Here is a 57,671-nt window from a genome sequence, read left to right as displayed (position 1 = left end):
GTCGCCTCGAGGTCGACCCGATGACCTGCTTGCGGGAGCTCGACTGGGTGGCCAAGCTGTCGATCATCGAGGGCTACCGCTCCCGTGACGCCCTGGCGTGGGACTCGCCGCGGCTGCAGCTCGTCGACCTCCAGTACCACGACGTGCGGCCGGAGAAGGGCCTCTACAACCGCCTGGTGGCCCGGGGCCGCTTCGACCTCCTCCTGAGCGAGGAAGAGGTCACCAGGGCGATGACGGAGCCTCCGGAGGACACCAGGGCGTACTTCCGGGGGCGTTGCCTGGAGCTCTACCCGCAGCAGGTGGCGGCCGCGTCCTGGGACTCGGTCATCTTCGACATCGGGCGGGACTCGCTGCAGCGGGTGCCGACCCTTGAGCCGCTGCGTGGCACCAAGGCGCACGTGGGCGAGCTGCTCGCCCGCTGCCCCACCGCCGCCGACCTGGTGGACGCCCTGTCGGGTAACTGACAGCCGGTGGGGTCTCGCGGTGGTCTTCCCGAGACTTCGCGCCGTACCGACGCGAAGTCTCGGCGCGCCGGTGGCACCACCATCGACCAGCACATTTTGCGCCCTCGGCGGACGAGGCGACGTCGCCGGGTGTTCGTGATGGAGTGGACCTCGTACCGATCCACCGGAAGCAGTCGGCGGAGCGGGATAGTGTCGCCCCAGGCGATCGAAGGAGGCTCCCATGGCCCAGAGGGACACCGGTGGCGGGCAGCAGCGCACCGGCCGCCGTGATGACGAGACCGCCGAGGCCGAGGTTGAGGAATCGGGCGCCTCGGATCTCAAGGAAAGGCACGAGAAGCTCTCTGAGGACGTCGACTCCCTGCTCGACGAAATCGACGACGTTCTCGAGGAGAACGCCGAGGAGTTCGTGAAGGGATACGTCCAGAAGGGCGGTCAGTAGGGTCTGACTCCCCGCGGCCGGTTCGGCCGGACGAGCCACATGCGCCCGTTCGGCCGGTCGCCGGGGGAGTCAACGCGGCGACCGGTGCCGCGGGAGGCCCCGCTGCCCGACGCGTCCCGGGGCCGTGCCCTGGATCGCGATGCCCGCGCCCGGGGTGTGCCCGATGCCTAGGGTGTGCCCGATGGCGGTGGACGTCGTGTGTGCGCGTCGGCACGTGGATCGCTCAGCTGTCCTGGTGTCTCCCGCTGCGAGCGAGGTCGGCGCCTGGGGGGGCAGGGCCTACCGAGGGGCGCGCAGGCCCGCTGAGGCCGCCGAGTGCCACCGCGGCGGCGCGCCCGGGACCGCGGCCTGGGACCACGCGATTTGGGACCGCGACTGGGACGGAGCGGGACCACGGCCACCCTGCCGGCCTGGCACGTGGCATGTTGTGCATCACCCGGAGCCTTGGGCTGGGCCGCCTCGGACCATCCTGGGCCGCCGGCTCACGATCGACTATCTGAAGGGGGATGCGTGCCCGATCCAACGGGTGTCGCCGGGCGTCTACCGGCTGTGTTCATGACACCGGGAACGTCGTCGTTCACCGATTTCCTGTCCGTCGCGGCTCCGGACCTGCTTCCGGGCGCCCGGGGCCCGCTGCCCGCTCCGGTGACCGATGCGGCTCACGGCACCACCATCGTGGCCGTGACGTTCCCCGGTGGCGTGATCATGGCCGGCGACCGCCGCGCGACGCAGGGGCACATGATCGCCCAGCGTGACGTCGAGAAGGTCCACCACGCGGACGAGTTCTCCTGCGTCGGCTACGCCGGCACGGCCGGTGTGGGCGCCGAGCTGATCCGTCTGTTCCAGGTCGAGCTCGAGCACTACGAGAAGATCGAGGGCTCCACGCTGAGCCTGGACGCGAAGGCCAACCGGCTCGCGTTCATGGTCAAGGGGAACCTGGGCATGGCGATGCAGGGCCTCGCGGTCATCCCGCTGTTCGCCGGCTTCGACACCGAGACCGGCGAGGGGCGGATCTTCTCCTACGACATCGCCGCGGCGAAGTCCGAGGAGCGCACCTACGAGTCGATCGGGTCGGGCTCGGTCTTCGCCCGCGGCTCGCTGAAGAAGCGCTATCGGGCCAACCACAGCCAGGACGACGCGATCCGGATCAGCGTCGAGGCTCTCTACGACGCCGCCGACGACGACTCGGCGACCGGTGGGCCGGACCTCATCCGCAAGCTGTATCCGATCGTCGCCTCGGTGACCGCCGACGGATACCGTCGCCTCACCGATGACGAGGTCGGCCCGGTGGTCGACTTGATCATCGCCGACCGCGCGCAGAACTCAGGAGGCTGACGTGACCATGCCGTTCGGCTACGCAAGTCCCGAACAGCAGGTCCGGGACAAGTCCGAGTACGCGCGCAAGGGCATCGCGCGCGGCCGGAGCGTGGTCGTCCTCACCTACGTCGACGGCATCCTGTTCGTCGCCGAGAACCCGTCGACGACCCTGCACAAGATCAGCGAGATGTACGACCGCATCGGCTTCGCCGCGGTGGGGAAGTACAACGAGTTCGAGAACCTCCGCACGGCCGGCATCCGGATCATGGACACCCGCGGCTACATGTACGACCGGCGGGATGTCACGAGCCGGGCGCTCGCGAACGCCTACGCGCAGACCCTCGGCGCGATCTTCACCGAGAGCATCAAGCCCTACGAGGTGGAGATCGTCGTCGCCGAGGTGGGGCACACCGCCGCGGATGACCAGATCTTCCGTCTCACCTACGACGGCTCGATCGCCGACGAGCGTGGCTTCATCGCGATCGGCGGTCAGTCCGAGCAGGTGCTGACCTCCCTGCGGGAGCACCACACGGAGGGCCAGCCGCTCGCCACCGCGCTGCGCGTGGCGGTGGACGCGCTCACCGCCGGCGCGCCGCCCGGGGCGCAGAACGGGGAGCGCACGCTGACGGCCGGGAACCTCGAGGTCGCGATGCTCGACCGGAAGCGCTCCCGGCGGTTGTTCAAGCGGATCGTCGGCAGCCAGCTCGACGGACTGCTCGAGGAGACCGCCCCGCCCGCGTCCTGACGCGCGGGTGTCGGGAGGTCCCCTCGTCCGTCGTCCTTTCCGGGTCTCCCGGGTTCGATCCGTGGCCTCCCAGGGGCACTGAGTCCCATCGAGAGGCCACGGATCGTCGGCCCCCGGCGGCCGGCGCGGGCGCAGGACGAAACCCATATAGCCGTAGTCGGCTCCGTGGGTCCGCCGAAGCGTGATCTCGGCCCGACACGAGTCCAGCGCGGCTCGGCCGGCCGCCGTCCCGAGACCGGTCCGCTCCGCCTGATCGAGGCGGGCGCTCAGCGGGTCGTAGTACTCCGCCCACCAGTCGCTGTCCGGCTGCTGGAATGTCGCCACCACCTCGTAGCCCGCGGCGCGGGCCACGTCCGCCGTCGCCGCGACCGTTCGCAGCGGGTAGACCGCGTCCCAGAACGCCCTCGCCGGCGGCGCAGGATCATCGACCGTCCAGACCGGCTCGGACACCACGAGCACCCCGGCCGGAGCCAGTAACCGCCGCCACGCCCGCAGTGCGGCGGCGAAGCCCATGATGTACGCCGAGCCCTCCGCCCAGACGAGGTCGAAGGCGCCGTCCGGGCATGGCAGATCGGTCATCGACGCGAGTACGGGACGGATCCACCCGCCCAGCCCCGACGCCGCGGCCGAGTGTCGCAGCTCCGCCAGGAAAGGGTGGTGCAGGTCGACCGCGGTGACGTCCGCGCGGGCGACCCGCGCGAGCACCAGTGACGCGCGCCCCGGACCGCATCCGATGTCGAGGGCGCGGGGCCGGTCGGGCAGCAGGCCGGCCAGTTCCAGCAGCCGGCGTGTCGTTGCGTCCGACCCGGCGGACTGGCGCGGCAGTCCTTCGTGCAGCACCCAGAACACCCGAGTGATCTCACGCGCGGTGTCCGTTCCGTCCGTTCCGTCTGACCGGCCCGCTTCGCCTCGCCCGGTCATCGCTGGCGCCCCTGCCGCTCGCGGCCGGTGTAGAGGCGCCGCTGTTCCCTGCGGATGGCCTTCCAGCGCGCCCGCTCTTCCGCGGCCAGGCGGGCGTCCCCGCGTGACTGGATCCAGGCGTTCTCGCGCCGCAGTTTGCGGTAGCTCCGCAGCCGCCGCTCGGGCAACGAGCCGTTCTCGACCGCGGCGAGCACCGCGCAGCCGGGTTCCGTGTCGTGCGCGCAGTCCGCGTACCGGCAGGCCACGGCGAGATCGGCGATCTCCGTGAAGGTCGCGTCGAGCCCCTGCTCGGCATCCCACAGGCCCACGCCGCGGATCCCGGGCGTGTCGATCAGAATTCCGCCGGAGGACAGCGCGATCAGCTCCCGTCTGACGGTTGTGTGCCGCCCCTTCCCGTCTGCGGCGCGGACTCGCCCCACCGCCAGCCGCTCCTCGCCGAGCAGAGCGTTGACCAGCGTTGATTTGCCGACGCCGGAGGGCCCGACCAGCACCGCCGATCGGCCGGGCGGCGACGTCCCGGCGAGTGCGGCGCGCAGTGCGTCCATGCCGGTGCCGTCCAGCGCGCAGACGGTGAGGATGTCGGTTCCGGGCGCGGCGGCGGCCACCGCGTCGAGCGTGGACGGGCCGAGTCTTTCCGTGTCCTCGCGTGGCACCAGGTCGGCCTTGGTCAGGACGATCAGCGGCTGGGCGCCACTCTCCCAGGCTAGTGCGAGCAGCCGTTCGAGCCGGGCGAGATCAGGCGCGGCCGAGAGCGCGGCGACGATCACCACGAGGTCGATGTTCGCCGCGAGCACCTGCCCGTCGGACCTGCGCGAGGCCGAGGAGCGGACGAGAGCGCTGCGTCGCGGCAGCAGCTCGGCGACCACCAGATGCGCTGCTCCGGTGCTCGGAATGGACGGCGTGGGCACGGAGGCTCCGACGGCCACCCAGTCGCCCGTGCACGGCGACAGATCCGACCCGGCGGGAAGTGCACGACCGATCTCGGCACTCACCGGGCCGTGCTCGGTGATCAGCTCGCAGCGTCCCCGGTCGCGCCGGAGGACCCGTGCGGGTGCCAACCCGGCGTCGCGGCGGGGCGCGAACCCCGCCTCGTCGCCGTCGGTCCAGCCATGACGGACCAGATCGGAACCGGTCGTGCCGGTCCTCCCCGGCGAGGGCGCCGTGGGAGTAGGGGGAGCCGCGGTGTCGGGCGGTGGCGGGTCGAAGGACGGGGATCGCCGGCCCGACTGGACCCGCGGAGAACGTGACAAGTGTTGAGAAGACAACGTCGAGACCCTTGGAACGGGGGCCCCACTGGACGCGCGCCACCCATGGCGTGCGAGGAGACCACGCGGCCGAAACCGGGTGGTGGGGTGGGCGACGTCAGTCGGTGGCCCGGTGGAGGCGGCGGAGCAGTGCGTCCTGGGCAAACACCGTCTGCGCGGCCATGGCCCACCTCCTGCGTGATCTCGGCGGCCCGGCGGCTCCGTTCCCAGGCCGACTCGGGCTGATCCGTTCGTGTCGGCGGGACGTTACACCGCCCGCGTGCGCGCCACCAACGAGTTTTCCGTCCGGCTCGCCGAACACGCCGTTCCCCTTGTCGCGCCGAGGGCGCCGTCCCGGCGGGCGGCCTCCCTGCGAGGTGTCCCGGCCCGTCCGGGTACGGCGCGGACGGCTCACATCGGCCCCGCGGCCACCAGGGTCAGGACGGGCGTACGCGCCTGTCGAGGAAGGCGAGGGTGCGCTGCCACGCGTCGGCCGCCGGCCCGGGGCGGTGTACGGCGGATCGGTCGTGGCTGTGGAAGGCGTGGCCGGCGCCCGGGTAGCTGACCAGTTCCGTCGGCTGCCCCGAACGGGCGGCGGCGGCCCGCAGGCCGGTGACGTCCGCCATGGGGATCATCGTGTCCTCCTCGCCGTAGAGACCCAGCCAGGGCCCGCGCAGCGACGGCGCGACCTCGAGCAGCGCCGGGACGCCCGGCCATGCCGGCGAGCTGACGGCTCCGCCGTAGAACGACACGGCCCCGGCCAGCGGCGTCCGCGTCGCGGTGAACAGCGCGACGGTGCCGCCCATGCAGAAGCCCACGATCGCGGTCTGCCCCGGCCCGAACCCGGCGTCGGCCAGGTGCCCCACGCAGTCGTCGACGTCGGCGGAGATCCCGGCGCCGGTCAGCGTCGCCATCTGCGGCAGCGCACCGGCCCACGAATCCGCCGGGTCGACCTCGGCGATGCCGTCCCGGTGGTAGAGGTGCGGCGCGATCGTCAGGTAGCCCGCCTCGGCGAGGTCGTCGCAGACGGACAGGAGGTAGGGGGTGATCCCGCGGGCGTCCTGGATCACGATGACGCCGCCCCGGGGCGGGTCGTCGGCGGCGGGTGCGATCACCGTCGCCGGGGTACGGCCGCGGGCGGACACGTCGGTCCGCAGGCGACGGGTTCGCTGCTCGTTCGTCTCGGCTGTCATGGCCGCCATCTTTCCCCCGGATTACCAGTCCCATCACCATCCGGGCCGGGTGCTCACGAGTCGGGCCACCTCCGGGTACCCGCGTGCTGCGTGCCGGGTGTCGGGTGCCGGGTGCGGTGGGTGGTCTGGGCCGGACACGCCGCCTGCGGCCCGCCACCGCGCCGTCGCACCGTGATCTGAGCGACGCTGCACGTCGCTCACCTTCAGTGTCTGAATGGCGACGGATCCCAGTGATCGTAGTGGAGGGCCGATGGATCTGACGGCGGAACACGGGCGCTGGCACCGCCTCCGAGCCGCGGCGGGCCGCGCCACCGGACCTGTGCGCCGCACGGCCGGACCTGTGCGCCGCACGGCGGTGACGGTCGTCGGGATGTCCGTCCTGCTCGGCCTCGTCGTCTGTCTCTACGGCTCCACGGTCACCTCGGTGCGTCCCCGTGGGCTTCCCGTGGTCGTCGCCGGCCAGCCGCAGGGCGCGAAGGCCATCACGGAGGCGGTCGAACGGATGTCGCCGGGCGCCCTGCGCATCGGTGTCGTCCCGGACGCCGCCGCCGCCGACCGGGTGCTGCGCGACCGGAAGGCTTACGCCGCGTTCGTCATCACCGACGACGGGCTCGCGCTGCGCCTCGCGTCCGCGGCGAGCCCCGCCGTGGCCGAGGCGCTGGTCCGCGGAATGTCGGTGACGTTTCCCGATCTGCGGATCCCCGTCGTCGACGTCGTCCCCAACGCCTCCGCCGATCATCAGGGTGGCGGGGTGTCCGCCGGCTACCTGCCGCTGGTGCTGATCGCGGCGGCGGCGGGCGTGCTGCTGGCGCGCGCCGCCCGGACGAGGCAGGCCCGTCTCGGTGGCCTCGTCGGCTTCATGGTGGCCGCCGGGGTGGCCGGCACCCTGGCCCTCGGTGGGGGTCTCGACGTGCTGCCCGACACGTTCGGGGGCAGCGTGGTCGTCCTGGCGATGGTCGCCGGGGCCGTGGTGGCACCCGTCCTCGGGCTGGGCGCGGTGGCCGGGGGGCGCGGGCTCGTCGCGGCTGTCGGCGTGACCGTGCTCGGTGCGGCCCTCTCCGGCGCGTCGTCGGCGCCGGAGATGCTGCCGACGCCGTGGGGCGGCCTGGGTCAGCTGCTGCCGCCCGGAGCGGGGGTGACCCTGCTGCGGTCCACCCTGTACTTCGATGGCGCCGGTGGCGGGCGTGCGGCGGCCGTCCTGGCGATCTGGGTGGTCGCCGGGATCGCCCTGATCCTGCTCGGCCGGGAGCGCGCGGGCGGCGCCGGGACGATCCCGGCCGGGACGTCGGTTCCGAGCGAAGCCACCGCCGCGCCGGCGGCGGCCGCGGTCGCCGCCGGGCTGGTCGTGCGCCCCCGGGAGGCCACAGCTGAGACCAGCCCGAGCGTCTCCCCACGCGAAGGCGGGTTCCGAGCATAGGGTCGGTCTCGTGGATCGCCGCATCTTCGGGCTGGAGAACGAGTACGGCGTCACCTGCGTGTTCCGCGGGCAGCGAAGGCTGTCGCCGGACGAGGTGGCCCGTTACCTGTTCCGACGCGTCGTGTCCTGGGGTCGTAGCAGCAACGTGTTCCTCAAGAACGGCGCCCGGCTCTACCTGGACGTCGGCAGCCACCCGGAGTACGCCACCCCCGAGTGCGACTCCGTGCCCGATCTGGTGACGCACGACAAGGCGGGCGAGCGGATCCTCGAGGGCCTGCTCGTCGAGGCGGAGCGCCGGCTGCGCGAAGAGGGCATCGCCGGGGACATCCACCTGTTCAAGAACAACACCGACTCGGCGGGGAACAGCTACGGCTGCCACGAGAACTACCTCGTGGGGCGGCACGGCGAGTTCAGCCGCCTGGCGGACGTGCTGGTCCCGTTCCTGGTCAGCCGGCAGATCCTGTGCGGCGCGGGCAAGGTCCTGCAGACCCCGCGCGGGGCGGTGTACTGCATCTCCCAGCGCGCCGAGCACATCTGGGAGTCGGTGTCGTCGGCGACGACCCGCTCGCGTCCGATCATCAACACCCGCGACGAGCCGCACGCGGACGCCGAGCGCTTCCGCCGGCTGCACGTCATCGTCGGTGACTCGAACATGAGCGAGACGACGATGCTGCTCAAGCTGGGCTCCACCGACCTGGTGCTCCGCATGATCGAGGCGGGGGTCGTCCTGCGCGACATGTCGCTGGAGAACCCGATCCGGGCGATCCGCGAGGTGTCCCACGACATGACCTGCCAGCGTCGGATCAAGCTGGCGAACGGCCGTGAGGTGAGCGCGCTGGACATCCAGCGCGAGTACTACTCGAAGGCGGTCGAGTTCGTCGAGCGGCGCGGCGGGGACGCCGTGGCGAAGCGGGTGCTCGACCTGTGGGGCCGCACCCTGCTCGCGATCGAGACCGAGGACCTGGAGCTGGTCGCCCGGGAGATCGACTGGGTCACCAAGTTCGTCCTCATCGACCGCTTCCGGCTCAAGCACGGGCTGTCGCTGGCGTCGCCGCGGGTGGCCGAGCTCGACCTGAAGTACCACGACATCCACCGTGACCGCGGGCTCTACTACCGGATGGAGCGGGCCGGCCTGGTCGAGCGGGTCACCCGCGACCTCGACATCTTCGAGGCGAAGTCGGTGCCGCCGCAGACCACCCGGGCCCGGCTGCGCGGGGAGTTCATCAAGCGGGCGCAGGAGAAGCGGCGCGACTTCACCGTCGACTGGGTGCACCTCAAGCTCAACGACCAGGCCCAGCGCACGGTGCTGTGCAAGGACCCGTTCCGGTCGGTGGACGACCGCGTCGACAAGCTGATCGCGAGCATGTAGGCCGCGCCGGCCCGGCCGGCCGGTGTCGTGCCGAAGCGCGGAGGCCTGTCCTCTACAGTCTGACTCCACAGGTTCAGGCAGCTCGAGCGCGTGGCGCCGGCCGGCGGCCCCGCGTGCCGCGGCGGCGGTGCCGCGCAGTATCCAGAGGATCTTTGCTTCCGTGATCTCTTCGCTTCGTGGTGTCATCGCCCGCCGCCGTCACCGGCTGGCCGCCCTCGCCCTCCCCGCCGTCCTGCTGGTGCCGCTCGCCGCGTGCAGCTCGTCGGACACGCCCGACGGGACGGCCGCCGCGCCGGTCCCGTCCGCCGCGCAGGACGCCGGTGCGCGGGCGGGCGGCCCGCCGGCCGTCGAGAACGCCGTGGACCTCACCCAGAAGCCCGTAGCGGCGGCGGGCAAGGGCCTGGCCCCGACCGACCTGGTCACCCAGGATCTGGTGACCGGTGAGGGCGCGGCGGCCAGCGCGACGAGCACCGTCCAGATCCAGTACGTCGGCACCATCTGGAAGACCGGCAAGGAGTTCGACTCGAGCTGGGAGCGGGGCGCCCCGGACACCTTCTCCCTGCTCCGGACGGTCCCCGGCTTCGGTCAGGGCATCGACGGGATGAAGGCGGGCGGCCGCCGGCTGATCGTGATCCCGCCGGAGCTCGGCTACGGGCCGATGGGCGGCCAGCCGCCGACAATCATGGCTGATGACTCGCTGGTGTTCATCGTCGACCTGCTCGAGGTCGTGCCGGCCGGCGCCGAAGAGGGCACGTCGCAGGGCACGGCCGATCCGGGGGCCGGGTCTCTCTGACGCGTCGCGTCGCCGCCCCGGCAGGGTAGGCCCTGGCCGGGGCCACGACGGTCCTCGCCGCCCCGCGGCGGCGGCGGGGCGGTTACCACGTTGACGTCGAGTGCGGCTAGCCTCATCCGATGTGTCCCGCCGACGGCTGGAGCGTCTGCTCAACCTGACGATGTGCCTGATGGCGACATCGCGGTTCCTCACCGTGTCCCAGATCGGGGAGATGGTGGAGGGGTACGACCCGGGGGAGTCGGAGGAGGCGCAGGAGGCCTACCGGCGCATGTTCGAGCGCGACAAGCAGTACCTGCGCGAGCTCGGCATCCCGGTCGAGACCGGCCAGGATTCGGCGTTCAGCGACGAGCTCGGCTACCGCATCCGCCGCGGCGACTACGCGCTCGGGGAGATCTCCCTCGACCCGGACGAGTTCGCGGCGCTCGCGCTGGCCGCCTCGCTGTGGTCGAGCGCGACCCTCGCCGCCCCGGCCGCGAGCGCGCTGCGCAAACTGGCAGCCGCCGGTGCCCCGGTGCGCCCCGCCGGGCTGGGCGGGGCCGATCTCCTGGCGGGACCCTCCTCGGCGCTCGGGCCCGGCGGGTTCGAGGGCTTCGAGCCGCGGGTCGACACGGCCGAGCCGGCCTTCGAGGCGGCGCTCGCCGCCGTCCAGGCCGGCCGGGTGGTGCGCTTCCCCTACCGCCGTCCCGGGCAGACCGAGGACACCGAGCGGCACGTGCAGCCGTGGGGGGTGCTGTCCTGGCGGGGCCGCTGGTACCTGGTCGGGCACGACCTGCGGCGGGCCGCGCCACGGGTGTTCCGGCTCTCCAGGGTGACCGGCGGAGTGCGTGCGGTCGGCCCGCCCGGCGCGTTCACCGTCCCCCCCGATGTGGACCTGCGGGCGATGATCTCCTCGACGGAGCCGCCCGAGCACACCCGCAGCGCGTTGCTGCGGGTCCGGCGCGGGTGCGGGCACGCGCTGCGCCGCCGGGCCCGCCCGGCGGAGGCGCCGGGTCCTGACCTGCCCATGAACCCGGTGCCGGACACCGACCTGCTGAGCGTCGACTTCTCCGACGTGGAGCGGTTCGCCCACTGGATCGTCGGCTACGGGCCTGACGTGACCGTCATCGGTCCCGCAGACCTGCGCGCCGAGGTCATCCGCCGGCTGCGGGCCACCCTGGAAGCCACGGCGCCCGAACGCGGCACCCGGCCCGCCGGATGGCTGGCGAGGACCGGGCCGCGGTGAGCGGCTCCACCGACCGGTTCAGCAGGCTGCTGGCCCTCGTACCCTGGCTGCGGGCTCATCCCGGCGTGTCACTCGAGGCCGCGGCCGCGGAGTTCGACGTCACGGTGCGCCAGCTGCGCGACGACCTCGACCTGCTGTTCGTCTGCGGGCTGCCCGGCGGCGCGCCCGGCGACCTCATCGACGTCAGCTACTCCGGCGACCAGGTCACCGTCGTTGACCCCCAGACGCTCGACCGCCCGCTGCGGCTGTCGGCGGACGAGGCCACCGCGCTGCTCGTCGCCGCCCGGGCGCTCACCGACGTCCCCGGCCTGGCCGGGCGCGAGGCGCTCGATCAGGCACTGCGCAAGGTCGAGGACGCCGTCGGCGACGAGCCGGCCGGGCATGTGCGCGTCGCGCTCGACACCCACGACGAGGTGCTCGCCATCCTGCAGGGGGCGATCAGGGACCGCCGGCGCGTCCGGTTGCGTTACCTGGTGTGGTCGCGGGACGAGATGACGGTGCGCGATGTCGACCCGATGCGGGTGCTCGTCCGGGACGGGCACTGGTACCTCGAGGGATGGTGCCACCGGGCGTCGGCGGTGCGGCTGTTCCGGCTCGACCGCATCGACGGCCGCGGTGGGGCCGTCGTCCTGGACGTCGTCGCGCAGCCGCCGCCGACCGCGACGCCGCGCGACACCGCGGACGGCGTGTACCGGCCGGGGCCGGACGACATCCCGGTGCGCCTCGACCTGGAGCCGCAGGCCCGCTGGGTCGTCGACTACTACCCCGTCTCCGACGTGTGTGAGCTGCCCGACGGGGGAGTGTCGGTGCTGCTGCGGGTCTCCGAGCCGTCGTGGCTGAACCGGCTGGTCCTGGGCCTGGGTGCACAGGTGCGGCGGGTCGAGCCGGCCTCGGTGGCCGCGCGGGTCCACGAGCTGGCCGATCGTGCCCTCGCCGCCTACGCCGAGGAGCCCATAGGGTGACCGGTGTGCTGCTGCTGTTCGCTCACCTTGTGCTCACCGTCGGTTCGCTCGGCGTGCTCGTGCTGTGCGCGCTGCGCCTGTGGGGCAAGGTCCGCGCGACGAAGAACGCCGCGATGGACCTCAAGGACCACGCGGCCGAGCTGGCCACGAAGGCCGCGGAGCTGGCGGGGCGGCTGGAGTCGACCGAGGTCTCCAGCCGGCTCGCGAGCCGGGCCGGCTGACCTGCTGACCGGCCGCGCGGTGGGAGCGCCTTCGGGCCGGACGTGAACCGGACGACAGTCGCCATCCGATGTGGTGAGATAGCCGATCATCTCCACGTTGCGTACACGTCACCTGTGGGATACCCGGTTACGGTCTATCCCCTCCTAGGCTGACCGACGTAGCATCGATCGCGCACCGGTCTCCCGACCGGACCGGCAATCGGAGGACGCCTGCCATGCCAAACCTGGGCACGACCGAGATCATCATCATCGCGCTGGTTGTTCTGGTGCTCTTCGGCTCGAAGAAACTGCCAGACGCGGCGCGTTCCTTCGGCCGGTCGCTGCGCATCTTCAAGGCGGAGACGAAGGGCCTGCGCGACGACGACGCGAGCGCCGCTCCGGCCGCCCCGGCTCCGGCCGCGCAGCCCGTCGCCCCGCTTCCGATCGAGAGCCGCCCGGCCGCTCCGGCCGCGACCAGCCCGTCGGTCAACGGCGTGGCGCCGGTCGACGCCGAGCGCCACTGACCGTCCCAACACGGCCCGGGCAGGTGCCCCGGGTCGGCTGACCTGCGGCGGATCGTTCTCCACCGCGGGTCGACAGGCCTTCCGCGGGCGGGTCACGTCCGTCGCTGACGGCGGTCAGGTGCTCGGGCGCGGCGCGCGCCCGACCGCTGTCGGGGTCGGCTGCGCTCCCGTCCCGAGTACCCGGCGGGGGGCACGGCCTGATTGTGGGCCGTTCGCCCACCACTTGTATTCGTCGTCCCGTCAAGTCGATCGTCCCGATCGAGTGCCGTCCACATCGAGCAGGAGCCTCAGCCCGTGCCACGGTTGCCCAACCCGCGCAGGCTCGCCACGTCTGTGCACCATCGGCGCACACGCACGGTCGAGGACAGCCGGATGCCCCTCACCGAGCACCTGCGCGAGCTGCGGAACCGACTGGCCAAGGCGCTGATCGCCTTCGCCGTCGCCACGATCGTCTGCTTCATCGTCGAGCCGAATATTTTCCAGTGGCTGATCGATCCGTATTGCGCCCTACCTGCGGACAAGCGCGGTGACTTCAGCAGCGGCGACGGTTCGTGCCGGCTCTACTTCTTCGGCATTCTCGACGCCTTCACGATCCGGCTGAAGATTTCGATGATCTCCGGGGCGGTGTTCTCGGCACCGGTCTGGCTCTACCAGCTCTGGTCCTTCATCACCCCCGGCCTGCACCGCCACGAGCGCCGGTGGTCGCTGACGTTCGTCTGCTCGTCGCTGGTGCTCTTCGCCGCCGGTGGCTTCTTCGCCTACATCACGCTCGAGACCGGCCTGAACTTCCTGCTCGGCTTCGGCGGCGACGGCCTCGTCAGCATCCTCGACGGCAGCAAGTACCTCAGCTACGTCATCGCGATGCTGCTCGTGTTCGGGCTGTCGTTCGAGGTGCCGCTGCTGGTCACGATGCTGAACCTCGCCGGTCTCGTCACCACGGCGAAGCTGCGGTCCTGGCGGCGGGCCGAGATCTTCCTCGTGTTCGTGTTCGCGGCGGTGGTGACGCCCAGCCAGGACCCGTTCACCATGCTCGCGCTGGGCCTGCCGATGGTCATCCTCTACGAGGTGGCGCTGATCATCGGTTGGCTCAACGACCGGCGCAAGGCCCGCCGGGGGGACACGTCCCCCTACGCCGGCCTGGGCGACGACGAGACCTCCTCCCTCGACTTCGACGAGTCCGCGGGCGAGCGGGTCCCCCCGGCCCCGGCGCCGAGTACCGCCGACCCGCGGGCTACCGCGCAGGGCGACGCGGTCGCGGCCGGGGCCTCCGGCACCGCGACGGCCGACGGCTCCCACGGCGACATCACCTGACCGGCGCAACCCGGGTTCTGCGTTGCTCCCGGGCAGCGTAGGGTGAGCTTCGTGTCCTCCGCGCCCGGAGCCGTCGAGGAGTTCGCGGCCCGGTACCCGTTCGGGCTCGACCCGTTCCAGTCCGAGGCGGTCGCGGCGCTCGCGCAGGGCGAGGGTGTCCTCGTCGCCGCCCCGACGGGCGCCGGTAAGACCGTCGTGGGCGAGTTCGCCGCCCACCTGGCGCTCGCGACCGGCACACGCTGCTTCTACACCACCCCGATCAAGGCCCTGTCCAACCAGAAGTACACCGACCTGGTCGCCCGGTACGGCGCGGCCTCGATCGGCCTGCTGACCGGCGACACCTCGCGCAACGGGGACGCTCCGGTGGTCGTGATGACCACCGAGGTCCTGCGCAACATGCTCTACACCGAGGCCGCGGGCAGCGCCCGGCTGGACTCCCTCGGCTACGTCGTGATGGACGAGGTCCACTACCTCGCCGATCGCCAGCGCGGAGCCGTCTGGGAAGAGGTGATCATTCACCTGCCCCAGCACGTGCGGCTCGTCTCGCTGTCGGCGACGGTCAGCAACGCGGAGGAGTTCGCCGAGTGGCTGGTCACCGTCCGCGGGCACACTCGGGTGATCGTCAGTGAGCACCGCCCGGTGCCGCTGTTCCAGCACGTCCTCGCGGACCGGACGCTGCACGACCTGTTCGTCGACCAGCCGTCCGGGCTGGATCCGGGCGTCCCGGCGTTCTCGCGTCGCGGCCCGGGGCCGAACGGGCGGGGCGCCGCCCCAGGGTCCGTCGGGGGCGCCACCCCGGGCAGCCGGCCCGGCGCCCGTGCCGCTGAAGCCCGTGCCGCTGAAGCCCGTGTCGGTGATATCGCCGGTGCTGGTGCGGCGGCCGGGGGGCGGGCGGTCAACCCGGATCTGCTCCGGCTCGCCCGGGAGGAGTCCCGCGCGGTGTACGAGCGCGGCCGCGGGCCTCGGTCGTCGCGGCCGGGCCGGCCCGGCGCCGGGAACGGGAACGGGGCCGGGGCCGGGCGGCGCCGTTCCGGGCCGCCGAACCGGCCCGACGTCATCGTCCGGCTGGACCGTGCCGGCCTGCTGCCCGCGATCCTGTTCGTCTTCAGCCGGGTCGGCTGCGACGCCGCGGTGACGTCCTGCATCCAGGCGGGTCTGCGGCTGACGTCCCCCGACGAGCAGCGCGAGATCCGGGAACACGTACGGGCCCGGACGGCGGGAGTGCCCCAGGCCGATCTGGCCGTCCTGGGCTACTGGCAGTGGCTCGAAGGGCTGGAGCGGGGTATCGCCGCCCACCACGCAGGCATGCTCCCCACCTTCAAGGAGGTGGTGGAGGAGCTGTTCGTGCGTGGGCTCGTCCGCGCGGTGTTCGCCACCGAGACCCTGGCGCTCGGGATCAACATGCCCGCGCGCACCGTCGTCCTGGAACGGCTCACCAAGTTCAACGGCCAGACCCGCGCGGACATCACGCCCGGCGAGTACACGCAGCTCACCGGGCGGGCCGGGCGGCGCGGGATCGACGTCGAGGGCCACGCCGTCGTGCTGTGGCAGCCCGGGCTGGACCCGCTCGCCCTCGCCGGCCTGGCCTCGACCCGGACCTATCCGCTGAAGTCGTCGTTCCGGCCGTCCTACAACATGGCGGTCAACCTCGTCGGCCGCCTCGGCGCCGAGCGCGCGCGCACCGTCCTGGAGTCGTCGTTCGCCCAGTTCCAGGCGGACAAGGCCGTCGTCGGCATCGCCCGCGCGGTGCGCCGCAACCAGACGGCGATCGAGGAGCTGACCGCCGCCCTCGAATGCGACCGCGGCTCGGTCACCGAGTACGACGGGCTGCGCCGCCAGATCCGGGAGCGCGAGGCCGACCTGTCCCGCGCGGGGACGGTGCGCCGCCAGTCCGAGGTCGCCGCGGCGCTGGCGAAGCTGCGCAGCGGCGACGTGGTGCGCGTGCCGGCCGGGCGGCGCGGCGGGCTTGTCGTGGTGCTCGACGCCGGTGTCGACGAGGGCTCGGCGGAAGGGCCGCGCCCCGTCGTCCTCACCGAGGACCGCCAGGTCCGGCGCCTGTCGATGATTGATTTTCCGGTGGCCGTCGAGCCGCTGGCCCGGGTCCGTATCCCGAAGTCGTTCAATTCCCGCTCGCCGCAGGCACGCCGCGACCTGGCGTCGTCGCTGCGCAACATCCGGCTGCCGGAGGAGCCCGGCCGCCGCGAGCGGGCGCGTTCGCTGGCCGCGGACGACGCCGAGCTGGCCCGGCTGCGCCGCGCGATGCGGGCCCATCCCGTCCACGACTGCCCGGAGCGGGAGGCACACCTGCGCTCGGCGGAACGCATCGACCGCCTGCGCCGCGAGACAACCGGGCTCGAGCGCAAGGTCGAGGGGCGGACGAACACGGTGGCCCGGACCTTCGACCGGGTCCGTGACACGCTCGCCGAGCTCGGTTACCTGGCCGTCGGCGGCGACTCCGTCACCGACGCGGGCGCGATGCTGGCGCGCATCTACACCGAGCAGGACCTGCAGGTCGCGGAATGCCTGCGCACGGGAGTGTGGGAGGGGCTGACCCCACCCGCGCTGGCCGCCGCGGTCTCGACGCTGGTCTTCGAGCCACGCGGTGACGACGTCGCCGCGCCGACGATCCCCGGTGGGGGCGCGCTGCGCGACGCGCTCGCGGACATGGCGGGTGTCTACACCCGGCTGGGCGCCACGGAGGACCATCACCGGCTCGGGTTCCTGCGCCCGCCCGACCTCGGCTTCGTCGCGGTCGCGCACGGCTGGGCCTGCGGGCGCGGGCTGGAGAAGGTCCTCGAGGACGCCGGCGCGGACCTGACGGCGGGGGACTTCGTCCGCTGGATGCGCCAGCTCATCGACCTGCTGGACCAGATCGCGCAGGTCGCCCCGGTCTACGCGGCGAAGACGTCCGCCGGGCCGGCCTCGGGTGGGCCCACGGCGCAGGAGCGCGCCGGCACCGACGGGATCCTCGGCGTCGGCCGGGCCGCCCGGGCTGCGATAGACGCGATCCGCCGCGGCGTGGTCGCCTACTCGATGTCAGTGTGAGACCGGCACGACCTGCCGGGCGGTGGGCGGGGATGTGACAGGCGGAACTCGCTGTTGACGATTCCTTAAGGAACCTCGTAGCCTGTCGAGGCTAGTCGTGATGTTGACAGGAAGCCGGTGAGATACCGGCACGGCCGCGCCACTGTGACCGCTGGAGCATTCCGTTTCCAGTCCGGAAGTCAGACCCGTTTCATCACGAATCCACCAGCCGGACGCGTGATCCCTGGGAGGTCTTCGCATGCCCGACTCCGCCGCTTCTTCGCCCGCCGCCACGCCGCTCGCCGGCGGTACCGCTCGTCCCCTGCCGTTGCCTCTTCCGCTGCGCGACATCGTCCCGTGGGCGGTGCTCGTCGGCGCGCTGATGCTGCTGGGCATCTACTTCGTCGGTTCCGAGGAGGGGGCGTTCTCCCTCATCGGCGGAACCTGGGTGCACGAGTTCGTGCACGACGGCCGGCACCTGCTGGGCTTCCCCTGCCACTGACCGCCTGCCCCGGAGGATTCTCTCCGGCCTACGGCGGAGGCCGTTCTACATGATGCGCAGGCTGCTTGTCTTTGGCATGCTCGCAGGTTTCTTCGCTGGTCTGCTGGCTTTCGGGTTCGCGTCGATCACCGGCGAGCCCCAGGTGGACGCGTCGATCGCCATCGAGGAGGCGTCGGCGCCCCCGCCGGCTCCCGGTGAGCACGCCGAGGAGGAGGTCGTCTCCCGGAGCACCCAGAAGGGTCTGGGTCTCGCGGTCGCGACCGCGGTGTACGGCATCGCGATCGGTGGGCTGTTCGCGATCGCGTGCGCGGTCGCCTACGGCCGCATCGGCACCGGCGGGATGCGGCCCACCGCCGCGGTGGTCGCGGTGGTCGGTTTCGTCGCGGTGGCCGTGGTGCCCTTCCTGAAGTACCCGGCGAACCCGCCGGCGGTCGGCAACCCGGACACGATCGACCGCCGGACCGGCCTCTACGTCGTCATGGTCCTGGTGGCGGTGCTCGCCGCGCTCATCGCGGCCCAGGTCGGCCGCCTGGTGTCGGCCCGTCTCGGCACCTGGAACGCCGCGCTCGCGGCGGCGGCGGTGTTCGCCGTCCTGGTGACCGTGGCCGCGGTCGTCATGCCGGTGATCAACGAGGTGCCGGCGTCCTTCCCGGCCGAGTTGCTGTGGCGGTTCCGGCTGGCCTCGCTGGGCACCCAGGCGGTGCTGTGGGCGACGCTCGGACTGGTGTTCGGGCCCCTCGCCCACCGGGTGCTGAGCCCGGCGCCGGCGCCGGCGCGCCAGGCCGGCACCGTCGCCCGCGCGGACGAGACCCGCGCCTCCAGCCAGGCCACGGCGCCGTCGGCCGGGTGAGCCGCGCCCGCACGGTGGGGCTCGTCCTCGGCGCGGCCCTCGACGCGGTGCTCGCCGACCCTGCCCGTGGCCATCCCGTGGCCGGTTTCGGGCGGATCGCCGCCGGCCTCGAGCGGGCCGTCCACCGTGACAGCCGGCTGGTCGGCGCGGCGTACGCCACGGTCCTCGTCGCCGGCACGGGCGCCGCGGCCGCCGGCGCGGAACGGGCGCTGGCCGGCCGGCGCCCGGGACGGCGGGCCGCGCTGGCCCGCGCGGGCCTGACCGCCGCCACGACCTGGACGGTGCTCGGCGGCACCTCGCTGCGGCGCCAGGGCCGGGCCCTCGGCGGCGAGCTGGAACGCCGCGACCTGCGCGCGGCCCGGACGCGGCTGCCGTCGCTGTGCGGGCGGGACCTGTCGGCCCTCGACGCCGGCGGGCTCGCGCGCGCCGGGGTGGAGTCGGTGGCGGAGAACACCTCGGACGCCGTCGTCGCCCCGCTGCTGTGGGGGGCCGTCGCCGGGCTGCCCGGGCTGGTGGCCTACCGCGCGGCGAACACCCTCGACGCGATGGTCGGCTACCGCGACGCCCGGCACGGCCGGTTCGGCTGGGCCGCGGCCCGGACCGACGACGCGGCGAACCTGCTGCCGGCCCGGATGTGCGCGCTGCTCACCTGCGCCTGCGCCCCGGTCGTCGGCGGTTCCCCGGCGGAGGCGTTCCGGGTGATGCGCCGCGACGGCCGATCGCACCCGAGCCCGAACGCGGGCGTGGTCGAGGCCGCGTTCGCCGGTGCGCTCGGCCTGCGTCTCGGTGGTGAGCTGCGGTACCCGCACGGGGTCGAGCACCGTCCCGAGCTGGGGTCCGGGCGTCCGGCCGAAGCCGGCGACCTGGCGGCGGCGGCCCGTCTTTCCGGCGCGGTCAGCGCGGCCTCGGTCGTGGTGTGCGCCGGCGCGGTCGCCGCCCTCGACACGTTGCGGACGCGCCGGGCGGGCTCCCGCGGCCCGGGGGAGGGGGGATGACGCGCCCGGCCGCGGGCGGGGCACTGCTGGTGGCGGGAACCGCCTCGGACGCGGGCAAGAGCGTCCTGACCGCCGGCCTGTGCCGCTGGCTGGCCCGCGAAGGGGTGCGCGTCGCGCCGTTCAAGGCCCAGAACATGGCGCTGAACTCGGTGGTCACCGCCGACGGCGCCGAGATCGGGCGGGCGCAGGCGATGCAGGCCGCCGCGGCCGGGGTGGAGCCCGAAGCCGCGATGAACCCGGTGCTGCTCAAACCGGGATCGGACCGGCACAGCCAGCTTGTCGTGCTCGGCCGTCCCGTCGCCGAGGTCGACGCGCTCGGGTACCGGCCGCACAAGGAGCGCCTGCTGGGCATCGTCCTGGACTGTCTCGCTGACCTGCGCGGCCGCTTTGACGCGGTGATCTGCGAGGGCGCCGGGTCACCGGCCGAGATCAACCTGCGTGCGACCGACATCGCCAACATGGGCCTGGCCCGGGCGGCGAACCTGCCCGTCCTCGTGGTCGGCGACATCGACCGGGGTGGCGTGTTCGCCGCGCTGTTCGGCACGCTCGCCCTGCTCGACCGGGCCGACCAGGCCCACATCGCCGGCTGGGTGATCAACCGGTTCCGGGGCGACGCGCGGCTGCTCGAACCCGGGCTGCGCCAGCTCGAGGGCCTCACCGGACGTCCCGTCCTCGGCGTGCTGCCGTGGCTGCCCGGCCTGTGGCTGGACGTCGAGGACTCCCTGGACCTGCGCTCCCACCCCGACCCCGACCCCGAGGCGGACGGGTCGGGTGCGGCCGACACCGGCCCGGACCGGCTGCGCGTCGCCGTCGTCCGCTTCCCCCGGCTGTCCAACATCACCGACCTGGACGCCCTGCGCGCCGAGCCGGGGGTCTCCGTGCGGCTCGTCACCACCCCCGACGAGATCGCCGACGTCGACCTGGTCGTACTGCCCGGGACCCGTGCCACCGTCTCCGACCTGGCGTGGCTGCGCCGCCGCGGCCTGGCGGGCGCCCTCGCCGCGCGCGCCGCCGCCGGCCTGCCGATCCTCGGCATCTGCGGCGGATACCAGATGCTCGGGGTGCGCATCGAGGACGAGATCGAGTCGGGTGCCGGCGAGGTGCCGGGGCTCGGCCTGCTGCCGCTGGTCACCCGCTTCGCCGCCGACAAGGTCCTCGGCCGCCGCCACGGCGTCAGCGCCGACGGGCATCCGGTCACCGGCTACGAGATCCGACACGGCCGGCCCACGGTCGACGACGCCCTGCCCGGCACGGGCGGCGCCGCGGAGCCGTTCGCGGTCGACGGGGTGCGCCGCGGCGGCGTGTCCGGCACGAGCTGGCACGGCCTGCTGGAGAACGACGAGTTCCGACGGGCGTTCCTCACCGGGGTGGCGGCGGCCGCCGGCCGCTCGTTCCACCCCGCCGTCACCTGCTTCGCCGACGTCCGGGCGCGCCGCCTGGACGCCCTCGGCGACCTGGTCGCCGACCATCTCGACACCGCGACGGTGCGCGCGCTGCTCGACCGCGGCGCGCCCGCCGGCCTGCCTTTCGTACCCCCGGGAGCACCCTGAAATGCCGAACACACCGCCGGGCGGCGTCCCGGCTGATCCGGTGCTGACCGCTGAGCCGGTGCTGGCGCTGGTGTCCACCGCCGACACCGAGCTGCTCGCCGCGCGGGCCAGCGGCGTGCCCTGGCGGGTCGCCAACCCGGCCCGCCTCGACGCGGCGGAGGTACCGGCGTTCCTCGCCGGGGCCGACGTGGTGGTGGTACGCCTGCTCGGCGGCGAACGGGCCTGGCCCGAGGGCCTCGCCGCGACCGTGGCCAGCGGGCTGCCGGTCGTCGCCCTCGGCGGCGAGTCGACGCCGGACGCGGCGCTGATGGCACGCGGCACCGTTCCGGCCGGCGTCGCGACGGAGGCGCTGGCCTACCTCTCCGAAGGCGGCGTCGGGAACCTCGCCGAGCTCTACCGCTTCCTCTCCGACACGCTGCTGCTCACCGGGCTGGGGTTCGCCCCGCCGGTGGAGCTGCCCGCGCACGGGCCGCACGGTGACCGGGTGGCCAAGGCGGACCGCCCGACCGTCGGTGTCGTGTTCTACCGGGCGCACGCCACCTCCGGGAACACGGGGTTCGTCGACGCGCTGTGCGACGCGATCGAGGGAGCCGGCGCCAACGCCCGTCCGGTGTTCTGCTCGACGCTGCGGGGCGCCGCGGCCGGCGGGGTGATCGACGCCCTGGCCGGCGTCGACACGCTCGTGGTGACCGTGCTCGCCGCGGGCGGCACCCGCGCGTCGGACGCGTCCGCCGGCGGCGACGAGGACGCCTGGGACGTCGGCGCGCTTGCCGCGCTCGACGTCCCGGTGGTGCAGGGGCTGTGCCTGACCTCGTCGCGCGCCGTCTGGGCGGACAGCGACGCCGGGCTGTCCCCGATGGACGCGGCGATGCAGGTCGCCATCCCGGAGTTCGACGGCCGGATCATCACCGTCCCGTTCTCGTTCAAGGAGCAGGGGGCGGACGGCGTCCCGGTGTACGTGGCGGATCCGGAGCGCACCGCCCGGGTCGCCGGGATCGCGTGCCGGCTGGCCGGGCTGCGGCACACCCCAACCGCCGAGAAGAAGATCGCGATCGTGCTCTCGTCGTACCCGACGAAGCACTCCAGGGTGGGCAACGCCGTCGGGCTCGACACCCCGGCGTCGGCCGTGCTGCTGCTCGACGCGCTGCGCGCCGCCGGCTACGACCTCGGCGACGGCTACCCGGGCGAGGACCTCCGCTCCGCCGACGGCGGGCCGGGGGACGTCAGACCGGACGCCGCGGCCGGGGACGCCCTGATCCACGCCCTGATCGCCGCCGGTGGGCACGACGTCGAGTGGCTGACCGAGGAGCAGCTCGCCGCGGCGCCGGCGCGGGTGCCGGCGTCCACCTACGAGGGATGGTTCGCCCGGCTGCCCGAGTCGCTGCGCGGCGCCATGGCCGAGCACTGGGGACCGCCGCCGGGCTCCCTCTACGTCGACGACGGCGGCGGGGCGGAGCCGGCGATCGTGCTGGCCGCGCTGCGGTTCGGCAACATCGTCGTGTTGATCCAGCCGCCGCGGGGGTTCGGGGAGAACCCGGTGGCGATCTACCACGACCCGGACCTGCCGCCGTCCCACCACTACCTGGCGGCCTACCGCTGGCTGGACGAGGTCTTCGGCGCGGACGCCGTCATCCACCTCGGCAAGCACGGGACGCTGGAGTGGCTGCCCGGCAAGGGCCTGGGGCTGTCCGCGGGGTGCGCGCCGGACGCCGTCCTCGGCGACCTGCCGTTCGTCTACCCGTTCCTGGTCAACGACCCGGGGGAGGGGACGCAGGCCAAGCGCCGCGCCCACGCCGTGATCGTCGATCATCTCGTACCGCCGATGGCCCGCGCGGACTCCTACGGCGACATGGCCAAGCTGGAGCAGCTCCTCGACGAGTACGCGACGCTCGCCGCGCTCGACCCGGCCAAGCTGCCCGCCGTGCGCGCCCAGATCTGGACGCTGATCCAGTCCGCCCAGCTGCACCACGACCTCGGGCAGGCCGACCGCCCCAGCGACGCCGAGTTCGACGACTTCCTGCTGCACGTCGACGGCTACCTCTGCGAGGTCAAGGACACCCAGATCCGCGACGGCCTGCACATCCTCGGGGTGGCCCCGGCGGGGGAGGCACGGACGAACCTGGTCACCGCCATCCTGCGCGCCAACCAGATGTGGGCGGGCAGGGCCGGGGCGGTACCCGGGCTGCGCGCGGCACTGGGCCACACCGAGGGCGACACCGAGGCCTCCCGGGCGCAGGTCGACGCGTTCGAGCAGACTGCCCGGTCGCTGGTCGCCGCACTCGAGGACGCCGGCTGGTCGCCGGCCGCCGTCAGCTCCGTGGTGGCCGGGCAGCCGGCCGGGGTGGTGCCGGCTGAGGCACGGGCCGAGGTCGAGCGGGTCCTCACGTTCGCGGCTACCGAGGTCGTCCCCCGCCTCGCCCGCACCCCGGACGAGATCGTCAACACCGTGCGGGCCCTCGACGGGCGGTTCGTCCCGCCCGGCCCGTCCGGCTCGCCGACCCGTGGGCTCGTCAACGTGCTGCCCACCGGGCGCAACTTCGCCTCCGTCGACCCGAAGGCCATCCCGTCCCGGCTCGCCTGGGAGACCGGCCGCGCGCTCGCCGACTCGCTGATCGAGCGCTACCTCGCCGACACCGGCGGCTACCCGGCCTCGGTCGGGCTGACCGTCTGGGGGACGTCGGCGATGCGCACCCAGGGCGACGACATCGCCGAGGTGCTGTGGCTGTTGGGCTGCCGTCCCACCTGGGACGACGCGTCCCGGCGGGTCACCGGCTTCGAGGTCGTCCCGGGCGCGGAGCTCGGGCGTCCGCGGGTGGACGTGGTGGTGCGGATCTCCGGATTCTTCCGGGACGCGTTCCCGCACGTCGTGGCCCTGCTCGACGACGCGGTGCGAGCGGTGGCGGTGCTCGACGAGCCCGACGACGTCAACGCGCTGGCCGCGCACGTCCGGGCCGACCTCGCGGCGCTCGGGGCCGTCCCGACGGTCGGCGGGCGCGGCGGCGCGGCAGGCACCGCGGGCGCGGCCGGCGCGGTGGGTGGCGCCGACGCGGCCGCACTGCGCCGCGCGACGACACGGATCTTCGGTTCGAAGCCGGGCGCGTACGGCGCCGGCCTGTTGCCGCTGATCGACTCCCGGCAGTGGCGCTCGGACGCCGACCTGGCCGAGGTGTACGCGGTCTGGGGCGGCTACGCCTACGGGCGCGGCCTGGACGGCGCCGAGGCCCGCGCCGACATGGAGACCGCGTTCCGCCGCATCCAGATCGCGGTGAAGAACCAGGACACCCGCGAGCACGACCTCGTCGACTCCGACGACTACTTCCAGTACCACGGCGGGATGGTGGCCGCCGTCCGCGCACTCACCGGTACGTCGCCGGCCGCCTACGTCGGTGACAGCGCGCTGCCGGACGCCGTCCGCACCCGCACCCTGCAGGAGGAGACCCACCGGGTGTTCCGCGCCCGGGTGGTCAACCCGCGCTGGATCGCGGCGATGCGCCGTCACGGCTACAAGGGCGCGTTCGAGCTGGCCGCGACGGTCGACTACCTCTTCGGCTACGACGCGACCGCCGGTGTCGTGCAGGACTGGATGTACGAGTCGCTGGCCGCCTCCTACGTCTTCGACGCCGAGACCCGCGAGTTCCTGCGGACGTCCAACCCGTGGGCACTGCGCGGCATGACCGAACGCCTGCTGGAGGCCGCGGAGCGTGGCCTGTGGGAGGCTCCTCAGGAAGCCACGCTGGCCGGCCTGCAGTCCACTTACCTTGAACTGGAAGGTGACCTGGAGGCCGCGGGCGACGGAGAGAGCACCGGATAAGGCCCACCGGTACGCGACCGCGAGCACGGCGAGCCCGACGACGGTGAGCGCGGCGGTGATGGTCAGTACCCACGTCCACTCGACGGCAGGACCGAATGCGGCGCCAGGACTGCAGATCAGTCCACTGGACGAACTCGCCAGTACCGGAGTCGCCTCGCCGCGTACCAGGTTCGACTCCGCTCACCAGGCGGTCAGTTGGTCGACGGCGATGACGCCCGCACCGCCAGTACCAGATCCCCGTTTGCTTGACGATGCGCACATCGACACGCGGATACCAGCTGTTTCGGTGCAACCGGATCTCGCCCTCGGTACAGTCCTCTCACATGGCCCACACCGGCGCGCCGGGCAACGCAACACCGTGGCGGTGAAAAGGTCAGTGGAGGGAGTTCGGCGGTGGCGTACGGCGAGGCAGAACCTGCGCCCTCAAAATACACGTTCGGGGACACGGAGGCCGCGACCGAACGGCTGGTGACTCTTGCCGATGTGTTCTCTCGGAGCAGCAGCCGCTTCATCAGTCGCAACATGCAGGACGTTTCCCGTCACGCCGTCGATCTGGGGTGCGGTCCGGGACATTCGACCCACCTGCTCGCGTCGGCCAGTGGAGCGGCGCACGTCGTGGGCTTCGAAAGGTCGGAGGCCTTTCTGGCACTGGCCGGACCGACTTCGACGCATCGTGTCCGATTTGAAGCGGCCGATGTCACCAGGCCCCTGCTGACGGATTACAGAGCGGACATAATTCATTCTCGATTCCTGCTGTCGCATCTTCCGGATACAGCCGGAATGGTGGATCTGTGGCTGTCTCAGCTCGCCAGGGGCGGTCGGTTGCTGGTATATGAGGTGGATCGGGTCATCACCGATGATCCGATCCTGCAGACCTACCAGCGCGCGGTCACCTCACTGCTTGCCCACAACGGACAGCAGCTGGAGGTGGGCCCGGTTCTCGCGGAGATCGTGCCGCCGGCCGGGGTCCGCGTCCTGACCAACCAGATCGCCCTGGTAGCTCCGACGCCAGAGCGGATAGGCAGGATGTTCTACCTGAACATGCTTGTCTGGGGCAGTGACGAGATTGTGAGGGCAACGGTGTCGGAGGACGCCCTGACCGTACTCCGGCGGGAGCTGGTCGCCATGATGCGGGGCCTGCGTGACAGGCGGGCTGTGTGGCAGATCAGGCAGCTAGCGCTGGAACGGGTGTCGTAGGTAGGCACGGAGACGGGGGTCCGCATGCCATACGAGTCATTACCGCGCTTCTTTGTCAGTTATCACGGAGCTGACCGTTCATGGGCAGAGTGGATCGCCTGGGTCCTGCGAGCCGATGGTTTCTCGGTGGAGCTTCAGGGCTGGGACTTCCGCCCGGACCAGGATTACGCGGACCTGGTGGATCGGGTCGATCGCAGCGGCCGCGACCTGCTGCTCGTTGTTTCGAAGACATACTTGTTGTCTCCTTACAGTCGGGACCTGTGGGCCTCGAGAGTTCTCGGGCACGGGCCGCTGGCACGGAGGACGGTTCTCGTCAGGGTCGATCACAGTCCCGTGCCGCAGTTCATGGAGCGCCACGATGTGATAGATCTAAGTGGCGAGGGTCGCGGAGGCGCCATCGCCGCATTGAATCATATGGCACGCCGCGGTGGCTCCTCACCGGACAGGCGGGCAGGCTCGGCGAGCATTGGTCGATATCCTGCCTCTGAGCCGCGGTTCCCCGCCAATCCCCCTGACGCATCCAACCTGCCCAGAAGAAACATAAGTTTTACGGGTAGGAGCGAGCTGATTGGTTCCGTGCGAGACTTTCTTCAGGCAAGTGCTCAACCCACAGTGGTTCAGGCGCTCCATGGCCTCGGTGGTGTGGGGAAGTCTCAGCTCGCGCTCGAGTATGCGCATCGCTATGCCGCGGATTACGACATCGTATGGTGGATCGAGGCCGATCATGCTCCCGCAATCATAACGGGGTTCGCCAATCTTGGCCGAAAGCTGGGTCTACCAAAGGTCGCCAGTCAGGAGGAAATCCTGGAGATGGTGACCCGACGGCTGGACGGAAAGCGCTGGCTCCTGGTGTTTGACAACGCTGAGAAGCCGTCCGACATCGAGCGCTATGTGCCAGAGGGTGGTCATGTTCTTATCACCTCGAGAAATCCGAGTTGGGTCGGCCATGCGACACCGGTCCTGGTCGATGTCCTGACCTGGACGGAATCCGTTGCATTTCTGGCGAAGAGGGTCGGCTCGGCGGGAGATGAGAATCTAGGAGAGCTGGCGGAGACGCTCGGAAGACTGCCATTGGCGCTGGAACAGGCCGCGGCGTATATCGAGTCAACCCGAATCTCGGTCGGAGACTACCTGGAGTTGTACCGGTCGCATGAGTTTTCCGCGCTCACCCTCGGCGAGCCTTCTGACTATCCGCAGACGCTCGCGAGCACGTGGTCGCTGGCACTTGACCGCCTGCGCGACGAGATGTCAGCCGCGACCGATGTTCTGGAACTGTGTGCGGTTCTAGGAGCGGACAATATTCCAAGGAGCATGCTGCAGATCTCCGCAGAGTTTTTCCCCGGACCGTTGCGGGCGATCCTGTCCGACACGATCCTTTACAATTCCGCAGTGAGCGGCCTGGTGCGTTACTCCCTCATCTCCGCCGGCCCGAGAACTCTCGGGATCCATCGGCTGGTGCAGGTGCTTGTCAGGTCACGTATGGGCGCAAGGCGAGAGGGAGATCTTGTACGATCCTGCTTGCGCTGGCTCAGCGCCACCTTTCCGCAGGAAGGAAGCGACCCGCAGGACTGGAGCCGCTGTGACGAACTCCTGCCCCACTTACTGGTTCTGGTCCAGCATGCTGAACGTTCCAGACTCGAACTTCCCGTGGCCGGCATGTTACTCGGCCGGGCGGGCCGCTGCATGCACGCACGAGTCCAGTTGGCGGACGCGGAGGCCGCGCTCAGGCACGCCGTGCGTCTGTCGAACGATTCGACTGGAGCCGGGTCGAGGCAGACGTCGTACGCACGCCGCGATCTTGGCAGGGTTCTACAGGACCTCGGACGCGTGACCGAGGCCAGAGCCGAGTACACGGCCGCCGTGGCGGCGGAGAGACGTAGACGTAGAACCGACAAGCGGCATCTGGTAGAGCTGCTCTGCGACATCGGTCGTGCCCTTCAGGAGGAGGGCAACCTCTTCCAGGCCCGTACCGAGCTCACGGTCGCGCTAAATCTTGCCGTCTCGGCCAACATGGAGGCGGGCGTAACCTCGCGGATAAGAAGCTCCCTGGGCCGCGTACTGCAGGACCTTGGCGAGATGCGAGAGGCTCGAATGCAGTACGAAACGGCTCTCGACGTGACCGAGAGCGCCTATGGAGCAAACGATGTCCGCGCGGCGATCCGTCGGGTGAACCTGGCCGGTGTCCTGCAGTATCTGGGAGACCTCGAGCTGGCCCAGTCGCATCTGGAACGCGCGCGGGATCTTGTTAATACCACATTCGGGCCGGCCGACCCCAGGCTCGTGCCGATTCGAAACAATATCGGGGGTGTTCTTCATGACCGTGGATTGTATGAGTTAGCTCTCGGTGAATTCGAGGCCGCGGCCGCGATATGCAAGGAGGCCCACGGTGCGGTGCATCCGAGGACAGTTACGGTTCGGGTGAACCTCGCGGCACTGCTACGGGACATGGGTGCCTGTTCGAGAGCCGAGGACGAATGTCGCAGGGCCATGGAAGTTGACATGGAGCTGTTCGGCGAGTCACATCCGCGAGTCGCTGTTGACCTGGACTGCCTGAGTACGATCCGTCTGCGGCTGGGTGACTCGACGGAAGCCATCCAGCTCGCTCGTCAATCACTCCTCATTAATGCGGAGACATACGGGCGAGGGCATCCGAGGACGGCCGTCGTTCGTGGACATTTGGGCGTCGCGCTCCACGCAGCGCACCAACCGGTTGCCGCACTTGTCGAGCTGGAGGGCGCCTTGTCGTCAACTTTGAAAGCCTACGGGAATGGGCATACTCGGTACCTGTTACTTCGGCACAACCACGCCATGGTCCGTGCGAGCCAGGCTGACTTCGCAATGGCGATCAACGCGCTCGAGTCCGTGCTTGAAACCGGCCGCTCCAAGCTTGAAGAGGGCCATCCGATACTCGATGTAATGCGCAACAACCTCGCCGTGGTCAGGGCACGGTCAGTCGCGAGCGGAGCGGGCACGGAGGTCGATCCTGTCCCACTGTTCATAACGTTGCGTACGTATCAGGCGCCGAGTCTGCTGGACGGGTAGGGGTCGAGGATCAGCCTTGGACTCGACGATAGCCGCGGCTCTCGTGGGCGGTGTGACGGGCGTCCTGACGGGGGGACTGTCAAGCCTCGCGGCGCCGTGGGCACAATGGGGTATTGAAAAACGGCGAGTACGTATGCAGGAGCGGAGGGATCTGGCGAAGTCCTGGCGTAATCTGATGACCCGTGTCGACGGGACCGTGCTCGGGGAGCCCCTTTCGCGTTACCTTGCCCGCGAGGAAGCATATTCGGCCCTGAGACGGAGATGTTCGGCAACCGAACTGCGTCTGCTCGAGGGCGTGGCCACTCACGCGGAGCTCGTCGCCTATCTGCGGGAACAACAGGTGGAATATCACGGAGTCGACCTGCGGGTCGAAGTGTTACGTTTTTTGATCAACAGGACCCTAAGGGGATGGCGTCTTGACTAGAGGGCCTGGGCGGGCGAAGCCGCGCAGATGAGTCAAGTTCTGGGCAGGCGAGTCCGGCTGCGAGTCCGGTGTGCTGGCCGAGTTGGTCGATGCCTTTCCTGACTGCCCGGCCGGGTCGTCCACCGGATGAGCGGGGTGTTCCGCGGAACCGCACGGACTCGCAGAACATCCGAACGGCGCGGACCTCGCGGACCTCGCGGACCTCGTAGAACCCCGCGGACCCCGCAGAGCCCCGTAGAACGCTGTGGCGCCCGTGCCGACCGGAATACGGCCGGAAGCCGCTATAGCGATCTTCTGCGGGTGTGGCCGAGAAGCTCGGCGACGGTGACGAGGTCGGTGCCGCCGCGGACGAGGCTGGTGGCGAAGGTGTGGCGTAGGACGTAGACGGTTGTCTTCTCGTCGAGGCCGGCTGCGGCGGCGATGGTGGTGATGATGGTGTGGGCGCCAGCGGTGGACAGCCGGCTGCCCTGCTGGTTGAGGAACAGCGCGGGCTCCTCGGCGCCAGGCCAGTCCGTGTGTTCGCTGAGCCAACCGGTGAAGGCGGCGCGCAGCGGCGGGTGGGTGGGGACCTGGCGGGTCTGGTCGCCTTTGCCGTGGATACGCAGGCTGCCTCTGCGGGCGGACAGGGCGACGTCGTCGATGTCGAGGCCGACGGTTTCGGCGATGCGGGTGCCGGCGTAGAACGGGGCGAGGGCGTTGTTCACGGTGCGCGGGGCGCGCTTGGCCACGTCCTGAAGTCCAGCCGACACCGACGTCTTGCTCCCCGTGCAGCGCCTGATTGTCCCGCCTCGACGAACTTGGCACGATCCGCAGATCTGGCTGTCTCACTGAATCTGGTCCGCACCGTCCGGCGGAGCGGCGATCCTGAGCCCGTGGAATCTGTGCTGGAACCAGACCCGGTGACGGTTCGTCTCGCGCATAGCGATGATCTTCTTGCTGCCCTGGACGTCTGGCGTGAGGCCAACAGTGCCCGTGGACGACCTCCCGACGCTCAGCGGATCGTCAGGGTGCAGACGAAGCTCGCCGCCCCCGATGCTCTCCTGTTTATCGCCTGCGCAGGAACGAGGATTCTCGGCATGCTGCTGGCCGAACCGGGCCGCGGTGAGAACGGGCAGGGAGCGAGGCTGGACGGGCTGTGTCACATCTCGATGGTCTTCGTCCACCCCGACCACTGGGGGCGACGAGTGGGAGAGCAACTGATCGGGTATCTCGCGGACCAGGTTGGCAGCCACGGGTACGTACGGCTGCAGCTGTGGACCGGAGCTGACAACGACCGCGCGCTGCGCCTCTACCGTCGGGTCGGCTTCGTTCCCAGCGGACGGATATCCCGGACGGAAGGTGGAACAGCAATCGTGCAGCTCGTTCGCTCGGCCGCGTCATAGCAACTTCGCCAGGGCAGCCAGACCAAGGTCCGGCTCACCTGGCCTGGGCGCCGACGACCCAGCAGGCCGCGGTGAAACGGACCTCGGCGCCGTGCACATAGGGATCGAACGCGGCGCGGGCCGTTTCGACGACCTGCCCGCGAGTCCGCTCGTCCACGTCCCGCAGGGCCTGACCGACCGGGCCGAACCGGGTGAAGTAGGGGACCAGCTCGTGTTCGGGAAACACACAGGACGCATCGACCGGCCGGATGTCGATCGAAGCCCAGCCGCTCTCCGCCAGAATGCGCTCGACCCGGTCCGGGTCGGCGAAGGCGAACTGCCCAGGCTCGTCCGGCTGGCGGGCGGGAAGGCCTGGCAGAAGCGGGGCCGCAGCGCGTTCGGCCGTCGTCATGAACGGGTTTTCCGCGGTCGCGCGCCAGGCGAGGAAGCGGAGTTCGCCGCCGTCCTTCGCGGCCCGTCGCAGGTTCGCGAAGGCGGCGACGGAGTCGCCGAAGAACATGACCCCGAAACGGGAGACGATCGCGTCGAAGGCGGCGGGCTGGAACGCGTGATCCTGCGCGTCGGCGCGGATGAAGACCGCCCGCGCCCCCTCCTTTTCCCGCTCGGCCCGCGCCCTGGCGGCGGCGAGCATCGGGTCGGAGATGTCCACGCCGACGCAGCGCCCCTGCGCCCCGAGCCGCCGGGCGAGGGCGACCGTCGTGGCGCCCGTGCCGCAGCCGACGTCGAGCACATACCCGGCACCGGCGGCCGAGACCGCGTCGACGAGCAGGTCCTCGAACGGCTTGAACATCCGGTCCGTCAGGGTCCGCGCCTCGGCCCAGGCCTGCCCGGCCGGGCCGTTCCACCGCGCTGCCTGGCCGCCATCCCCGGTGACATTCATGATCGGCTCCTGTGCCTGTCTCGGCTTCGCTCACATCCGGCTCACACGGCCGGCTGATGTCGTCCTTCCTGCCGGGCCGGCACGTCTGCCGGTTCGGCGGACGGCGACATCAACACCGGAGCGACAGGATGGACCGGACGAACATGGCAGACCGGGGGAACCGCACGGATCGGCGGGCCGGCGGCGGCCGCCGCCGCGGCGCGCGAGCGCGTCACGAGGGACGAACCAACGGGGGGCCGCGACCGCTGCCTGCCCGATCCCTGCCGCTACTCGCGCTGGCGGTCGTGACCGGGCTCGGGCTCACCGCCTGCCGGGCCGGTTCCGTCTCGACCGCGGGCCCCGCCCCCGCCACGGCATCCGCCTCCGCTGCCAGCGCTGGTACCGGCGTCGAGACGGCTGACGCGGCGACCGCGGCGGAGCCGTCGGCGCCGGCGGGCGGCGCGGGTGCCGGCGGTCCCGGTTCGCTGACCGTCGACATCACCTCGCCGGTCGACGTCGCGGGGCATGTGTCGACGGCCGTGAGCTGCCAGTCCACCGCGCGGCGCTACGTCGAGTCCTCGACGGCCACCATCGAGGGCAGGACGGTGTCGCAGGGGGTGCGGGTCGCCGGCTACGACGGGCCGGGCAGTTACCCGGCCGCCATCACGGTCTCGGTCGTCGCGCCCGACTCCGGCCGCTACACGATCGACGCGGTTCCCGCCACCGTCGAGATCACTTCGGCCGGCGGCTCCGTGTCGTTCAGCGCGAACACGTCCGGCGGGCGGACGCTCGCGGGCTCGATCGTCTGGGCCTGCTCCGCCTGACCTGGCGGGTGCCGCGGGGGACCTCACGTCGGCCCGCTGCACCGCCCGTCCACCCGCCGCGGAGGAAGTTCGAGACAGGCCGCGCGGCGGCGATGAGTTTCTGTCGGTGGGTAGGTCCAATCTGTCGACTGCACGCGAGCAGCGGCCGCGAACCCCGCGCCGCCCACCACGTGCCCGGCGGCGAAGGAGCCCACAATGCCCGCTCACGACACCACCCTGCCCGGCGCGCCCTGCTGGGTCGACCTCATGACCTCGGATGCGGCGAAGGCCCGCGAGTTCTACGCGGAGCTGTTCGGCTGGACCTCCGAGGAGCCGAACGAGGCGTTCGGCGGCTACTTCAACTTCTCCAAGGACGGCAAGGTGGTCGCCGGGGGGATGACGAAGCAGCAGCCGGAGCTGCCCGACGTCTGGTCGGTCTACCTGCTGACCCCCGACGCGGAGAAGACCGCCGCGGCCGTACCCGCGCACGGCGGAACGATGATGATCTCGCCGATGCCGGTCGCCGACCTGGGCGTCATGGCCGTCCTCACCGACCCGGGCGGCGCCGCGGTCGGCATGTGGCAGCAGGGCCTGCACCGCGGCTTCGGAGTGCTGGCCGAGCCGGGCGCGCCGGGCTGGTTCGAGCTGCTCACGCGGGACTACGCCGCCGCGGTCACCTTCTACCAGGAGGTGTTCGGCTGGAAGACGAACGTCGTCAGTGACACGGACGAGTTCCGCTACACCGTGCTCGTCGACGACGCCGGCGAGCAGCACGCCGGGATCATGGACGCGTCAGGCTTCCTCCCCGAGGGCGTTCCGGCGCACTGGGGCGTCTACTTCGCCGTCGAGGACACCGACGCGGCGCTCGCCCTAACCGTCAAGCTGGGAGGCGCGGTCGTCCAGCCGGCGATGGACACTCCGTATGGCCGTCTCGCGATCGCGACCGACCCGACGGGGGCGACCTTCAAGCTGGTGGGGAAGAACATCGAGGAGCCGGCGAAGGACTGAGGTTCGTCCCCGCACCGTGCGGATCCGCGGGCGTCGGCCTCGAGCAGGCGGGAAGCCGACGCACCGCGGCGGTGAGCCCGGCCTGCCCGTCGGCGACGACCTCCCGCTGGATCATGAACCGGCTGGGACCAGGCCGGTCACCGTCATGACGACAGGCGCTCGATGACGTGCGGGATACCGGAGTCGTGTACACCGCTGCGGCGGATGAAGGTCATCGCTCTGGTGCGCAGCCGCCACCCCTCGGCGGTGCGCAGGTAGGTGTCCTTGTAGTAGCCGATGCGCATGTCGTGATTGGCGTGCTCGATGAAGCACAGCGGCTGGGTTCCGGTGGCGTTGAGGCCGTCGTCGGCGAGCTCGACCAGCGAGGTGCCGGTGAGGAACAGGCCCTTGGGCGCGGCGGCGACCAGCGTCGGGAAGTCCTTGAGGGCGAAGGTGTCCCCGAAGGCGGTGTAGGTGCCGTCCGGGGTGAAGACCTTGAGTAGTCCCTCGACGTCGCCCTGCGTGATCGTCACCGCGTAGCGGGCGAGTAGCTGCTGGATCTCGACCAGGTCCTCGGTCCGGCTCGGCCCGGTCACTGCGGGTCCGGTGGCAGGCTCAGTAGACAAACTGCTTACCGCCCTTCATGACGAACGGGACCCGCTGCAGGACGCGGATGTCCTCGAGGGGGTTGCCGCGCACGCCGATGACGTCGGCGAGCAGGCCCTCGGCGAGCCGGCCCCGGTCGGTGACGTCGATGAGGTCGGCGCCCACGATGGTCGCGGCCTGGATCGCCTGCAGCGGGGTCATGCCCCGGTCGACCAGGGCGACCAGTTCGAGGGCGTTCTTGCCGTGCGGGATCGCCGGCGCGTCGCTCCCGACCGCGATCTTCACGCCGGCCTCGATGGCGTTGCGGATCGAGGCCTTCGCGCGGGGGAAGATGAGGGCGGCCTTCGCCTGGATCTCCGGCTCGGCGTCGTTCAGCACCGGCATGTTGTCGATGAGGGCCTGGGTGGCGACCACCCAGGTGCCGCGCTTGATCAGCAGGTTGATGGTGTCGTCGTCGATCATGAAGGCGTGTTCGATGCAGTCGACGCCGCACTCGACCATCTGCCGGACGGCTTCCGAGCCGTGGGTGTGCGCGGCCACGCGTAGGCCGCGCCGGTGTGCCTCGTCGGTGAGGGCCAGCACCTCCTGGTCGGAGTAGTGCCGCGCGCCCGAGGGCCCACTGTGGGACATGGCCCCGCCCGAGCCGCACATCTTGATGACCTGGGCACCGTGCTTGATGTTGTGCCGGACGGCCCGGCGGATCTCGTCGACGCCGTTGGCCAGGCCCTCCTCGACGGTGAGCTTCAGGACGTGCGGGGCGAACGCGCCGAACATCGTGGGGTCGAGGTGGCCGCCGGTCGGGGTGATGGCGTGGCCGGCGGGGACGATCCGCGGGCCGTCGACCCAGCCGGCGTCGATCGCCTTCATCAGCGCGACGTCGAGCAGGTAGCCGCCGGTCTTGCAGAACAGGCCGAGGTTGCGGACTGTGGTGAACCCGGCCCGCAGGGTGCGGCGGGCGTTCTGGGTGGCGCGCATCATCCGCAGCGGCGGGTCGTCGCGCATCTGCCCGGTGAGCGGGTGCTCGCCGGGGCCGCCCATCAGGAGGTTGAGCTCCATGTCCATCAGGCCGGGCAGCAGGATCAGGTCGCCGAGGTCCATGACCTCGCCCTCGGGCTGGCCGCCGAGACCGACGATCCGATCGTTCTCGATCTTCAGGATCCCGGGCCGGGTGATCTCCCCGGTATCGACATCGAGCAAGCCGGCGGCCTTGAGTGTCAGCACCCTGTGTCCTCCTTGTCCGCGGTGACGTGACTGATCGTGGTTTGGTGTCACGACCAGCAGAAATCCCGCTCTCACATTTAAGTATCAAATTCTCACGAGCTGGGTGCAGACGTCGCCGCCTGGCGGATCCGTCCCGGGGCCTCGTCGGTCGCCTCACTTGTGGCCTCACACAGCCGTGCTCGTGGCCGCCGGGTCATCCACAGGAGCGCGTCACCCGCGCTCTCGCCCGCAAGCGGCATTCGCGGCATCCGCGGGCGGACTTGTGCTGAACGACCGTACAGAAGTGGTGTTCGCCTAACAAGGGTCGACAAGGGCCCGGGCGGCGGCCGTGGCGATCGCGGCCTGGCCGAGGGCCAGCCCGCCGTCACCCGGCGGGACCACACGGTGGACGAGCACCTCGAATCCCGCGGCGGCAAGCTGGGCCCGGCAGGCCCGCACGAGGACGACATTGGCGAACACCCCCCCGGTCAGCCCGACCAGGCCGACACCGCGGCGGCGCCGGGCCGCCTGCGCGACCCGGGTCACCGCGTCGGCGACCGCCAGGTGGAACGCCGCGGCGAGCGCGTCCGGGGCGAGGCCCGCGTGCAACCCGTCGACGATCTCCGCGATCACCGGCGCCGGATCGAGCGCGCGGCCGTCGAATCCGAAGGCGACCGCGGGACCGGGCCGGCGGCTGGCGTCGGCGAGCGCCTCCAGCTCGAGGGCGGCCTGGGCCTCGAAGGTGCTCCGCTGGCGCACGCCGAGCAGGGAGGCGACCGCGTCGAACAGGCGGCCCATGCTGCTGCTGGGCACGCAGGACACGCCGCGGTCCACCATCGCCCGCAGCGCCCGCAGCTCGGTGGGGGAGCAGGCCCGCACCGGGGCCAGGTCGGCCGTCCACTCGACGCCGGCGGCGGCCAGGTGGGCCAGCGCGCAGCGGTAGGGGCCGCGCGCCGCCGCGTCGCCGCCGGGCAGCGCGACGGGACGCAGGTGCGCGACCCGGTCGGCGTGGGTGACGTCCGGGCCGACCAGCAGTGCCTCGCCGCCCCAGATCGTGCCGTCGAGCCCGTAGCCCGTGCCGTCGAAGGCCATCCCGAGGATGGTGTCGCCGAGGCGGCCGTGTTCGGCGAGCAGCGCGGCCACGTGGGCGTGGTGGTGCTGCACCAGGTGGGTCCGGACGCCCTGGCCGGCCGCCCGCCGGCCCGCCCAGGCCCGGGTGACGTAGCCGGGGTGCAGGTCCGCGGCGACGGCCGCCGGCTCGGCGGCGTACAGGTCGGTCAGCCGCGCGCTCGCACGCTCCAGCGCCAGCAGCGCGTCGAGTCCGCCCATGTCGCCCAGGTGCTGCGAGACGATCGCCCGGCGACCGGTGGTCAGGCAGAACGCGGACTTGCCGTCGCCGCCCACGGCGAGCACGGACTCCACCGGACGGCCGAGGTCCACCGGCAGCGGCACGTAGCCGCGGGAGCGGCGCAGCGGCAGCACCTGCTCGCCGTCCCACCGCACGACCGAGTCGTCGCACGGCTGCAGGATCGGCCGGTCGTGCAGCAGGTACGCGTCGGCCAGCCCGGCCAGCCGCCCGGCGTCGGCGTCGGCGTCGGCGTCGGCGAAGCAGATCGGGTCGCCCGAGTGGTTGCCGCTGGTCATCACCAGCGCCCGGGGCGGGGGCGGGCCGCCGCCGGGCACCGGCGCGAACAGCAGGTGGTGCACCGGCGTGTATGGCAGCAGCAGGCCCACCAGGGGGCTCCCGGGCGCGACCCGGTCCGACAGGGGGGCACCGGGCCGGCGCCTGGCGAGCACTATCGGAGCGGCCGTGGAGGTGAGCAGTTCGGCCTCGGCGGCTGAGAGATCGGCCATCTCGGCCGCCGTCGCCAGGTCGCGCACCATCACCGCGAAGGGCCTGTCGGGCCGTCCCTTGCGCGCGCGCAGGAGCTCGACGGCGCGGTCGTCGTCCGCGCCGCAGGCCAGGTGGAAGCCGCCGATCCCCTTGACCGCCACGATCCGTCCCGCGGCGAGGGCGCGCTGGGCCGCGGCCAGCGCGGCGTCCGTGCCGTGCGTCTCGGGTCCCTCCCGGCCGGCCTGGGCCGCGACCGCCACGCGGAACCACAGCCGCGGCCCGCAGGCCGGGCAGCAGACGGGCTCGGCGTGGAACCGCCGGTCGCGGGGGTCGGTGTACTCGGTGGCGCACCGTGCGCACATCGGGAACCGGGCCATCGTCGTGGTGGCGCGGTCGTAGGGCAGCGCCTCGATGATGGTGAAGCGTGGCCCGCAGTTCGTGCAGGTGACGAAGGGGTGGCGGTACCGCCGGTCCGCCGGGTCGAACAGTTCCCGCAGGCAGTCGGCGCACACGGCGACGTCGGGCGCCACCATGGTCCGGGCACCGGCCGCCGAGGTGCTGGCCACGATCCGGAATCCGTCGTCTCCACGGCTGTTCAGGTGGGTGACGGCGACGCGGTCGACACGGGCCAGCGGCGGGGCCGGCGCGGCCAGCCGGCGCAGGAACTCGGCGACCGCCGGCCCGTCGCCCTCCACCTCGGCGACGACGCAGCCGGCTTCGTTGCCGACGAGACCGGCCAGCCCCAGCGCGGTGGCGAGCCGGTGGACATGCGGCCGGAAGCCGACCCCCTGGACGACCCCCTCGACCGTCACCCGCCGCCGGATCCGGCCGGCCGACCGGTCACCCGCGGCCGGCGATGCCGCCGGCACCGACGCTGACGCCGTCGGTGCCGGCCCGGGGGCCGCCGCCGGGTTCCGCGGCGACGTCCCGGGCGGGCCTGTCACGTGGCCCGGCTCATCGCGACGTGGCGGGCGATCTCGTCGAGCACCTCCCGTACCGCGGCGGCGGCGCCGGTCTCGCCGTTCTGCTCGAAGATCGAGCGGGCCTCGTGCAGCACCGCCGTCGCCTGCGGGAAGGCTCCCAGGTGTGCCAGCGCGTTGCCCTGGTTGGCCAGCGCGCGGGCGTAACTGAGCGGGTCGGCCAGGCCCTCCCGGGTCGTGATGACCTCCTGGTAGCGGCCGACCGCCTCGACCAGATTGTCCCGCCGGTGCGCGGACGGCGCGTAGACGAGCGCGTTCGCCAGGCTCAGCTGGGTGCTCGCCCACTGCTCGGGATAGGACTGGCGGGTGTACACGGTCAACGCGGTGCGCAGGCCCTGCATGGCGACCCCGATCCGCAGCTGGTCGGACGCGGAGTTCATCGGCATGGCCAGGTAGGCGGCGGCCAGGTTGACCTGCGCGGACGCGAACAGCTCCGGGGCGGTGTCGACGGTGATCAGGCGCAGCGCGGCCAGGTAGTGCTCGGCGGCGGTGCGCAGGCCGGCCAGGTCGTCTCCGGCCAGCTCGTGGTGGACCGAGCCGAGCGTCAGGTGCAGCTCGGCCCGCCCGGTGGCCAGGTCGGTGTGCTCCAGTGCCGCCAGCGCGGCGGTCAGGTCGGTGGCGACCGCGGGGCTCGGTCCCTCGGCGTCGCGGCGCAGGCCCGCGGCCGTTGCCATGAGCTGGGCGGCCAGCCCGGGGGAGGGATCGGCGGCGGCGGCGATGCCCTCGCCCAGCATCCGCGCGGCGTCGCCGAGCCGGCCGGCGGCCATCGCGTGCGCGGCGTGCGCGGACCACCCCAGGGCCGCGATCTCGCCGGTCTCGTCGGTCAGCGGCGGCGGCTCGTCCAGCTCGCCGAGGGCGAAGCGGACGACGTCCACCAGGATGCCCAGCTCGGCGCCGAGCGCCTCGCGCAGCGCGGCCGGGTCCTCCGGCGGCCGGCCCGCGGGGCGGAGCACGAACCGGTTGTAGCGGGTGACCGGGTCGTCGCCGTGTAGCAGCTCGACCGCCGCGATCACGTTGCCGCGGTAGGCGAGCTCGAGCGCGGCCAGCTCCGGCGGCCACGCCGAGGGCAGCCGTCCATCCGCCAGCGTGCGGCGCAGGCCGGACGTCGTCTCGCCGCCGGGGACCAGCAGGAATCCCGCGGGCAGCGGGAACACCCCGACAGGCTGCGGGCGCGCGCAGCCGGCATACGTGTCGGTGCCCGTGGGGGCGTTGTCGTCTGCAGCCATCTGTGTCACCCGTCGTGGTTCGAGTCGTGTGCCTCGGCCGCGTCACCGGCGGGTCGCCGGACGCCCCCTCCTGGGATCGCGGCGCGGATGACACCGGCACCCCTTCGTCGGGTGGGCGCTCCCGGGCCGGTGGGCCCGCGGCGCCGTCCCGCTCGTCGGGTGCCCGCACCTCGCGGCCCGCTCGCGACGCGTCGGCGCGTGGACGCCTTCGGCAGGGAAACGCTATGTGCCAGGGGCCCGGACGCCGATCGACAGTGCGCGGACGCTGCCACCAACGCGCCCGGCCGTTTGGGACGCCGCGGCCCGGGCTCCGGAGCGGCCCGGGCTCCGGAGCGGCCCGGTGGGCGGTCGTCACGGCGGCTCGTCAGACACCGTCGTGGACTCGTCATGTAGAACGTAATTCTCGCTAACAAAAGTACGTAGTCGCACGCTTGAGTAGACGTTGACTTCGCTAAAACAGCGTGACACAGTTCACTCCCCAACGGCCCTTGTGACGCGCGCGGCCAATCGATTCGGCGGTGGCTGCCCTCACACCGCTCCGGCAGCGACCCCCGCTTCCGCGGGCCTGACATCTGGCACTGGAGAGAGGACGACGATGATCCGTACGAGGCGATTACTCGCCACCGCCGCCGTGTGCGCCGTAGCGATGTTCCTGGGGGCGTGCGGTGGTGGCAGCGATGGCGACGGCGCCACGGGCGTCGCCGCCACGGGTGCCACCGGGGACCCGGTGGCGGGCGGCAAGGGACGGATCCTCATGCTGGCCGACACCAGCTCCATGGACCCGGCCAAGCTCGGCAACGCCTACGCGGCGACGGCTGTCCTGGGCAACGCCCTGTACGGGACGCTGATGATCGACGACGACAAGGGTCAGGTCGTCTACAAGATGGCCGAGTCGTTCACGACCAGCGACAACGGCTCCACCTTCGAGCTCCGCCTGCGGTCGGGGCTGGTCTTCTCCGACGGCAGCCCGCTCGACGCCGCCGCCGTGAAGTTCAACTGGGACCGCCTCAAGGACCCCGCGAACGCGTCGAGCTACCGCGGGGACGCCATGATGATCGCCTCCACCGAGGTGGTGGACGACCGCACCCTGAAGGTCTCGACGGTCGACCCGATGCCGAACTTCGCCGACGTCGTCCTCACCACGGCGATGAACTGGATCGCCTCGCCCGCGGCCCTGCAACGCGGCGCGCAGGCGTTCGAGCAGAACCCCGTCGGCGCCGGTCCGTTCAAGCTTGAGCACTGGACCCGGCAGGCCGACATCGACCTGGTGAAGAACCCGCGCTACTGGGACGCGCCCCGGCCCTACCTCGACGCCCTCACGATCCGCGCGGCCGTCGAGTCCAGGCAGCGTTACAACACCCTGCTCACCGGAGGCGCGGACGTCGCCGTCGAGTCGGACTGGATCAACCTCCACAAAGCCGCGGAGAGCGGCCAGCCGAGCATCAGCAGGCCGGTCAACGGCGGCATCTTCATGGCGCTCAACATGCGCCGGGCGCCGTTCGACGACATCCGCGCCCGCCAGGCGGTGGCCGCGGCGCTCGACCTGGAGGCGCTGAACCTCGCGGTCTACGAGGGCGACGGGCAGCCCGCCGAGACGCTGTTCAACGACGCCTCACCCTTCTACTCCCAGACGCCCCTGAGGCGCGCGGACCGGGCGAGGGCGCAGCGGCTGTTCGACGAGCTCGCCGCCGAGGGCAAGCCGGTGTCCTTCACGTTCACCAGCTTCCCCAGCTCCGAGAGCCGGGCGATCGCCGAGAACGTCCAGGCCCAGCTCAGCAGCTTCAAGAACGTCAAGGTGCAGGTCAAGGTCGTCCAGCTCGCCGAGTACGGCAAGATGAACGCGACGCACGACTTCGACACGTTCATCACGTCCGCGTTCTTCCAGGACCCGGAACCGAAGTTGTACACGGCCTTCCGCGGCGGCAGGGCCACCAATGTGCCCGGGGTCGACGACCCCCAGCTCAACGAGGCCCTCGGCACCGGCCGGACCGCGCCGGCGGAGGCGGACCGCAAGGCCGCCTACGACACGGTCCAGCAGCGGTTGACCGCACTGACCCCCGGGATCTTCCTCCAGCGGGTCGCGCTCAGCGCCGTCTCCGGCAAGAACGTGGGCGGTCTCGCGCAGTACGGGCTCGGCTCGCTGCTGCCCGAGGAACTGTGGATCAAGAAGTAGGGCCTGAGCGGTAGCCCCCTGATCCAGGGCGGGGAGCCGGCAGCCGCCACGGCTGCCGGCTCGTGCCGCGGGTCAGGCGGGTTCAGGTGCGGTCAGCGCCGCGCAGGACCAGGTGAAGCCGGCGCCGGTGCTCATGACCAGGGCCGTCTCGCCGGGCGAGAGCATCTCGCGGTCGAGCAGGTCGGCGATGCCGGCGGTCAGGTCGCCCGCGCCCAGATGCCCGGTCGAGCGGCCGAAATCGACCGCCTCGGCGCCGGTCAGCCGTTCGACGATCGGGCCGAAGACAGACAGCAACGGGCTCCGGTGCACCCGCGGCAGCACCACGCACCGCAGCCTCGGGCTGCCCACGTCGGCGCCGGCCTCCTTCATGGCCAGCCCCAGCAGGGTCTCGAGACGCTCCCGCTCGGCCGTCCGGTAGCCGGAGCTGCCGTTGCGGCGCAGGTAGGCGCGCTTCGTGCGGCGGACGTCGACCGACTCCGCCGCCGAGCGCGCGGCGGCGCCGAACGCGTCGTCGCCGCGGTGCATGGCCTCGAGGCTCGGCGCCGACACCGAGGTCACCGACACCAGCCGCAGCCCCGCCGGTACGGGAGCCGCAGGCTCCGCGAGCTCCGCGGGGTTCGTCCGGCTTACCAGCACCGCGCTCGCGCCGTCACCGTAGGCGACGCCGAGGTCGCTGTTCCAGCGGTCGAATCCCGGCGGGCAGAAGCGGTCCGCGGTCGTGACCAGGACGCGGGTCATCGTGGGATCGCCCAGCAGGTGGGCAGCCGCGGACTGCAGTGCGGCGGCACCGCCGTTGCACATCTGCTGGATCCCCACGGGCATCGCGTCGTGGGCGCCGAGCTGGTCGGCGATGTAGTGCGCGGGTGACCAGAAGTCGTGCCCCTGGTAGTAGCTCCAGGCGTGCAGAAGCAGATCCAGCTCGGCGCCGCGCCAGCCGGCCCGGGCCAGCGCCGCGTTGGCGGCGAGCACCGCCATCTCCGGCGCGGACGGCCCGTCCGACACGGCCAGCATGGTGTAGCCCGTGTCCTCGGGTGTTCCGCCCACCTCGGAGGGCGGCTGCCGGCGCGGGGGAAGCCAGGTGGCGGCAGCGTTGACGTGGATGGTGTCAGTCCTCATGCGGTCGCGATCTCCCCAGCGGGTGGCGGGCAGGGCGGCAGGGCACAACGGGAACCACCATCGACCTGTCAAGAATAGGGGGCACCGTCAGCGGTGTCGCAAAGTCCTGGAAACGACGCCCGGTCGGCCCGGTGACGTCCCCGCGAACCGGCGGTGGCGAGCACACAGGGTTATCAGGCCGCACGCCGCGGGCCAGGGCGCGGGAAACTGCCAGGATGGCCCGACCGCACCCGACCGCCGGTGGACCACGGTCGCCCGCCGGTGAGTAGCCACGCGGATCTGCGCCTCGGCGCGGGGCTCCTGCTCCTGCTGGCGCTCGCGGTGGGGGCCCTCACCTGGGCCCGGGTCGCCCGGCGCCGGGACGTTCTCACCGCCTCGCTGCGTGCCGCCGTCCAGCTCACGGTCATCGGTCTGGCCCTGCGCGGGGTCTTCGCCGCCCCGCCGACCGCGGTGATCGTTGTCGTGCTCATGCTCACCGCGGCGGTGGGGACTGCGACCCGCCGGCTCACCGAGCTCGCGCCCGCCGGCCGGGCGGTGCTCGTCTCCTGCGTGATGGGGGCCGGTCTCCCGATGGGGGCGGTCTTCGCGGTCGGGGCGCTCGAGCCGTCCACCCGGAACCTGATCGCGCTCACCGGGAGCCTCGTCGGCGGCACGATGACGTCCTGCACGCTCACCGGGCGGCGGCTCGCCGAGGGGCTCCGGCTGCGGTGGGACGAGGTCGAGGCCTGGCTCGCTCTCGGCGCGACACCGCGGCGGGCGTGCCTGGACATCGCGCGCGCCAGCGTCTCCGAGGCGCTGGTGCCCGCGCTCGACCAGACCCGCACCGTCGGGCTGGTCACCCTCCCCGGCGCGTTCGTCGGGGCGCTGTTCGGCGGGGCCTCACCCGGGCAGGCGGCGCGTTTTCAGCTGATCGTGCTGGTCGGCCTGCTCGCGGCGGAGAGCATCGCCGGGGTCACGCTCGCTCACCTGCTGGGCGCGCCGAGCCGCCTGCCCGGGGTCGCGGCGGACGCCGAGGACCGACCGGACGCCGTGCCGTGAGCTCAGCATGATCGTCAACCCGCCCAGCAGGGCGAATCCCGCGGCGATCAGATACGCGGCGGCGAACGGCCCCGGATGGAGCGTGTCGGCGACGACCGCGGAGAGCAGGCTCGTGCCGACGACGCCGCCGATCTGGCCCGCCGTCTGCTGCAGGGAGGCGACCAGCCCGAAGCTGTCCTCCGGGACGGAGTCGCTCGCGATGACGATCAGTGGCGGCTGCGCGTGCCCGAAGGCCAGGCCGCTGCCGATCAGGCCGACGATGACCAGCCACAGCATGTCCGACCGGGTGCCGAACGCCATCACGGCCAGCGCGACCACGTAGGCCGCGCCCGCGCCCGAGGCGAGCGCGCGCGGCCCGATCCTCGTCCCCACCCAGCTCGCCGACGGCGCGGCCAGCGCGATCGACAGCGTGCGGCACATCGTCACCGCCGAGGTCAGGGCCACCGACAGGCCGAAGAGCCCCTCCAGCAGCAGCGGGGTCACCAGGAAGTTCCCGAGGTGCGCCGCGGAGATCATGAACGACGCCAGCCCGGCGGTGCGGACGTCCCGTTTCGCCAGCAGCTCCATCGGGACGACCGGGTCGGTGCTGCGCCGCTCGACCACGGTGAGCAGCCAGAACAGTGGGACCACCGCGACGAGCAGCGCGATCACGATCGGCCGTGGCCCCCACGCCGCCGCGCGGTTCACCCCGAAGGTGAGCGCGAAGACGGCGGCCGCGAGCACCACCGCGCCGGTGCGGTCCAGTGGACGGCGCAGCCCGTCCCGGTCCGGCGGCAGCACGCGGAGCGCCGCGACCAGCGGGACGACCGCGATGCCGGCCTGGATGAAGAACACCGCCCGCCACCCGACGGCGTCGATGATCAGCCCGCCGACGGCGAGACCGGTGACCGCCGCCCCGGACAGCACCCCCGACGCCCACGCCGACGGACGCACCCGCTCCTGCGGCGGGAAGACCGCGAACAGCATCGCGAACGACGCCGGGATCGTCGCCGATCCCGCGAGCTGGGCGACGATGCGGAACCCGATCAGCGACGCGGCGTCCCACGCGAGCCCGGTCGCCAACGAGAAGACGACGGCGAGGGCCGTGCCGATCAGGAACGTCCGGCGGTGGCCCCGGATGTCGCCGATCCGGCCGAGGATGGGCATGGCCACCGCGAGGGCGAACAGGGAACCGGTGACCGCCCAGGAGATCACCCCGGTGCTGGAGCCCAGGTCGTCGGCCACCGTCCGCAACGAGACTGTGAGCAGCGTCGCGGTGAAGGTGGTCGCGAACATCGCGGCCAGGCAGGTGAGCAGGACCTGACGTCGCGCGGCCACGTCGCCGCCGGCACGTCCCCCTCCGGGCTCGGTCGGCATCCGCTCTCCCCCCGCGCAGGCACGGGGGCGCCGGCCGTCCAATCGTCTGTCGCGGAAGTGCTCGGAAGCAACCAATCCGCCCCGATCGGCTCCTCGGAAGTAGCCGCAACAGGGCAGTCCCCGGTCCACGGCCGGGGACTGCCCGCCGGTCTCACAGCTGCGGTCTCACATGTGCACTGCCGTCCGCGCGGTGGCCTGGCTGGTGTCCGGGGCGTCGGGGCGCACCAGGAGCCCGGCAGATGATCGCACCGACCGCGAGGATGCCCGCGCCCCAGGCGAAGCTGACGCGATGACGAACTGACGCGCCGTCGCCCGCTGTGGCCGATCGGCCGCAGGCCACGGTTGATCATGGTGTTCCGCGGAACACCGGAACACCGGAGCGCCGGAGCCGACCGGCCGGCTCCGTCGCGGTATTAGGCCCGCGGCGTCTGTTCCGCTGCCGCCGGCGCTGGGTCGGCGACAAAGTGCAGGTAGCGCTCGGCGGAGCGGTGCATTGCGCCATGGCCGTCCGAGCGGACGATGGTCTGCCAGAACGCGCCGTAGATCGCGTCGAAGGCGAAGGGTTCCAGCAGCCGCACGGCCCGGCGCACGGTCTCCGGGCGTTCCGGGATGTAGTTCGGGTATGAGTACATGAAGCTCACGTACCTACGGTCGAGGACGACCTGAAGGATGTCCCCGGAGAACAGGGCGCCTCGCCCGTCCTCGCCAGCGGCGTGATGCAGGACGGTGCCGCCGGCGAAGTGCACACCGCCGTTCACCAGGGTCAGCCCGTCGCCGATGGTGAGGGTGTCACCCGTCCACAGGTTGACAGCGGCGCAGCGGCGGCCGAGCCACTGCTCGTCGGCGGCGTGGACGTAGATCGGGACGTCGCCGAAGGCACGGCTCCAGTCGACCATCGAGCCGTAGAAGTGCGGGTGGCTCACGGCGATGGCGGTGATCCCGCCGAGCTCGGTGACCTGGGCGATCAGGTGGTCGTCGAGGAAGGGCACGCAGTCCCAGAGGATGTTGCCGCTCGCCGTGGTGACGAGCAGGGCCCGCTGGCCGATGGAGATCTTCGGTGCCGAGCCGATGCCGTACACGCCCGGGCCCTCGGGTTCCAGTCGGCCGCGGAAGCCGTCCGAGCGGAGCTCGCCGAGGGTGGTCCAGCGCTGCCCGTCCCAGCCGACGTACTGCCGCTCGTCCTCGCAGACCGGGCAGTCCGGTCGCGGCGCCGCGTACTGCACCCCGCAGGTGACGCAGATCGGCAGGCCGGTGGCGAGATCCACGATGCTGTCCTCCGCGGAGCGGTCGGTCCGGGCGACGGGCTGGTTGTCAGATGCTGGCAAGCTGCCGGAACCGGCTGCCGTGGAAGACCAGCGGGGTGACGCTCGCGTCGGAATCCAGGGCGTGGATCCGCAACAGCGCGATCAGATGATCGCCTGCGGGCACCTCGCTGACAAGCTCGCACTCGAGGGTCGCGGCGGCCCCGGCGACGAACAGCGCGCCACCGGACGTCGAGGTCAGCTCCATGCCGGCGAACCGGTCACCGTCGCGGGCGGAGAGCTGACGCGCCGCCAGGTCGTGGGCCTCCCCGAGGACGCTGACGCCCAGCCGGCCGAGTGCCCGCAGCCGGGGCCAGGTGGTGGACGAGTTCGCCACGCACACCGAGACCAGCGGCGGGTCCAGGGAGACCGAGGCGAACGAGCTCACCGCCATCCCGACCGGCTCTCGACCGGCGAGCCCACAGACAGCGGTGACCCCGCTGGGGAAACAGCCGAACGTCGTACGAAGCAGGCGTTGGTCGACCGCAGTGGCGTCGATGGCGGTCAGCCGCGCGTTGACCATCCAAGGTCTCCTCTCGCCGGGAGTCTCCCGCGACCACTCGTGTCTCCGGCCGGAGGACACGCTTCTCGCGGGCTCGCCTCCGCACCGCGCGCCCGCATCACCTTGCTCACCTAGGACATGCTTCGACCGCTTTCTCTTCCCGTTCCGGGCATTGATCGAGAGATCCTTGTGACATCGACATCGCGCGGGCCTCCGGTCGACGGGCCTGCCACGCCGTCTCCCGCCGCGCACGCTGTGGAAAGCCACTCGCTGTGGACAGCCACTCGCTGTGGCGCCTAGACTTCTCCACGTGTGCGGTGATCTTTTCCTAACTCGCCGTATTTATCTTGACTGCGAGCGGATCAGCGGCGCGATCTGTCGCTAGCGCCGCCGCCTGCCGCGGCCGGTGGTGCCGGTCGATCGACACGCTTCTCCCGGGCGGCCGCGCGCACGGCGCGAGCGTTTGGTCCGAGACTTCGCCCTTCCCCGCAAGCCGGTCAGGAACGTTTCCCATAGCCACAGCCGGGCCGTCCGGTCCGCCTCGCGGGCCGTTCCGCGTGCAGAAGGCAGTACAGAGTGCGATTCCACGTGCTGGGGCCGCTGGAAGTGATCCGGGATGGCCAGCCCATCGTCGTGCCCGGCGTCCATCAGCGTGCCACGCTCGGTTTCCTGCTGCTGCATCCGAACACGGCGGTGGCCACCAGCAGGCTGCTCCGGGCCCTGTGGGACCAGGAACCGCCGGTGACCGCGCGCAAGATGGTGCAGAACGCGGTGGCGGGCCTTCGCCGGACGCTGGGCGGCGGGGCGGACGTGCTGACCCGCGCACCTGGATACCAGCTGAGCGTCCGCGCCGACCAGGTGGACCTGGCCGCCTTCCAGGAACTGAGCGCGCGTGGCCGGGCGGAGCTGGCCGCCGGTTCGTGGGCCGCCGCTGCCGCGACCCTGTCGGCCGCGCTCGGCCACTGGCGTGGGCCCGCGCTGGCCGACCTGGCGGAGGAGGGCCTGGCCTGGCCGGAGGCCGTCGCCCTGGACAGCGCACGCATGGTCACCTTCGAGGACTGGGCGGAGGCGCAGCTCGCCCTCGGCCACCACCAGGAGCTCGTGCCCGAACTGGAGTCGGCCGTCGAGACGACCCCGCTGCGGGAGCGGCTGACCGGGCTGCTGATGTTGGCGCTCTACCGCTGCGGCCGGCAGGCGGACGCGCTCGAGCGCTACCGGCGCACCCGGGGCGCTCTCGTCGACCAGCTCGGTCTCGATCCCGGGCACGAGCTGCAGAATCTGGAACGGGCGATCCTCGACCACGAGCCCTGGTTGGCCTCACGGCCGACGGGCGCGCTCACCTCCCGCCACGCCGGGGTCCTCGCTCCGGGCCGGATGATCGCCAGCAGCGGCCCGATCGCGGGGACTGGCGCTCTCGCGGGGACTGGCGCTCTCGCGAGGGCCGGTGCGGTCGCGGGAACCGGTGGCCTGGCGGCCGGCGGTGTGGTCGCGGCGGCCGGAGTGGCTGGCGTGGGCGGCGACGGCGGCGCGGCCGGTGCGCGGCTGCCGGAGGTCCTCCCGGCCCGGGCCCCCGGCGTGCACGCCGCCCGGAAATGGGTCAGTGTCCTCGCCGGTCGACTCGACATCGGGTCGGGGGCGGAGCTCTCCGATCCGGAGGACGCCGACCGGGTCCTGCGGGCCGTCACCGCCACGGTCCGGGCCGAGACCGCCCGTTTCGGCGGCGAGGTCCACACGGCGCTCGGCTCGGTGTGGATCGCGGTCTTCGGCCTGCCCCGAACCCGGGAGGACGACGCGGAGCGCGCCGTACGCGCGGGCCTGGCCATCCGGCGGGCGGTCGCCACATCGGCGAAGGCGTCCTCGTGCGGTGTCGGACAGTACGACCTGCGGATGGCCGTCACCACCGGGGAGGTCCTCGCAACCCTCACCCAGGCCACGCCGGCGGCCGCGGCTTCGGCGGCTGCCACCGCGATGTCCGGGGATGTCACCGGCCGGTGCATGCGCCTGCTGGCGTCTGCGCCCAGGGGTGAGCTGCGGGTCTGCGAGGCGACCAGGGCGGCGTCCGACGGGGCCTTCACCCATGCTTCGACGGACGAGCACGGCCGGGGCGTCGGCGGCGTGGTGGCGGTGCGCTCGGGCGGCTTGGCGAGTGCGTTCGGGGCCGGTCCGGCGGGCCGTGAAGGAGCCCTCCACGTGCCATTCCTCGAGCGGGAGCACGAGAAGGACCTGATGCACCGGCTGCTCGCCGAGACCGCCCGCCGCCACCGGCCACGGCTGGTGACGATCTTCGGCGAGCCCGGCATCGGCAAGAGCCGGCTGCTGTGGGAGTTCTGCCGGGAGGCCGGCGACGCGGCTGTCTCGCGCGACGTCCAGTTCCTGCACGGACGGATCGGGAGGTTCCAGAGCGGCCCGTTCGAGGTTCTTGCGGACATCACCCGCACGTGGGCGGGGATCACCGAGGACGACTCCCGTGAACTGGCGGTGACGAAGCTCGCCGCCGCGGTCGGGATGACGGGCGCCACCTTCGAAGTCTCACACCGCCTGGCGGCCGAGCTGGTTCCGCTGCTGGACCCAGCCTGGCCGGGCGGCGAGGACGGAGCACGCGTGCTCGCGGCCTGGCGCCGGGCGCTCGGGAGGATCGCGGCCGTGGCCCCGACGGTGCTCGTCGTCGAGGACCTGCACCGGGGAGACGACCGGCTGCTCGACTGTCTGGAGGTGCTCGACGAGCAGTTGGGCCGCGTTCCGCTGCTTGTCGTCGCCAGCACCCGGCCGGACCTGCTCGAACGGCGGCCGTGCTGGGCCGGCGGCAAGCGTGACGCGACGACGATGTCCCTCGACCAGCTCTCCGCCGCCGCCATCCAGCATCTGATGGTCGATCTGGCGGTGCTGTACGGGCTGCGCCCCGCGCCGTCGGCGCCGCCGCTCGCGGGCGCGGGCGGCGGCGGGCGCGGGCCCGCACCCGAGACCGCGGCCCACGAGTGCGGGACGGTCGCCAAGGTCGGCGGCAATCCGCTGTTCGCGGTCGCCCTCGTCGAGATGCTCCGCGCGGCACGGGCCGCCAAGGGCGACGGCGTCTCCCCGGCTCTGCTGATCGACAGTGCGGGCCCGATCGGCCCGGGCTCCGCGATGGTGTCGATCCCGCGCACGGTTCACGGCGTGATCGCGGCGTGGCTGGACACTCTGCCGTCACGCAGCCGTCTGGTGCTGCAGGGCGCGGCGGTGTTCGGCGCGACCGTCTGGGCCGCGCCGGTCGCGGCCGAGTGCGAGCTGACCCGCGAAGACGTCCTGCGGGAGTTGGGGTACCTCGAACGCCGGGGCGTGCTGCGGCAGATGCCGACCGTTGCCGACCCCGACCCGCACTACGAGTTCCGGCATGCCTTCGTCCGGGACGTCGCCTACTCGCAGATCCCGCGCGCCGTCCGGGGAAGATGGCACCTGTGCTTCGCCCGCTGGTTGGGTGACGAGCACGGGCGGGTCGCACAGGACGATCTCCGCCGGCACCACCACCGGCGCGCCGACAGCCTCACCGCCGCGGCCGGCTAGCGGCCGGCTGGTGCGGCCGTCGGGACTGCCCTGACATGCGTCCCTGAGCCTGATTCCGGCCTGCGCTGACCCGTCCTGTCGGACGGCCTCAAAGCGGTGATTGTGAACGAGTCGTGACCGTCGAATTCCCTTGTTCCCGGCCGTCTCGCGGTCATCTTCCGGGCGGCGTTTTGTGACGCCTATGTGATCTCTTCGGATCGGTTGGAGGGGGGTGGTAGGGGTTGCCTCTGGGGCTGACGCGAAACTTCTTCTCGGCTAGCCTGAAAAATAATCCGAATCGTGCGCCTCCCTGCCGTTCCTGTTGGAAAAGGTGTGGGTGACGGTGAATCTCGGAGAAATGCGGGTTGACTGCGGTTGGAAATTCCCCGTGTGAACGTGAAACGGCTCCGGACAGTGGTGAGAAATGAGGAGAGCGATGAGTGCTGCCCCGGTTCTGCGGTCACCCCTTCCGGCGTGGCCGCAGTACGACGACGGCGAGCGGGCGGGTCTGACCCGCGCGCTCGAGCAGGGTCAGTGGTGGCGGATGGGCGGCGGCGAGGTCGATGCCTTCGAGGACGAGTTCGCGCGGTACCACGGGGCCGACCACGGCCTTGCCGTCACGAACGGCACCCATGCCCTGGAGCTCGCGCTGCAGGTCCTCGGGGTCGGCCCGGGAAGCGAGGTCATCGTCCCGGCCTTCACCTTCATCTCCTCGTCGCAGGCGGCGCAGCGACTGGGCGCCGTCGCCGTGCCGGTCGACATCGATCCGGTCACCTACAACATCGACCCGGTCGCCGCCGCGGCCGCGGTCGGCCCGCGAACCAGGGCGATCATGCCGGTGCACATCGCGGGCGAGGTCGCGGACATGGACGCGCTTGGCAAGATCTCCGCCGACACCGGTGTCCCCCTCCTGCAGGACGCCGCGCACGCGCACGGCGCGCGGTGGCAGGGGCGGCGTATCGGGGAGCTGGACTCGGTCGCGGCCTTCAGCTTCCAGAACGGGAAGCTCATGACGGCCGGCGAGGGCGGCGCGGTTCTCTTCCCCGAGGCGGGGCTGCGGGAGGAGGCTTTCCTGCGGCACAGCTGCGGACGTCCCAGGACCGACCGCTTCTACTTTCACCGGACCTCGGGCTCCAACTTCCGCCTCAACGAGTTCTCCGCGGCCGTCCTGCGAGCTCAGCTCGTTCGGCTGGACGGCCAGATCGACACCCGCGAAAAGCGTTGGCCGCTGCTGTCGGGACTACTCGCGGAAATTGATGGTGTCGTCCCGCAGGGCCGCGACACACGGTGCGACCGCAAACCGCACTACATGGCGATGTTCCGGATTCCCGGCCTGGTGGAACAGCAACGGAACGAGCTCGTCGACCGGCTGGTGGCGGCGGGCCTGCCCGCCTTCGCCGCGTTCCGGGTCATCTACCGTTCCGACGGTTTCTGGGAGACGGGGGCACCGGACGTATCCGTCGACGACCTGGCGCGGCGATGCCCGAACGCCGAGGCGGTCGCGGCCGACGGCATCTGGCTGCACCACCGCACGCTGCTCGGCACCGAGAAGCAGATCCACGAGATCGCCGAGATCATCGCGTGGGCGCTGACCGAGAGCCGGAGCGGGCGGTGAGCGCCCCGCTGACGGGCGCACTGGGCGCGCAGCTGGTGCCTGTTCAGTCGCGGGTGACCCAGCCCCAGCCGCCCCAGCCGCCGCAGTCGCCGCGGCCGGTTCGGCTGGCGCCGCCGCGGCCCGCGACCGGCGCCGTCCGGGTCGCCGTCGTCGGGCTGGGCTGGGCCGGCAGGTCGATCTGGCTGCCCCGGCTGCGTGACCACCCGCGGTTCGTGGTCGCCGCGGCGGTCGACCTCGACGCGGACGCCCGCGTCGCGGTTGCGGCGGACGGCGTCGACGCCCTGCTGCTCGCCAGCCCGGATCTGCTGAGACCCGACGAGATCGACCTGGCGGTCGTCGCCGTGCCGAACCATCTGCACAGTGTGGTCGGCGGCCGGTTGCTCGCCGCGGGCCTGCCGGTCTTCCTGGAGAAGCCGGTCTGCCTCAGTGGCGCGCAGGCGGAGGAACTGGCCCGTGCTGAGCGGGCGGGTGGGGCGGTCCTGCTCGCGGGCAGCGCCGCTCGCTGCCGGGCGGACGTCCGGGCGCTCTACACCCTCGCGCGGGCCTGCGGGACGATCCGGCACGTCGATCTCGCCTGGGTACGTGCCCGGGGCGTGCCCGACGCGGGCGGCTGGTTCACCGACACCACGCGCGCCGGGGGCGGGGCGCTGCTCGACCTCGGCTGGCACCTGCTCGACACGGTCGCTCCACTGGTCGGGACGGCGGACTTCACCCAGGTCGTAGGCACGGTCTCCGCGGACTTCGTCCGCAGCGGGGCGGGGGGAGCCACCTGGCGCCACGCCGGCGGCCCCGGCCCCGGCTCGGGCCGGCGCGAAACGGACCGCGGCCGGCGCGGCGACGTCGAGGACACGGCCCGGGGGTTCCTGGTCACTGAGCGCGGTGTGTCGGTGTCACTGCGGGCGAGCTGGGCCTCCCACGAGGCGCTCGACAGCACGGTGATCAGAGTGGAGGGCAGCGCGGGAACCGCCATGCTGACCTGCACCTTCGGCTTCAGTCCGAACCGGCGCGACGGATCGGTGCTGACGTACACGCGGGACGGCGACACCGTCCGGGTGCCGGTGCCGTCCGAGCCGGTGGGCGCCGAGTACCGGCGCCAGCTCGACGAGCTCCCGGACCTGCTCGCCGACCCGGGAGCGCGGGGACGCGCGGTCGCGGAGGCGCGGCGTGCCGTCGACGCTGTGGAGCGGTTCTACCGTTCGGCGCGCCCGCCAGGTGCGGCGGCGGGCGACCACCGGTCGGGACGGATCTGATGGGGCACGAGTCAGGGGCTCTCGATCCCGTTCGCTCCGGCACCGGCGGAAACGCTCGCCCTGATTTCGCCCATGCTGTCGTCTTCGATCTGGACGGCGTTGTCGTCGACAGTTTCGCCGTGATGCGGGAGGCATTCCGGATCGCCTACGCGGAGGTGGTCGGCGCAGGTCCCGCGCCTTTCGGTGAATACCATCGTCACCAGGGGAGATATTTCCGCGACATTATGCGGATCATGGGACTTCCGGCGGAGATGGAGGAGCCGTTCGTCCGGGAGAGCCATCGGCTGCGGGCCGAGGTTCTCGTCTACGACGGCGTGGTCGACCTGCTCGACACCCTGCGCCGCCGTGGGTACGGCCTCGCCGTCGCCACCGGGAAGACCGGCTCGCGGGCACGCGACCTGCTGGCGCATCTCGGCCTGCTCCGCTTCTTCCACCATGTCGTCGGCTCCGACGAGGTCGCGCGCCCGAAACCGGCGCCCGACATCGTGCTGCGGGCGCTGGATCTGCTCGGCGCCCGCCCGGAACGGGCCCTCATGATCGGTGACGCGGTGACCGACCTGCGGAGTGCCCACGACGCGGGGGTTCGCGCGGCGGCCGCGTTGTGGGGGTCGCCGGACGAAGCCGAGCTCCTCGCGGGCGGCCCGGACCTCGTGCTGCGGCGGCCGGCGGACCTGCTGGCCGTCCTGCCGGCACAGCCGGCGAGCGTCGGCTGAGCCCCGGGCAGCAGGGGGGCGGCGGCCGAAGCCGGGCGCCGGAACAGGGGTGGTGCAGGGGAGGTGGATCCGTATTTCTCGGTCAGACTGGTAAAGGCCGCAAGTTGCCGCGATGTCGTGTCTGAATCATCCCCCGGCACGCCGGCCGGGCCTCGCACCCGACGGACCAACCCGACGGAGGAATGCGAATGCTGCGCACCGAACTGATTGCACCGCTGCCCCAGCTGCTGCGCGGGAACGCCGAGCGTCTCGGTGACAGGATTGCATTCCGCGATGCCAGCCGTGCCGTCGGCTGGGCGGAGCTGGAGCGGCGCACCGGCTGGCTGGCGGGCCACCTGGCCGACCTGCGGCTGCAGCCGGGTGACCGGGCCGCGATCGTGCTCGGCAACTGCGTCGAGGTAGTCGAGAGCTATCTCGGCTTCGCCCGCGCGTCAGTGGTGGGCGTGCCGATCAATCCTCGGGTCACCGAGACCGAACTGGCCTACCTCCTCGACGACTGCGGGGCTCGGCTGGTCGTCACCGACCCGGCGCGGATCGACATGGTCGGTCGCGTCCTCCGGGACCGGCCCGGTCTGCGAGTCGTGGTGACCGGCGGCCATGCCCCGCCGCCGTCCGCCCCGGCCGGGACGCTGTCGTTCGCGGCGCTGGCAGGCGCCCAGCCCCGCTCGGCGGCCCGCGACGATCTGGGACTCGACGACGTCGCCTGGATGCTCTACACGTCGGGGACGACGGGACGTCCAAAGGGCGTGTTGTCGACCCAGCGAAGCTGCCTGTGGTCGGTCGCGGCCTGCTACGCCCCGATCCCCGGCCTGTCCGAGCAGGATCGCGTCCTGTGGCCGCTGCCGCTGTTCCACAGCCTGTCGCACATCGCCTGCGTGCTCGGGGTGACGGCGGTCGGGGCCAGCGCCCGGCTGCTGGACGGATTCGCCGCGTCCGAGGTACTCGCCGCGATCCAGGAGGACGGCTCGACCTTCCTGGCCGGGGTCCCGACGATGTACCACTACCTCGTGCGGGCGGCGCGCGAGAGCGGCTTCAGCGCGCCGAGCCTGCGGATGTGCCTCGTCGGGGGCGCGATCACCACCGCGCGGCTGCGCCGCGACTTCGAGGACGCGTTCGGCGCCCCGCTGCTGGACGCCTACGGCAGCACCGAGACCTGTGGGTCGATCACCATCAACTGGCCGACCGGCGCGCGGGTCGAGGGCTCCTGCGGACTGCCCGTACCCGGCCTGGGGGTACGCCTTGTCGACCCCGAGACCGGGCTCGACGTGGGAGCCGGCGCCGAGGGAGAGGTGTGGGTGCGCGGGCCGAACGTGATGGTCGGCTACCACAACCAGCCCGAGGCCACCGCCGCCGCACTGCGCGACGGCTGGTACCGAACCGGTGACCTGGCCCGCCGGGACGACGCCGGCTACTTCACCATCACGGGCCGGATCAAGGAGCTCATCATCCGGGGTGGCGAGAACATCCACCCCGGCGAGGTGGAGGAGGTGCTGCGCGGTGTCCCGGGCGTAGCCGACGTCGCGGTCGTCGCCCGCCCGCACGACCTGCTCGGTGAGGTGCCGGTGGCCTTTCTGGTGCCCGGCCCGGAGGGCCTCGACCCCGACCGCCTCCTGGCCACGTGCCGGGAGCGGCTGTCGTACTTCAAGGTGCCCGAGGAGCTCTACGAGATCGACCGTATTCCGCGGACCGCCTCGGGGAAGATCACCCGACACGTGCTGCTGGAACGTCCGGCGCGGCTGCGTGCCGCCAGCAGCGGGCACCACGACACGCTGTTCCGGGTCGACTGGATCCCGCGCCCGTCGGTGACGTCCTCCTCGGTCCGCGCCCGCCCGGACCACACGTCGAGCCCCGTTCAGGCCGGTGGGCCCGGCCGCCAGCCCCTTTCGGCTCCGCTGGTCGGGACGCCCGTTCCGCCGGTCGGCGGCGAGCGGAGGTGGGCGATCATCGGCGCGGACGCGTTCGGATTCGCGCCGGTGCTCACCGAAGCCGGGATCCTGGTCTCCCAGTACCCGAACCTGGACGCCGTGCGACGGGCCGCCGCCGACGGCGACGAGGTTCCCGACCTTGCAGTGCTGACGTGCGGGTCGGTGCTCGGCAAGGCGGGCGTTCTCTCCGACGACGCGGCGCGGGCGGTCACCTGGCTGTCCGGCGAGATCGCCGGCTGGCTCGCCCAGGAGCGCCTGGCCGGCGTGAAACTGGTGATCGCCACCCGCGGCGCGGTGGCGGTCGGCCCCGACGACGACATCGAGGACCTGATCCGCGCGCCGCTGTGGGGCCTGCTGCGCACGCTGCAGACTGAACATCCGGACCGCTTCGTCCTGTTCGACCTCACGGTCGACGACCCGGCGGGGGCGGCGGCCCTGCCGGCCGTCGTCGAGTCGGGCGAGCCGCAGGTCGCGGTGCGGCAGGGGGTCGTCCTGCTGCCCCGGCTCGCCCGGGTGGCCGCCGTCCCGACCGACCAGGACTCACCGACGGGCGGGAACCTGTTCGCCGACCCGCTGCGGACGGTGGTCGTCACCGGCGCGGACGGCCCGGTCGGGGCCGCACTGGCCCGTCACCTGGTGGCGAACTACGGAGTCCGCAGGCTGCTGCTCGTCAGCCGTCCCGGCGTCGCGGGTGACACGGGTGACCTGGGTGAACTGGGTGACGCGGGTGGCCTGGGCGGCGCGACCGGTGAGCACTCCGCCGAGGCGCTGCGGGCCGAACTGGCGCACGCGGGGGCGACAGTCACGCATGTCCCATGCGATCTTGCCGACCGGGCGGCGCTCGCGGCGGTGCTGCACCGGCACGCCCGTTCGGTCTGCGCGGTCTTCCACGCCCAGAGCGCCGCGGGACCGGTCGGCGGGCTCCGGAACGACGAGCAGCGGCTGGCCGCGACCCTGGCGGGCGCGCTCAACCTGCACGACCTGATCGGCGGGCCGGAGACCCGGGCGTTCGTCCTGTGCTCCTCGGCCGCCGGCCTGCTCGGCGGGGCGGGACTGGCCGAGCCGGCCGCGGTGAGCGTGTTCTTCGGCGCGCTGGTCCAGCACCGCGCCGCGCGCGGCCTGCCGGCTGCCAGCGTGAGCTGGGGGCCGTGGGAGGGCAGCGAGCTGCCCGAGCTGCCCGGCTCCCGCGCGCTGCGCGTCCGGGAAGGCCTGGCCATGTTCGACGCGGCCCTCGGCGCCGATCAGAGTGTGCTGGCGGTCCTGCGCCCGGACGCCGCCGTGCTCGCCGACGACGCCCCGCCCGCGCCGCTGCGCGGACTGATCGACGTCCCGGTGGCGCACCGGCCCCCGGACGACGCCGTCGCGGTCGAGCTGCGGACGAAGCTCGCCGGTCTGCCCGAGGCCGACGCTCTGCGGCTGTTGACGACCCTCGTCCGGACCGAGGTCGCGCGGGTCGCAGGCGGATCCGCCGGCGCGGCCGTCGAGGCGGGGACGGCGTTCCGCGACCTCGGACTGACCTCGGTGACCACGGTCGAGCTGCGCAACCGGCTGACCGCGAGCACCGGTCTGCGGCTTCCCGTGACCGTGGCCTTCGACCATCCCACCCCGCTCGAGCTGGCTCGCGAGCTGCGGCGCGGGCTGCTCGGCGAGGCATCCGCCGCCGTGGCGGTCCGGAACCGGCGCGCCGTGTCGGACGAGCCGGTGGCGATCGTGGGTATGGCGTGTCGGTTGCCGGGTGGGGTGGTGTCGGCGGAGGGGTTGTGGGATGTG

At 72.3% G+C, this 57,671-nt stretch carries 41 protein-coding genes, 2 pseudogenes and 1 riboswitch (1 of these 44 running past the window's edge); of the genes and pseudogenes, 30 read left to right on the top strand and 13 right to left on the bottom strand.

What is annotated here, in order from left to right:
- From dop to prcA, 4 genes are all read left to right on the top strand, one after another.
- On the top strand, positions 1–464 hold the final stretch of the coding sequence (dop, locus tag MXD62_RS11500; protein WP_368862394.1) for a depupylase/deamidase Dop. 1,054 nt of this gene lie to the left of the window's left edge; 464 of the gene's 1,518 nt are visible here — the last part of the coding sequence; the start codon falls outside the window, past its left edge; it ends in the stop codon at positions 462–464.
- A gap of 220 nt (positions 465–684) precedes the next feature.
- Positions 685–903, top strand: a complete 219-nt coding sequence (locus tag MXD62_RS11495) for a ubiquitin-like protein Pup (protein WP_018499886.1) — start codon at positions 685–687, stop codon at positions 901–903.
- A gap of 510 nt (positions 904–1,413) precedes the next feature.
- Entirely contained in the window at positions 1,414–2,238 is an 825-nt protein-coding gene (prcB, locus tag MXD62_RS11490) for a proteasome subunit beta (protein WP_248829281.1), read from the top strand.
- A 1-nt stretch (position 2,239) separates the two neighbouring features.
- A complete protein-coding gene (gene prcA, locus MXD62_RS11485) occupies positions 2,240–2,965 on the top strand; it encodes a proteasome subunit alpha (RefSeq protein WP_071063554.1) in 726 nt (241 codons plus the stop codon).
- A 333-nt stretch (positions 2,966–3,298) separates the two neighbouring features.
- Here the strand turns inward: prcA and MXD62_RS11480 are convergent.
- The 3 genes and pseudogenes from MXD62_RS11480 to MXD62_RS11470 form a co-directional block, all read right to left on the bottom strand.
- Positions 3,299–3,886: pseudogene (locus tag MXD62_RS11480) on the bottom strand (cyclopropane-fatty-acyl-phospholipid synthase family protein); the annotation flags it as partial.
- Complete coding sequence (rsgA, locus tag MXD62_RS11475; RefSeq protein WP_248829280.1) at positions 3,883–4,794, bottom strand: ribosome small subunit-dependent GTPase A; 912 nt, start codon at positions 4,792–4,794, stop codon at positions 3,883–3,885. The pseudogene MXD62_RS11480 and the gene rsgA, both read right to left, overlap by 4 nt.
- Positions 4,795–5,567: 773 nt before the next feature.
- On the bottom strand, positions 5,568–6,332 hold the full coding sequence (locus MXD62_RS11470) for a dienelactone hydrolase family protein (RefSeq protein ID WP_248829279.1): 765 nt from the start codon (positions 6,330–6,332) through the stop codon (positions 5,568–5,570).
- Between the two features lie 241 nt (positions 6,333–6,573).
- Between MXD62_RS11470 and MXD62_RS11465 the strand changes: the two genes are divergently transcribed.
- The 16 genes from MXD62_RS11465 to fxsT all read left to right on the top strand — a co-directional run bounded on the left by MXD62_RS11465 (position 6,574) and on the right by fxsT (position 29,092).
- Positions 6,574–7,740, top strand: a complete 1,167-nt coding sequence (locus tag MXD62_RS11465; RefSeq protein ID WP_248829278.1) for an ABC transporter permease — start codon at positions 6,574–6,576, stop codon at positions 7,738–7,740.
- A 10-nt stretch (positions 7,741–7,750) separates the two neighbouring features.
- Positions 7,751–9,109: a Pup--protein ligase gene (gene pafA / locus MXD62_RS11460; RefSeq protein ID WP_018499881.1), complete on the top strand. Its 1,359-nt coding sequence runs from the start codon at positions 7,751–7,753 to the stop codon at positions 9,107–9,109.
- 160 nt (positions 9,110–9,269) lie between these two features.
- Complete coding sequence (locus tag MXD62_RS11455) at positions 9,270–9,902, top strand: FKBP-type peptidyl-prolyl cis-trans isomerase (RefSeq protein WP_248829277.1); 633 nt, start codon at positions 9,270–9,272, stop codon at positions 9,900–9,902.
- 121 nt (positions 9,903–10,023) lie between these two features.
- Positions 10,024–11,124 (top strand): helix-turn-helix transcriptional regulator, encoded by a 1,101-nt coding sequence (locus MXD62_RS11450; RefSeq protein WP_368862395.1) that lies wholly within the window; start codon positions 10,024–10,026, stop codon positions 11,122–11,124.
- Positions 11,121–12,086 (top strand): YafY family protein, encoded by a 966-nt coding sequence (locus MXD62_RS11445; RefSeq protein ID WP_248829275.1) that lies wholly within the window; start codon positions 11,121–11,123, stop codon positions 12,084–12,086. The genes MXD62_RS11450 and MXD62_RS11445 overlap by 4 nt, the downstream gene beginning before the upstream one ends.
- Entirely contained in the window at positions 12,083–12,307 is a 225-nt protein-coding gene (locus MXD62_RS11440; RefSeq protein WP_071063543.1) for a hypothetical protein, read from the top strand. Before MXD62_RS11445 ends, MXD62_RS11440 begins: the two co-directional genes overlap by 4 nt.
- A gap of 215 nt (positions 12,308–12,522) precedes the next feature.
- Positions 12,523–12,810 (top strand): Sec-independent protein translocase subunit TatA, encoded by a 288-nt coding sequence (tatA, locus tag MXD62_RS11435; protein ID WP_248829274.1) that lies wholly within the window; start codon positions 12,523–12,525, stop codon positions 12,808–12,810.
- A gap of 294 nt (positions 12,811–13,104) precedes the next feature.
- Positions 13,105–14,121 carry a twin-arginine translocase subunit TatC gene (tatC, locus tag MXD62_RS11430; RefSeq protein WP_248829273.1) on the top strand — a complete coding sequence of 339 codons (1,017 nt, stop codon included), beginning with the start codon at positions 13,105–13,107 and terminating at the stop codon, positions 14,119–14,121.
- A 51-nt stretch (positions 14,122–14,172) separates the two neighbouring features.
- Positions 14,173–17,166 (top strand): RNA helicase, encoded by a 2,994-nt coding sequence (locus MXD62_RS11425; protein WP_248829272.1) that lies wholly within the window; start codon positions 14,173–14,175, stop codon positions 17,164–17,166.
- 109 nt (positions 17,167–17,275) lie between these two features.
- Positions 17,276–17,351, top strand: a riboswitch (cobalamin riboswitch).
- 53 nt (positions 17,352–17,404) lie between these two features.
- Complete coding sequence (locus MXD62_RS11420; protein WP_020462351.1) at positions 17,405–17,647, top strand: CbtB-domain containing protein; 243 nt, start codon at positions 17,405–17,407, stop codon at positions 17,645–17,647.
- Positions 17,648–17,696: 49 nt separating this feature from the next.
- On the top strand, positions 17,697–18,497 hold the full coding sequence (locus MXD62_RS11415) for a CbtA family protein (protein ID WP_248829271.1): 801 nt from the start codon (positions 17,697–17,699) through the stop codon (positions 18,495–18,497).
- Positions 18,494–19,492 carry a cobalamin biosynthesis protein gene (locus MXD62_RS11410; RefSeq protein ID WP_248829270.1) on the top strand — a complete coding sequence of 333 codons (999 nt, stop codon included), beginning with the start codon at positions 18,494–18,496 and terminating at the stop codon, positions 19,490–19,492. The genes MXD62_RS11415 and MXD62_RS11410 overlap by 4 nt, the downstream gene beginning before the upstream one ends.
- Positions 19,489–21,042, top strand: a complete 1,554-nt coding sequence (locus MXD62_RS11405) for a cobyric acid synthase (protein ID WP_248829269.1) — start codon at positions 19,489–19,491, stop codon at positions 21,040–21,042. The genes MXD62_RS11410 and MXD62_RS11405 overlap by 4 nt, the downstream gene beginning before the upstream one ends.
- A gap of 1 nt (position 21,043) precedes the next feature.
- Entirely contained in the window at positions 21,044–24,853 is a 3,810-nt protein-coding gene (gene cobN / locus MXD62_RS11400; protein ID WP_248829268.1) for a cobaltochelatase subunit CobN, read from the top strand.
- 393 nt (positions 24,854–25,246) lie between these two features.
- Positions 25,247–26,050, top strand: a complete 804-nt coding sequence (locus MXD62_RS11395) for a trans-aconitate 2-methyltransferase (RefSeq protein WP_248829267.1) — start codon at positions 25,247–25,249, stop codon at positions 26,048–26,050.
- 24 nt (positions 26,051–26,074) lie between these two features.
- Complete coding sequence (fxsT, locus tag MXD62_RS11390) at positions 26,075–29,092, top strand: FxSxx-COOH system tetratricopeptide repeat protein (RefSeq protein WP_248829266.1); 3,018 nt, start codon at positions 26,075–26,077, stop codon at positions 29,090–29,092.
- Between the two features lie 705 nt (positions 29,093–29,797).
- On the opposite strand, the gene MXD62_RS11385 is transcribed toward fxsT, so the two are convergent.
- Complete coding sequence (locus MXD62_RS11385; protein WP_248829265.1) at positions 29,798–30,265, bottom strand: tyrosine-type recombinase/integrase; 468 nt, start codon at positions 30,263–30,265, stop codon at positions 29,798–29,800.
- Positions 30,266–30,397: 132 nt separating this feature from the next.
- On the opposite strand from MXD62_RS11385, the gene MXD62_RS11380 reads away from it, so the two are divergent.
- Positions 30,398–30,898 carry a GNAT family N-acetyltransferase gene (locus tag MXD62_RS11380; RefSeq protein WP_248829264.1) on the top strand — a complete coding sequence of 167 codons (501 nt, stop codon included), beginning with the start codon at positions 30,398–30,400 and terminating at the stop codon, positions 30,896–30,898.
- A 34-nt stretch (positions 30,899–30,932) separates the two neighbouring features.
- Here MXD62_RS11380 and MXD62_RS11375 read toward each other — a convergent pair whose 3' ends face one another.
- Positions 30,933–31,778, bottom strand: coding sequence for a class I SAM-dependent methyltransferase (locus MXD62_RS11375; RefSeq protein WP_248829263.1), 846 nt, complete (start codon positions 31,776–31,778; stop codon positions 30,933–30,935).
- Positions 31,779–31,921: 143 nt separating this feature from the next.
- Between MXD62_RS11375 and MXD62_RS11370 the strand changes: the two genes are divergently transcribed.
- Both MXD62_RS11370 and MXD62_RS11365 read left to right on the top strand, forming a co-directional pair.
- The gene (locus MXD62_RS11370; protein ID WP_248829262.1) at positions 31,922–32,581 is read left to right on the top strand and encodes a hypothetical protein; all 660 of its coding nucleotides are present in this window, start codon (positions 31,922–31,924) and stop codon (positions 32,579–32,581) included.
- Between the two features lie 195 nt (positions 32,582–32,776).
- The gene (locus tag MXD62_RS11365) at positions 32,777–33,568 is read left to right on the top strand and encodes a VOC family protein (RefSeq protein WP_248829261.1); all 792 of its coding nucleotides are present in this window, start codon (positions 32,777–32,779) and stop codon (positions 33,566–33,568) included.
- A gap of 143 nt (positions 33,569–33,711) precedes the next feature.
- Here the strand turns inward: MXD62_RS11365 and MXD62_RS11360 are convergent, their stop codons facing one another.
- The 4 genes from MXD62_RS11360 to MXD62_RS11345 form a co-directional block, all read right to left on the bottom strand.
- The gene (locus tag MXD62_RS11360) at positions 33,712–34,143 is read right to left on the bottom strand and encodes a nuclear transport factor 2 family protein (RefSeq protein ID WP_071063508.1); all 432 of its coding nucleotides are present in this window, start codon (positions 34,141–34,143) and stop codon (positions 33,712–33,714) included.
- Between the two features lie 19 nt (positions 34,144–34,162).
- The gene (locus MXD62_RS11355; RefSeq protein ID WP_248829260.1) at positions 34,163–35,374 is read right to left on the bottom strand and encodes an amidohydrolase family protein; all 1,212 of its coding nucleotides are present in this window, start codon (positions 35,372–35,374) and stop codon (positions 34,163–34,165) included.
- Between the two features lie 294 nt (positions 35,375–35,668).
- Positions 35,669–38,056, bottom strand: a complete 2,388-nt coding sequence (gene hypF / locus MXD62_RS11350) for a carbamoyltransferase HypF (RefSeq protein ID WP_248829259.1) — start codon at positions 38,054–38,056, stop codon at positions 35,669–35,671.
- A gap of 71 nt (positions 38,057–38,127) precedes the next feature.
- Positions 38,128–39,393, bottom strand: a complete 1,266-nt coding sequence (locus MXD62_RS11345) for a hypothetical protein (protein ID WP_248829258.1) — start codon at positions 39,391–39,393, stop codon at positions 38,128–38,130.
- Between the two features lie 595 nt (positions 39,394–39,988).
- Here MXD62_RS11345 and MXD62_RS11340 point away from each other — a divergent pair.
- Positions 39,989–41,566, top strand: a complete 1,578-nt coding sequence (locus MXD62_RS11340; protein ID WP_248829257.1) for an ABC transporter substrate-binding protein — start codon at positions 39,989–39,991, stop codon at positions 41,564–41,566.
- A gap of 72 nt (positions 41,567–41,638) precedes the next feature.
- Here MXD62_RS11340 and MXD62_RS11335 read toward each other — a convergent pair whose 3' ends face one another.
- Entirely contained in the window at positions 41,639–42,682 is a 1,044-nt protein-coding gene (locus MXD62_RS11335; RefSeq protein WP_248829256.1) for a 3-oxoacyl-[acyl-carrier-protein] synthase III C-terminal domain-containing protein, read from the bottom strand.
- Between the two features lie 153 nt (positions 42,683–42,835).
- On the opposite strand from MXD62_RS11335, the pseudogene MXD62_RS11330 reads away from it, so the two are divergent.
- Positions 42,836–43,591 (top strand): annotated as a pseudogene (locus MXD62_RS11330) (ABC transporter permease); the annotation flags it as partial.
- Here MXD62_RS11330 and MXD62_RS11325 read toward each other — a convergent pair.
- From MXD62_RS11325 to MXD62_RS11315, 3 genes are all read right to left on the bottom strand, one after another.
- Positions 43,562–45,076: an MFS transporter gene (locus tag MXD62_RS11325; protein WP_248829255.1), complete on the bottom strand. Its 1,515-nt coding sequence runs from the start codon at positions 45,074–45,076 to the stop codon at positions 43,562–43,564. The pseudogene MXD62_RS11330 and the gene MXD62_RS11325 overlap by 30 nt on opposite strands.
- 413 nt (positions 45,077–45,489) lie before the next feature.
- Complete coding sequence (locus tag MXD62_RS11320; RefSeq protein WP_071063492.1) at positions 45,490–46,341, bottom strand: MBL fold metallo-hydrolase; 852 nt, start codon at positions 46,339–46,341, stop codon at positions 45,490–45,492.
- A gap of 46 nt (positions 46,342–46,387) precedes the next feature.
- Entirely contained in the window at positions 46,388–46,900 is a 513-nt protein-coding gene (locus MXD62_RS11315; RefSeq protein ID WP_248829254.1) for a flavin reductase family protein, read from the bottom strand.
- Positions 46,901–47,455: 555 nt separating this feature from the next.
- Here MXD62_RS11315 and MXD62_RS11310 point away from each other — a divergent pair.
- The 5 genes from MXD62_RS11310 to MXD62_RS11290 all read left to right on the top strand — a co-directional run.
- Positions 47,456–50,419, top strand: a complete 2,964-nt coding sequence (locus MXD62_RS11310; RefSeq protein ID WP_248829253.1) for a BTAD domain-containing putative transcriptional regulator — start codon at positions 47,456–47,458, stop codon at positions 50,417–50,419.
- A gap of 415 nt (positions 50,420–50,834) precedes the next feature.
- Positions 50,835–52,013, top strand: coding sequence for a DegT/DnrJ/EryC1/StrS family aminotransferase (locus MXD62_RS11305; RefSeq protein WP_248829252.1), 1,179 nt, complete (start codon positions 50,835–50,837; stop codon positions 52,011–52,013).
- Positions 51,980–53,263, top strand: coding sequence for a Gfo/Idh/MocA family protein (locus MXD62_RS11300; RefSeq protein ID WP_248829251.1), 1,284 nt, complete (start codon positions 51,980–51,982; stop codon positions 53,261–53,263). The genes MXD62_RS11305 and MXD62_RS11300 overlap by 34 nt, the downstream gene beginning before the upstream one ends.
- Positions 53,263–53,976, top strand: a complete 714-nt coding sequence (locus tag MXD62_RS11295) for an HAD-IA family hydrolase (protein WP_248829250.1) — start codon at positions 53,263–53,265, stop codon at positions 53,974–53,976. Before MXD62_RS11300 ends, MXD62_RS11295 begins: the two co-directional genes overlap by 1 nt.
- A 188-nt stretch (positions 53,977–54,164) precedes the next feature.
- Positions 54,165–57,671, top strand: a 3,507-nt coding sequence (locus MXD62_RS11290) for an AMP-binding protein (RefSeq protein ID WP_248829249.1), incomplete at its 3' end; no start/stop codon positions are given.

This window comes from Frankia sp. Mgl5 (assembly GCF_023242985.1).
Lineage (GTDB): Bacteria > Actinomycetota > Actinomycetes > Frankiales > Frankiaceae > Parafrankia > Parafrankia soli.
The sequence above is the reverse complement of the archived record's forward strand: the minus strand, read 5'-3'. Positions and strand labels throughout refer to the sequence as shown.

Coding starts and splice junctions, on each gene's coding strand:
- MXD62_RS11495 (WP_018499886.1), top strand. CDS start 685: ATGGCCCAGAGGGACACCGGTGGCGGGCAGCAGCGCACCGGCCGCCGT.
- MXD62_RS11470 (WP_248829279.1), bottom strand. CDS start 6,332: ATGGCGGCCATGACAGCCGAGACGAACGAGCAGCGAACCCGTCGCCTG.
- MXD62_RS11465 (WP_248829278.1), top strand. CDS start 6,574: ATGGATCTGACGGCGGAACACGGGCGCTGGCACCGCCTCCGAGCCGCG.
- tatA (WP_248829274.1), top strand. CDS start 12,523: ATGCCAAACCTGGGCACGACCGAGATCATCATCATCGCGCTGGTTGTT.
- MXD62_RS11420 (WP_020462351.1), top strand. CDS start 17,405: ATGCCCGACTCCGCCGCTTCTTCGCCCGCCGCCACGCCGCTCGCCGGC.
- MXD62_RS11415 (WP_248829271.1), top strand. CDS start 17,697: ATGATGCGCAGGCTGCTTGTCTTTGGCATGCTCGCAGGTTTCTTCGCT.
- MXD62_RS11405 (WP_248829269.1), top strand. CDS start 19,489: ATGACGCGCCCGGCCGCGGGCGGGGCACTGCTGGTGGCGGGAACCGCC.
- cobN (WP_248829268.1), top strand. CDS start 21,044: ATGCCGAACACACCGCCGGGCGGCGTCCCGGCTGATCCGGTGCTGACC.
- fxsT (WP_248829266.1), top strand. CDS start 26,075: ATGCCATACGAGTCATTACCGCGCTTCTTTGTCAGTTATCACGGAGCT.
- MXD62_RS11375 (WP_248829263.1), bottom strand. CDS start 31,778: ATGAATGTCACCGGGGATGGCGGCCAGGCAGCGCGGTGGAACGGCCCG.
- MXD62_RS11370 (WP_248829262.1), top strand. CDS start 31,922: ATGGCAGACCGGGGGAACCGCACGGATCGGCGGGCCGGCGGCGGCCGC.
- MXD62_RS11365 (WP_248829261.1), top strand. CDS start 32,777: ATGCCCGCTCACGACACCACCCTGCCCGGCGCGCCCTGCTGGGTCGAC.
- MXD62_RS11345 (WP_248829258.1), bottom strand. CDS start 39,393: ATGGCTGCAGACGACAACGCCCCCACGGGCACCGACACGTATGCCGGC.
- MXD62_RS11340 (WP_248829257.1), top strand. CDS start 39,989: ATGATCCGTACGAGGCGATTACTCGCCACCGCCGCCGTGTGCGCCGTA.
- MXD62_RS11335 (WP_248829256.1), bottom strand. CDS start 42,682: ATGAGGACTGACACCATCCACGTCAACGCTGCCGCCACCTGGCTTCCC.
- MXD62_RS11325 (WP_248829255.1), bottom strand. CDS start 45,076: ATGCCGACCGAGCCCGGAGGGGGACGTGCCGGCGGCGACGTGGCCGCG.
- MXD62_RS11315 (WP_248829254.1), bottom strand. CDS start 46,900: ATGGTCAACGCGCGGCTGACCGCCATCGACGCCACTGCGGTCGACCAA.
- MXD62_RS11305 (WP_248829252.1), top strand. CDS start 50,835: ATGAGTGCTGCCCCGGTTCTGCGGTCACCCCTTCCGGCGTGGCCGCAG.
- MXD62_RS11295 (WP_248829250.1), top strand. CDS start 53,263: ATGGGGCACGAGTCAGGGGCTCTCGATCCCGTTCGCTCCGGCACCGGC.